This window comes from Phocaeicola plebeius DSM 17135 (genome assembly GCF_000187895.1).
GTDB lineage: Bacteria > Bacteroidota > Bacteroidia > Bacteroidales > Bacteroidaceae > Phocaeicola > Phocaeicola plebeius.
In genome coordinates, this window is sequence record NZ_DS990119.1 from 345,808 (window position 1) to 403,478 (window position 57,671).

General features: G+C 46.3%; 48 protein-coding genes, 3 pseudogenes and 1 CRISPR repeat array (2 of these 52 only partly in view). Of the genes and pseudogenes, 22 read left to right on the forward strand and 29 right to left on the reverse strand.

Annotated elements, in window-relative coordinates:
- Window positions 1–239, forward strand: the 3' portion of a protein-coding gene (locus BACPLE_RS02630) for a hypothetical protein (RefSeq protein WP_007558674.1). It extends 40 nt beyond the left edge of the window; the window shows 239 of its 279 coding nt (coding positions 41–279); its start codon lies beyond the left edge, outside the window; it ends in the stop codon at window positions 237–239.
- Between the two features lie 715 nt (window positions 240–954).
- On the opposite strand, the gene BACPLE_RS02635 is transcribed toward BACPLE_RS02630, so the two are convergent.
- The 3 genes from BACPLE_RS02635 to BACPLE_RS02645 all read right to left on the reverse strand — a co-directional run bounded on the left by BACPLE_RS02635 (window position 955) and on the right by BACPLE_RS02645 (window position 4,504).
- Window positions 955–2,322, reverse strand: coding sequence for an MATE family efflux transporter (locus BACPLE_RS02635; protein ID WP_050792061.1), 1,368 nt, complete (start codon window positions 2,320–2,322; stop codon window positions 955–957).
- A 124-nt stretch (window positions 2,323–2,446) separates the two neighbouring features.
- Entirely contained in the window at window positions 2,447–3,625 is a 1,179-nt protein-coding gene (locus BACPLE_RS02640) for a MalY/PatB family protein (protein WP_007558678.1), read from the reverse strand.
- A 12-nt stretch (window positions 3,626–3,637) separates the two neighbouring features.
- Window positions 3,638–4,504, reverse strand: a complete 867-nt coding sequence (locus BACPLE_RS02645; protein WP_040312392.1) for a DUF3737 family protein — start codon at window positions 4,502–4,504, stop codon at window positions 3,638–3,640.
- Between the two features lie 261 nt (window positions 4,505–4,765).
- On the opposite strand from BACPLE_RS02645, the gene BACPLE_RS02655 reads away from it, so the two are divergent.
- On the forward strand, window positions 4,766–5,710 hold the full coding sequence (locus BACPLE_RS02655; RefSeq protein WP_040312343.1) for a bile acid:sodium symporter family protein: 945 nt from the start codon (window positions 4,766–4,768) through the stop codon (window positions 5,708–5,710).
- Window positions 5,711–5,814: 104 nt separating this feature from the next.
- Here the strand turns inward: BACPLE_RS02655 and BACPLE_RS02660 are convergent, their stop codons facing one another.
- Window positions 5,815–7,464, reverse strand: a complete 1,650-nt coding sequence (locus BACPLE_RS02660; protein WP_007558685.1) for a dipeptidyl-peptidase 3 family protein — start codon at window positions 7,462–7,464, stop codon at window positions 5,815–5,817.
- A 250-nt stretch (window positions 7,465–7,714) separates the two neighbouring features.
- Here BACPLE_RS02660 and BACPLE_RS02665 point away from each other — a divergent pair, with 250 nt between their 5' ends.
- Window positions 7,715–8,251 (forward strand): flavodoxin family protein, encoded by a 537-nt coding sequence (locus BACPLE_RS02665; RefSeq protein ID WP_007558687.1) that lies wholly within the window; start codon window positions 7,715–7,717, stop codon window positions 8,249–8,251.
- A 28-nt stretch (window positions 8,252–8,279) separates the two neighbouring features.
- Window positions 8,280–8,645, forward strand: a pseudogene (locus BACPLE_RS19880) (pyridoxamine 5'-phosphate oxidase family protein); the annotation flags it as partial.
- 130 nt (window positions 8,646–8,775) lie between these two features.
- Here BACPLE_RS19880 and BACPLE_RS02675 read toward each other — a convergent pair.
- From BACPLE_RS02675 to BACPLE_RS02690, 4 genes are all read right to left on the reverse strand, one after another.
- On the reverse strand, window positions 8,776–8,982 hold the full coding sequence (locus tag BACPLE_RS02675) for a hypothetical protein (protein ID WP_007558691.1): 207 nt from the start codon (window positions 8,980–8,982) through the stop codon (window positions 8,776–8,778).
- A 178-nt stretch (window positions 8,983–9,160) separates the two neighbouring features.
- On the reverse strand, window positions 9,161–9,886 hold the full coding sequence (locus BACPLE_RS02680; RefSeq protein ID WP_007558693.1) for a restriction endonuclease: 726 nt from the start codon (window positions 9,884–9,886) through the stop codon (window positions 9,161–9,163).
- 24 nt (window positions 9,887–9,910) lie between these two features.
- A complete protein-coding gene (locus BACPLE_RS02685) occupies window positions 9,911–11,197 on the reverse strand; it encodes a hypothetical protein (protein ID WP_007558695.1) in 1,287 nt (428 codons plus the stop codon).
- 4 nt (window positions 11,198–11,201) lie between these two features.
- Window positions 11,202–11,702: a hypothetical protein gene (locus tag BACPLE_RS02690; RefSeq protein ID WP_148374631.1), complete on the reverse strand. Its 501-nt coding sequence runs from the start codon at window positions 11,700–11,702 to the stop codon at window positions 11,202–11,204.
- Window positions 11,703–12,652: 950 nt separating this feature from the next.
- Between BACPLE_RS02690 and BACPLE_RS02700 the strand changes: the two genes are divergently transcribed.
- The 3 genes from BACPLE_RS02700 to BACPLE_RS02710 are packed head-to-tail and all read left to right on the forward strand — an operon-like array spanning window position 12,653 to window position 14,919.
- Window positions 12,653–13,234 (forward strand): hypothetical protein, encoded by a 582-nt coding sequence (locus BACPLE_RS02700; RefSeq protein WP_007558704.1) that lies wholly within the window; start codon window positions 12,653–12,655, stop codon window positions 13,232–13,234.
- A 4-nt stretch (window positions 13,235–13,238) separates the two neighbouring features.
- Window positions 13,239–14,222 (forward strand): DUF4407 domain-containing protein, encoded by a 984-nt coding sequence (locus BACPLE_RS02705; protein ID WP_007558707.1) that lies wholly within the window; start codon window positions 13,239–13,241, stop codon window positions 14,220–14,222.
- A 28-nt stretch (window positions 14,223–14,250) separates the two neighbouring features.
- Complete coding sequence (locus tag BACPLE_RS02710; protein ID WP_007558709.1) at window positions 14,251–14,919, forward strand: AlkZ-related protein; 669 nt, start codon at window positions 14,251–14,253, stop codon at window positions 14,917–14,919.
- A gap of 2 nt (window positions 14,920–14,921) precedes the next feature.
- Here BACPLE_RS02710 and BACPLE_RS02715 read toward each other — a convergent pair whose 3' ends face one another.
- The gene (locus BACPLE_RS02715; protein ID WP_007558711.1) at window positions 14,922–15,830 is read right to left on the reverse strand and encodes an AEC family transporter; all 909 of its coding nucleotides are present in this window, start codon (window positions 15,828–15,830) and stop codon (window positions 14,922–14,924) included.
- 180 nt (window positions 15,831–16,010) lie between these two features.
- Between BACPLE_RS02715 and trxA the strand changes: the two genes are divergently transcribed.
- The 6 genes from trxA to BACPLE_RS02745 all read left to right on the forward strand — a co-directional run bounded on the left by trxA (window position 16,011) and on the right by BACPLE_RS02745 (window position 19,113).
- The gene (trxA, locus tag BACPLE_RS02720; RefSeq protein ID WP_007558713.1) at window positions 16,011–16,310 is read left to right on the forward strand and encodes a thioredoxin; all 300 of its coding nucleotides are present in this window, start codon (window positions 16,011–16,013) and stop codon (window positions 16,308–16,310) included.
- Window positions 16,311–16,351: 41 nt separating this feature from the next.
- Complete coding sequence (locus tag BACPLE_RS02725) at window positions 16,352–17,086, forward strand: YczE/YyaS/YitT family protein (protein ID WP_007558715.1); 735 nt, start codon at window positions 16,352–16,354, stop codon at window positions 17,084–17,086.
- A 92-nt stretch (window positions 17,087–17,178) separates the two neighbouring features.
- Window positions 17,179–18,069 carry a DMT family transporter gene (locus tag BACPLE_RS02730; protein WP_007558717.1) on the forward strand — a complete coding sequence of 297 codons (891 nt, stop codon included), beginning with the start codon at window positions 17,179–17,181 and terminating at the stop codon, window positions 18,067–18,069.
- 22 nt (window positions 18,070–18,091) lie between these two features.
- Window positions 18,092–18,583, forward strand: a complete 492-nt coding sequence (locus BACPLE_RS02735) for a 3'-5' exonuclease (protein ID WP_007558719.1) — start codon at window positions 18,092–18,094, stop codon at window positions 18,581–18,583.
- 110 nt (window positions 18,584–18,693) lie between these two features.
- Window positions 18,694–18,915, forward strand: coding sequence for a winged helix-turn-helix domain-containing protein (locus BACPLE_RS02740; protein ID WP_007558720.1), 222 nt, complete (start codon window positions 18,694–18,696; stop codon window positions 18,913–18,915).
- Between the two features lie 6 nt (window positions 18,916–18,921).
- A complete protein-coding gene (locus tag BACPLE_RS02745; RefSeq protein ID WP_007558723.1) occupies window positions 18,922–19,113 on the forward strand; it encodes a hypothetical protein in 192 nt (63 codons plus the stop codon).
- A gap of 155 nt (window positions 19,114–19,268) precedes the next feature.
- On the opposite strand, the gene BACPLE_RS02750 is transcribed toward BACPLE_RS02745, so the two are convergent.
- The 3 genes and pseudogenes from BACPLE_RS02750 to BACPLE_RS02760 all read right to left on the reverse strand — a co-directional run bounded on the left by BACPLE_RS02750 (window position 19,269) and on the right by BACPLE_RS02760 (window position 24,750).
- Window positions 19,269–20,582: a TolC family protein gene (locus BACPLE_RS02750; protein ID WP_007558724.1), complete on the reverse strand. Its 1,314-nt coding sequence runs from the start codon at window positions 20,580–20,582 to the stop codon at window positions 19,269–19,271.
- Between the two features lie 16 nt (window positions 20,583–20,598).
- Window positions 20,599–23,702 (reverse strand): annotated as a pseudogene (locus tag BACPLE_RS02755) (efflux RND transporter permease subunit).
- A 22-nt stretch (window positions 23,703–23,724) separates the two neighbouring features.
- Window positions 23,725–24,750, reverse strand: coding sequence for an efflux RND transporter periplasmic adaptor subunit (locus BACPLE_RS02760; protein WP_148374632.1), 1,026 nt, complete (start codon window positions 24,748–24,750; stop codon window positions 23,725–23,727).
- Window positions 24,751–24,934: 184 nt separating this feature from the next.
- On the opposite strand from BACPLE_RS02760, the gene BACPLE_RS02765 reads away from it, so the two are divergent.
- From BACPLE_RS02765 to BACPLE_RS02775, 3 genes are all read left to right on the forward strand, one after another.
- Window positions 24,935–25,816, forward strand: coding sequence for a helix-turn-helix domain-containing protein (locus BACPLE_RS02765; protein WP_007558727.1), 882 nt, complete (start codon window positions 24,935–24,937; stop codon window positions 25,814–25,816).
- An 89-nt stretch (window positions 25,817–25,905) separates the two neighbouring features.
- Complete coding sequence (locus tag BACPLE_RS02770; protein ID WP_007558728.1) at window positions 25,906–26,979, forward strand: glycerate kinase family protein; 1,074 nt, start codon at window positions 25,906–25,908, stop codon at window positions 26,977–26,979.
- Between the two features lie 138 nt (window positions 26,980–27,117).
- Entirely contained in the window at window positions 27,118–28,155 is a 1,038-nt protein-coding gene (locus BACPLE_RS02775; RefSeq protein ID WP_148374633.1) for a hypothetical protein, read from the forward strand.
- Window positions 28,156–28,230: 75 nt separating this feature from the next.
- Here the strand turns inward: BACPLE_RS02775 and BACPLE_RS02780 are convergent, their stop codons facing one another.
- From BACPLE_RS02780 to BACPLE_RS02830, 11 genes are all read right to left on the reverse strand, one after another.
- On the reverse strand, window positions 28,231–29,139 hold the full coding sequence (locus BACPLE_RS02780; RefSeq protein ID WP_007558730.1) for an HIT family protein: 909 nt from the start codon (window positions 29,137–29,139) through the stop codon (window positions 28,231–28,233).
- 5 nt (window positions 29,140–29,144) lie between these two features.
- On the reverse strand, window positions 29,145–30,215 hold the full coding sequence (locus tag BACPLE_RS02785; protein WP_007558732.1) for an HNH endonuclease domain-containing protein: 1,071 nt from the start codon (window positions 30,213–30,215) through the stop codon (window positions 29,145–29,147).
- A 294-nt stretch (window positions 30,216–30,509) separates the two neighbouring features.
- Window positions 30,510–31,402: direct repeats of the CRISPR family, unit length 32 nt; unit sequence GTTTCAATCCACGCACCTACGTGAGGTGCGAC.
- Window positions 31,403–31,568: 166 nt separating this feature from the next.
- Window positions 31,569–31,859 carry a CRISPR-associated endonuclease Cas2 gene (cas2, locus tag BACPLE_RS02790; protein ID WP_007558733.1) on the reverse strand — a complete coding sequence of 97 codons (291 nt, stop codon included), beginning with the start codon at window positions 31,857–31,859 and terminating at the stop codon, window positions 31,569–31,571.
- 5 nt (window positions 31,860–31,864) lie between these two features.
- A complete protein-coding gene (gene cas1c, locus BACPLE_RS02795; protein ID WP_007558735.1) occupies window positions 31,865–32,887 on the reverse strand; it encodes a type I-C CRISPR-associated endonuclease Cas1c in 1,023 nt (340 codons plus the stop codon).
- A complete protein-coding gene (gene cas4 / locus BACPLE_RS02800) occupies window positions 32,871–33,545 on the reverse strand; it encodes a CRISPR-associated protein Cas4 (protein ID WP_007558737.1) in 675 nt (224 codons plus the stop codon). The genes cas1c and cas4 overlap by 17 nt, the downstream gene beginning before the upstream one ends.
- An 11-nt stretch (window positions 33,546–33,556) precedes the next feature.
- Window positions 33,557–34,429, reverse strand: a complete 873-nt coding sequence (cas7c, locus tag BACPLE_RS02805; RefSeq protein ID WP_007558739.1) for a type I-C CRISPR-associated protein Cas7/Csd2 — start codon at window positions 34,427–34,429, stop codon at window positions 33,557–33,559.
- A 14-nt stretch (window positions 34,430–34,443) separates the two neighbouring features.
- Complete coding sequence (gene cas8c / locus BACPLE_RS02810) at window positions 34,444–36,234, reverse strand: type I-C CRISPR-associated protein Cas8c/Csd1 (RefSeq protein WP_007558740.1); 1,791 nt, start codon at window positions 36,232–36,234, stop codon at window positions 34,444–34,446.
- Window positions 36,231–36,902: a type I-C CRISPR-associated protein Cas5c gene (gene cas5c / locus BACPLE_RS02815; RefSeq protein ID WP_007558742.1), complete on the reverse strand. Its 672-nt coding sequence runs from the start codon at window positions 36,900–36,902 to the stop codon at window positions 36,231–36,233. The genes cas8c and cas5c overlap by 4 nt, the downstream gene beginning before the upstream one ends.
- A gap of 9 nt (window positions 36,903–36,911) precedes the next feature.
- A complete protein-coding gene (locus tag BACPLE_RS02820; protein WP_007558744.1) occupies window positions 36,912–39,131 on the reverse strand; it encodes a CRISPR-associated helicase/endonuclease Cas3 in 2,220 nt (739 codons plus the stop codon).
- Window positions 39,132–39,149: 18 nt separating this feature from the next.
- Window positions 39,150–39,746, reverse strand: a complete 597-nt coding sequence (locus BACPLE_RS02825; RefSeq protein WP_007558746.1) for an HU family DNA-binding protein — start codon at window positions 39,744–39,746, stop codon at window positions 39,150–39,152.
- Between the two features lie 214 nt (window positions 39,747–39,960).
- The gene (locus BACPLE_RS02830) at window positions 39,961–43,080 is read right to left on the reverse strand and encodes a DEAD/DEAH box helicase (RefSeq protein WP_007558747.1); all 3,120 of its coding nucleotides are present in this window, start codon (window positions 43,078–43,080) and stop codon (window positions 39,961–39,963) included.
- Between the two features lie 117 nt (window positions 43,081–43,197).
- Here BACPLE_RS02830 and BACPLE_RS02835 point away from each other — a divergent pair, with 117 nt between their 5' ends.
- Window positions 43,198–43,506, forward strand: a complete 309-nt coding sequence (locus BACPLE_RS02835) for a DUF3784 domain-containing protein (protein WP_007558748.1) — start codon at window positions 43,198–43,200, stop codon at window positions 43,504–43,506.
- Here BACPLE_RS02835 and BACPLE_RS19650 read toward each other — a convergent pair.
- Window positions 43,503–43,877 carry a (deoxy)nucleoside triphosphate pyrophosphohydrolase gene (locus BACPLE_RS19650; RefSeq protein WP_262501080.1) on the reverse strand — a complete coding sequence of 125 codons (375 nt, stop codon included), beginning with the start codon at window positions 43,875–43,877 and terminating at the stop codon, window positions 43,503–43,505. The two genes, BACPLE_RS02835 and BACPLE_RS19650, sit on opposite strands and share 4 nt — an antisense overlap.
- Window positions 43,878–43,898: 21 nt before the next feature.
- Window positions 43,899–44,645: pseudogene (locus BACPLE_RS02845) on the reverse strand (MBL fold metallo-hydrolase); the annotation flags it as partial.
- Window positions 44,646–44,763: 118 nt separating this feature from the next.
- Here BACPLE_RS02845 and BACPLE_RS02850 point away from each other — a divergent pair.
- Genes BACPLE_RS02850 through BACPLE_RS02860 form a run of 3 tightly spaced genes read left to right on the forward strand, consistent with a single transcriptional unit; the run spans window position 44,764 to window position 46,637 of the window.
- Window positions 44,764–45,255 carry a DUF4112 domain-containing protein gene (locus BACPLE_RS02850; protein ID WP_007558755.1) on the forward strand — a complete coding sequence of 164 codons (492 nt, stop codon included), beginning with the start codon at window positions 44,764–44,766 and terminating at the stop codon, window positions 45,253–45,255.
- 20 nt (window positions 45,256–45,275) lie between these two features.
- Window positions 45,276–46,193, forward strand: a complete 918-nt coding sequence (locus BACPLE_RS02855) for an SDR family oxidoreductase (RefSeq protein WP_007558757.1) — start codon at window positions 45,276–45,278, stop codon at window positions 46,191–46,193.
- A gap of 45 nt (window positions 46,194–46,238) precedes the next feature.
- The gene (locus tag BACPLE_RS02860; protein ID WP_007558759.1) at window positions 46,239–46,637 is read left to right on the forward strand and encodes an FKBP-type peptidyl-prolyl cis-trans isomerase; all 399 of its coding nucleotides are present in this window, start codon (window positions 46,239–46,241) and stop codon (window positions 46,635–46,637) included.
- A gap of 28 nt (window positions 46,638–46,665) precedes the next feature.
- Here BACPLE_RS02860 and BACPLE_RS02865 read toward each other — a convergent pair whose 3' ends face one another.
- The 3 genes from BACPLE_RS02865 to BACPLE_RS02875 form a co-directional block, all read right to left on the reverse strand.
- Window positions 46,666–47,835 carry an iron-containing alcohol dehydrogenase gene (locus BACPLE_RS02865; protein WP_007558761.1) on the reverse strand — a complete coding sequence of 390 codons (1,170 nt, stop codon included), beginning with the start codon at window positions 47,833–47,835 and terminating at the stop codon, window positions 46,666–46,668.
- 127 nt (window positions 47,836–47,962) lie between these two features.
- Entirely contained in the window at window positions 47,963–48,709 is a 747-nt protein-coding gene (locus BACPLE_RS02870) for a NigD1/NigD2 family lipoprotein (protein WP_167535713.1), read from the reverse strand.
- Window positions 48,710–48,805: 96 nt separating this feature from the next.
- Window positions 48,806–49,423: a TetR/AcrR family transcriptional regulator gene (locus tag BACPLE_RS02875; protein ID WP_007558765.1), complete on the reverse strand. Its 618-nt coding sequence runs from the start codon at window positions 49,421–49,423 to the stop codon at window positions 48,806–48,808.
- 212 nt (window positions 49,424–49,635) lie between these two features.
- Here BACPLE_RS02875 and BACPLE_RS02880 point away from each other — a divergent pair, with 212 nt between their 5' ends.
- Window positions 49,636–50,544: a helix-turn-helix domain-containing protein gene (locus BACPLE_RS02880; protein WP_007558769.1), complete on the forward strand. Its 909-nt coding sequence runs from the start codon at window positions 49,636–49,638 to the stop codon at window positions 50,542–50,544.
- Window positions 50,545–50,553: 9 nt separating this feature from the next.
- Here BACPLE_RS02880 and BACPLE_RS02885 read toward each other — a convergent pair whose 3' ends face one another.
- Window positions 50,554–54,675 (reverse strand): hybrid sensor histidine kinase/response regulator transcription factor, encoded by a 4,122-nt coding sequence (locus tag BACPLE_RS02885; protein WP_007558770.1) that lies wholly within the window; start codon window positions 54,673–54,675, stop codon window positions 50,554–50,556.
- Window positions 54,676–54,914: 239 nt separating this feature from the next.
- Here BACPLE_RS02885 and BACPLE_RS02890 point away from each other — a divergent pair, with 239 nt between their 5' ends.
- Window positions 54,915–57,671: the 5' portion of a SusC/RagA family TonB-linked outer membrane protein gene (locus BACPLE_RS02890; protein ID WP_040312347.1), read on the forward strand. It continues 459 nt past the right edge of the window; 2,757 of the gene's 3,216 nt are visible here — the first part of the coding sequence; the start codon lies at window positions 54,915–54,917; the stop codon falls past the right edge of the window.

Here is a 57,671-nt window from a genome sequence, read left to right on the forward strand (position 1 = left end):
CGGGACATCAGAAGCAGGAAAAAAAGAAAAACTCCCTCCTGCAGAAAGCCTTATGTTTTCTGAACACGAGAATACCTTCCATCGTTCCCTATCTGTATGTAGAGAATAACAGGGATGTAACGGTAAATGTCACCACCAAAGAGAATCTTGATTTCCTGTACCGCTCAGCCATGAGGTATGAATTCCGTTTTTTTGCTTCTGGCAACTATCCTCTCTCCCCCATTTTTATGTGGATTTAAAAACACCTAAGCATAAATACTCATTTATGCTTGAAATTTCCATGTTTTCCACACAGAAACCGTATGTTTCCGCCTTGAGAAACGTACATTTCACAGATGAAAAACATACGGCTTTCGTATGGGAAACATAAATAACATTTCCTCATGAGGCACAATTCAATGAAGCTTTTTCCGGAAACACTACAGATCAATTATTTTTCTTGTAATAAATCGCGCATATTTTTCCCTATCAGGACGCTGCCTGCATAAAAATCAGTGGGGCTGTTATCGCATACTTACATTTAATCAATATCCACAATTATGAGTATCCACCTCTACCGACACTTGAAAAGCCATCTGGTTGACATATATCAAGTATTAAGGCCTCTCATGAAAATTTTATGCTATACAACATATTATGTAATAAACAATGCGTACTTTTGTGTTGTAAAACATAAAAACAACTACGAAAATGAGATTTATTATTAAATGCTTTATTAAAGGCCTGAGAATGATGGGCGACAACCAACTACAGATTCTGAACAAATAATAGTTCACATTTGCCCATTTTGAACAGGAATAACAGGCAAACAAAAAGACAAGAAATGAAACCGACCACCGGATACGACTTTACCATATTCCGATGATCGGTGTTTTTTTTGATATAAAGGCACCTGAGAGCTGATACCACAGCCTTGGCGTTTACTTGGGCTGCCGGTTCGGTAATTCTTATCAATTACGTCTTATCACATTTCAGCCATCGCCCACGTTTCAGACGTACGAGGAAGATAAATCCACGAAAACACAGTTCTACGCACATGGCAATCCATACGCCTTGCAGTCCCAGTGTCGGGGCGAGCCAGGCAGCCAGAGTCAGACGTACAGCCCAGATGCTGAATAAGTTCATCAGGCATGGAATCAGTGTATCGGCTGCTCCGACAAAAACTCCGTATGCAACAATAGAGGCCGCAAACATCGGCTCAGCAAAAGCTTCGATGCGTAAAGCCATTACCCCCAGCTGACGGATTTCTTCGACCGGAGTCATCATCCCGATAATCTGAGGGGCAAACAGATACATAAGGATACCCATTACGCCCATGATGGCCATTCCCATCAGTACGGTAATATAGGCAAAGCTACGGGTCAGCTTCTTCCGCCCGGCTCCGATGCTCTGGCCAACAAGAGTGGTGGCCGCATCCGCAATTCCGTAGCCGGGCATATAACAAAGACTTTCGGCCGTAATGGCAAAAGAATTGGCTGCAATGGCAAAGACTCCGAGTGGCGCTACGATGACAGTCGTCAGAATCTGAGCACCGCAAATGACCACATGTTCTATTCCCATTGGAAAACCGATACGGAGTGCTTTCCTGAACGTGTCAGCTTTCAGCCGGAAGCTGCCTTCCCTACTGCGGTAGCTCAGTTTCTCTGAGCGTGTCAGCAGATACCAAAGCAACACACCGGCAACGACGGTCTCTGCGGCAGCCGTACCCAAGGCAGCACCGCTCACGCCAAGTCCGGCTCCCGGAATAGTGAATTGCATACTTGCTATGCTACATCCGCGTGTCGGGAAAATCAGAAAAAAGTTGAATACCACATCCAGCACGCACATGATGACGCCCAACAGACTGGGGATACGCATATTTCCACTACAGCGAAGCATACCGCCTGCCAGAAAAATCATTTGCAGGACAGGCAGGAAAATGGAAAATATGAAGAAATAAATGGAAGCATCCCGACGGATGGAAACATCGCCTCCCAGCCATGCCGGCAGCGAAGAGCTGATGCTCGTGCCCAATATGGCCAGCAGCAGACTGAAGACCAGTGTACCGGCAAGTGACTGCAGCAGAATCATACGCGCTCCCTTCAGGTCGCCTGCTCCGACTTTGTGGGCCACTTGCACGGAGAATCCGGTAGCGGCAGCCGTGCAGAGTCCCCAGAAAAGCCATGTGGTGGTCGATACCAGTCCGATGGAAGCAGATGCCTCTGCACCGATACGTCCCACCATGGCTGCATCAATATACTGCATGATGATGGAAGACAGCTGTGCAATGATAGCCGGAACGCTGAGTTCTACGGTCAGGCGCAGCTGCTGCCGCAAGGTCATCGGACAACCGTCACGGATAAGGTCAAGCAACACATCTGTTGTCTTTTGTGCAGCCGGATGCTCCCTGAATTGCTCCGGTAAGGCTCCATTTGTGTCCGTTTCAGGTAAGTTACGTTTCATCGGGTCATCCTTCTGTTGTTAAGGTATCGACAAAGCCCTTGAAGCGCAACAGGGCATCCTGTAATACCGAACGCGGACAGGCAATGTTCCAGCGCAAGAATCCTTCTCCTTCGGCTCCGTACATGGTACCGCTGTTGAGCCAGAGTCCGGTGGTTTCCAACAGGCGGGTCTGCAAGGTATCGGAAGGCAGATGCAGTGCCCTGCAGTCTGTCCACACCAAATAGGTTCCTTCCAGCTTCGTCACGGGTATTTCAGGCAGGTGGGTACGGAAGAATGCACACAGACAGTCATAGTTGGCCTTCAGATAGTCCAGCAACTCAAGAAGCCAGTCCTCACCTTCATTATAAGCGGCGATGGTAGCCTCAACCCCGAAAGGATTGACATCGCACACCTCGTTGATGTTGATGGCACGGTCTATCCGCTGGCGCACGTTCTCATCGCGGGCTATAATACTTGCTATTTGCAATCCTGCAATATTGAAGGATTTACTGGGTGATACGCAGGTCACGGAATTCCACAAATGCTCCTCGCTGACAGATGCATACGGTGTATAAGTATGTCCGGAGAAAACAAGTTCGCAATGTATCTCGTCCGATAGAACGGTCACATTATTCCGCAGGCAAATCTCCCCTATCCGGCACAGTTCCTCACGGGTCCATACACGTCCTGCGGGATTATGCGGGTTGCACAAAAGCAACAGCTTTACGCCCGGTTCTTTCACTTTACGTTCCAGATCGTCAAAGTCGATATGGTAGGTACCGTCCTCGTATATCAGAGGATTGGTGACAACGCGGCACCCGTTGTTACGGATGGATGAGAAAAAGCAATTGTACACGGGAGTCTGCACAACCACCCCGTCGCCCGGTTCTGTCAGAGCCTTTATGACAGCAGATACGGCCGGAACTACTCCGGAAGTGTATATCATCCATTCTTTACGGAAAGTCCAGTGATGGCGTCTTTCAAACCAGCGGGTTACTGCCGTATAGTATTCATCGGGGACACGCACATACCCGAATATGCCGTGCGCTACACGTCTGGCCAGTGCTTCGGTAATTGCCGGTGCCGTACGGAAATCCATATCGGCTACCCAAAGGGGAAGTATATCCTTATCCAACGGCAGGCTGTCCCACTTGTAAGAATTGGTTCCCCGTCGGGAAGTAATTGTATCAAAGTCGTATTTCATGGTCCTTACATTTTAGTCGGAAAAGCAGGTGCGTTCATCTCTAAGCCGGATTTCACAGTCGGCGGGAGCCTTGATGTTCTCATCAATGGTTATCGAACCGTACTCGTCGGCTACGATACGTCCCGATGTGGGATTCTTAATGTTGGTTATGGCACCGCGGATATCGGCATTCAGCGTGCTGTACTCAAAAGCACGGTCGCAGTCCGGCCCAAACGTACAGTTTTCCAGTACAAGGTCGTGTGCATAGCAAAGCGGCTGCTCGCCCGTGATATGGCAGTTCACCAAACGGAGGTTTCTGGAGTGCCAGCCAAGGTATTCGCCGTTAAGCTCAGAATCGTAGATAGTCACATTCTCCACTTCCCAGAAAGCATCCTTGGTGGTAATCTTGGCATTGTGAATCTCCACATTCTTCACATACTGGAAAACATACTTGCTGTCACTCTCCAGTCCATCCACATAAATGTCATTGCTGAACATGAAAGGATAAGTTCCTCCATGCAACTTAAGGTTTTTGATACGGATGCCGTTGCAACGCCAGAATACCTCATCAGCATCGTTCATCGTGACGTTTTCAATGTCAATCTCACTCATCTCGCGGAACATTTTGGGAGCGTCAATCACGGTATCCTTCATTTGCAGATGGTCGGAATACCATAACGCCGAGCGTCCTCCCACATCAAAATAGCAACGCTCAATCTTAAAACCGTGAACATGCCAGAAAGGGTAATTCCCCTCAAAACGGCAATCTACTGCCTCAATGTTGCTGCACTCCTTGATGGCTGATTCTCCGGCACGGATTATTACGTTTTCCAAACGCAGATTATGCGACTCAAACAAAGGGCGTTCGCCCCCGAATTCTGAATTTCTGATAACTTCCATATAATTTTCTTCTCCAATCATATCTGTTATTTATCAATTAACTGATACAAAAATAGAAAAGGACAGAATGCCGGATGGTATACAAATCCTCGGACTATATACCCATGTTACAGATTTTGGAAAAAGGCAGACAGAGCTGGCCTTGCATATACAGCAGAAGCTGAATCACATTCCACAAACCAGGAAGAGTAGTTTGCCCATATTCCCGCCAAGATTCGCACGAAATTTTGTAGCTTTGCAGACAATTTTGAAAAAATGACAATGAAAAATAAGCTCATCCAAATTTCTGCATGGATTGCAGCCCACATCACCCTTGTGGTGGTGCTGGTGACGGCCGTGGCTCTCTTTCTTCCCTCCTCGTTCGTCTGGATAGATACATCGGCCATCACACCGATGCTGGGCGTGGTGATGTTCGGCATGGGACTGACACTTCGTCCGTCCGACTTCCGGCCGGTCTTGCAGCACCCGAAAGACATCCTCGTCGGCGAACTGGCACAGTTTCTTATCATGCCCTCGCTGGCGTGGCTGCTCTGCAAGTTATTGTCGTTGCCGGAAGAACTCGCCTTAGGAGTGGTTCTCGTGGGATGTTGTCCGGGAGGTACGGCCAGCAACGTTATCTGCTACCTGGCTAAAGGCGATGTAGCCCTGAGCGTGGCCATGACCGGAGTTTCTACACTGCTGGCTCCCATCGTAACGCCTGCTCTCGTATGGCTGCTTGCCGGAGAGTCGGTGAAAGTAGACGTGGCAGGCATGTTTTTAAGTATCGTACAGGTGGTAATAGTGCCCATCGTACTGGGAGTAGCTGCCAATCATTACTTCCAACGCACCACCCGACGGATAGTACCGTTGCTACCGATGATTTCCACCTTGTCCATTGCGTTCATCATCGGCATTATCGTAGCACACAACGCAGCCAGCATCCTTGCATGCAGCTTGATAGTGGCCGTAGCGGTGATTCTGCACAACGTACTCGGACTGGCCCTGGGCTATGGTCTCTCCTCCCTGGCCGGAAGCAAGCCGTCCAAACGGTCGGCCATCGCCATCGAGGTGGGCATGCAGAATTCAGGTCTGGCCACTTCACTGGCCGCCACCCATTTTGCCCTGTTTCCCATGGCGGCCGTACCCGGAGCCATGTTCTCGGTATGGCACAACTTCTCGGGCAGCATTGCGGCACAGATTTTCAGAAGACAGGCAGATAAAGAATAAGGAATCAATGCCTGCACATGCAGCATGAGAATGACAGCATAAAAAAAGCCTGCGGTTCAAAGACGCATCTGAACCGCAGGCTTATCATGTTTCAGTAACTGATGTTACTGCGCTTTTCCTAATAGCACTTCTTCTCCCTGCACAAAGGTAATGTCACGAGGAATGCCTGCTCCGTTAATCCGGTCAAGATCGGCCTGAAGTGCCGGAGTGATTCCACCGTTCTCTTCTCTGTATTTCTTCGCAAATTCCACATTGCCGTCGCCCTGCGTCTGAAGAATCAACGCTGCCCAACCGTTCATGGCTTCCTTGGCCTTTGCAAAATCAATCACATACTGACCTTTGTCATCGCGTGAAAATGCCCCTGCTTTCTCCATGTAGTTGAAGCACATCATATTGGCTTTTCCGTGTGAAGAAGCTGCTCCAAAACGGACTGAACGCAGAATGCCTGCAATGTAAGTAGCCATCGCATCCTTGGCTGTAATGTTCGTGATTTCGCCCATTTCAATCAGCTTGGTCACCATGAACAGGCCCAGGATATCAGCCTTGGCTTCTTCCCAGGAAGTCTTTTCTGTACCCATCACTGCATCCACGCTTTCATTGGTGCGGATGGTCTGCTTCACACCCAGTCCGTGTGCCACTTCGTGGAAAGTCACGTTCCAGAAAAACGCATCAAAGTTGAGGTATTTCTGCTGTTCGGGCGTAACGACAAGCTGTCCGATAGGCAACAGAATCTTGTCGAACTTAGCCTTCATGGAGTTCCGCAATTGCAGACGGCGTGTACCTTTCAGCGCATGTACCCGCTCGTCGTTCGGCAGGTTGATGGCAATCGTCTTGCTTCCCGCGTTGCAGTCGCCGGCATAGTACACCGCATCATACACATTCAGGTCGGACGACGTGCCCGGCACGAAGGTTTTATATTCTGGCGGACAAGGTAACTCTTTCTGAAGAGCCGGAAGCATGGCTACGAACTTGGCCAGATCCTTGCTGCGGGCTTCATCCTTCAGCAGGATAAACGACTCGTACGAAGCCTTGGTTTCGCGGAACTTATCGTCGTAAGTTTCAATAGGTCCTGTCACGAAGTCAATCTTGCTGTCCTTCATGTCCATCCATGCCAGGTCACTGGCCAGATAATCATCAGTCTTGAATGCTTCGATACGCTTTTCAAGGTAGGTTTTCAGGCCCGGGTCTTCTGCCAGTGCCACCGCTTTCTCCAGCAAAGCACAGATGCGTTCTATTTCCGGAGCATAGGCTTCATGATACCATACGCTCTTCAGAGAACCGTCTTCGTTGCGGCGGATAACCGTGTACCATGAATCCTTGTTTTCATCCTCAAAGGCATTAAACTCCGCTTCGGTAATATCCAGCGGGTAATAGTTGCATACATCCGGTTTCTCACCATAACCAGCCAGGAAAGGCTTGTTATTGTCCAGACGGTCCCATGCGCCATAGTGAATCATAGCAAACTCTTTCGCATAGCTGTCGGTAATAGTATCAAGCAGGCTTTTATCACCGAATGTCTGCTTCCAGAAAAGGTCGTCGGTAATTTTCCCCACCTGGAAGAATATTCTCACCAACTCTTTTTCTTTGTCGCTCAAGTTATTCACAAGGTCAGACTTGAGTTCAACAGATGCATACTCCTCTACCTTTGCTTTCATCGGCGATTCCTTCTGCTGGCTGCTGCACGAACACAGGCTGGAAGCCATCGTGGCAACTCCCAACAAGGCTGCCGAAAAATTAATCATTCTTTTTCTCATACTTCATTGATTGTTTTGTTTGTTTGCGAAGATACGAAAAGTCCTCAATATCTCAGACATTCAGTGATATGGTTTTGCTTCTGCCTACACACCTTTCATACGGAGAAGCTGCAATAACCTGACTAGAATACCCCACTTCTTGTATGAGAATTTTCCATAAGCCTGTAATACTCGGCAAAAAAACTATAAATTTGCTATCGAGTTTAAAGCAAACCAATTGGAAGAAAAAACCAACTCAAAACAAGATAACATGAAAAAAGTAATTGTGATTTCAACCAGTCTGCGTGCTGGTTCCAACAGCGACATGCTGGCCGACAAATTCATGGAAGGTGCCCTCCAGGCAGGCCACGAAGTAGAAAAAATCTCACTCATCGGAAAAGATATACGTTTCTGCCGTGGATGCCTGGCTTGCCAGAAACTGGGCAAGTGTGTGATTCAGGACGACGTGGACGCTATCATGCAGAAAGTGCTGCACGCAGATGTCATCGTATGGGCTACCCCGATTTATTATTTCGAGATGAGCGGACAGATGAAGGTGCTCATCGACCGTATGAATGCATTGTATACTCTGGATTACCAGTTCCGCGACGTCTATATGCTGACCGTGGCAGCCGAAGAAGAGCCGGAGGTTCCTCAACGTGCCGAAGCGGGTCTCACGGGCTGGATTGACTGCTTCCCGAAGAGTCGCCTGGCCGGTACGCTTTTCTGCGGTGGAGTAGCTAACCCACGTGCTATCAGCGGACACTGTAAGTTGAATGAAGCTTATGAGATGGGCCTTCACTGCTGATTAGATAACATCTTTAAAACACCCCACAATGAACGAAGAAATTACCCTGCGCGAAGTGGCCGACTACCTGGACCACGTCGGTATCCAGTTCATGGCTACCATCGGACTGGATGGCAAACCGAAGGTACGCCCCATGCAATACATGGTGCTGGAAGATGAGAAACTGTGGTTCTGCACCAACTCAAAGAAGGAGGTCTATGCCGAATTACAGGCCAACCCTACTATAGAACTTTGCGGATGCAAGTTGGAGAAAGATGAAATTCAGACTCCGTGGATTCGTTTCTCGGCTGAAGTGGTTTTCGAAGAACGTCAGGACATCCGCGATGCCATCATCGAGAAAAGCGCCATCGTCAATGCACTCTACAAAGACATGAGGCAGAATCCCATCTTCAAGGTATTCTATCTGAAACATATCGACGGCTGGCTGACTAACTTAGGTAACGTGAAGGGACTGGAACATAAGGCCGAATTTGCCAAGCCCGTGCATTTCCGGTTCTGATCATCAGCCGTAACCGAAAACCGGTTCAATAACTCTTGTTCCGGAGCTCCAGTGTCACGTCCATGTAGCTACGCTTGCCTTCAATGTAGTCAGCATACAAAGTTTCCGCATCCTTACCTTTCAGGATGCGGCACTTGCCGCACGACTCGCAATCGTGCAGGCACTTCCAGGCATCGAGCACATACGCCCTGCGAGCTTCCTGGGTGGATTGTTCAATTGGAGGAGGTGTCATAGATTCTATTTTGCTTCATTATATTGTCTACAAATTATAAATATCCCTATTACCTAAATGTTAGAGGTGAAAAGAAGAAATCTATTTTGATTGTTTATTTAGGCCTGCAATTATTTATAAGAAATACTTTATTAAATCCAATTTATACTAATACTATACCACAAGCTTAATTTGAAATCTATTTATAAATATATTTGCTTTTCATTTTTAATGTTTGCGGATTTTTCGATTCCTCTATAAAAGGGAGCTGCGCAAGAACCAAAAAAATAATGGAAGAACATCCCTTATCAATCTGCTGATTGATATAATCTCGAGTTACAGAACCTTTTTTTGTGAGATATTCATAAGCCAATTTAAAATAATCACGATTAATTTCACCTGGTATGTCATTTATGGAAGAACGTATTAATGCTGTATTGTTAACTTCAAGTATTCTGTTTGGTCCTCTTGAATTAAAAAGAGTTTTTCCTTCCAATGACCTGATAAAATTATCCCATATTAACGAAAAATCAGGATATAGCCTATTGTCTTCTGTTATTGCATCATTGACAGTAGATTGATTATCAGGCTTACATTTTTCTATATTTTTTGTATCCACAAAAAAGATTTCAATACCCAGTTTTTTGGCAACCTCAACCGCGTCATCCATTACTTTACCGTCTGTAGCAACAATAGCTTTAGTACAGTCAAAAAAATGTTGAGAGCCATACAGTTTCAAGAAAACATTACGATTAACTTTTCGTGTACAGTTTCCAAATTTCTTTACTTGTATGGCTATTTTTTCTTTACCTTTAAAAGCAAAAACATCCACACCATAATCTCCAGAATATCTCGTTACTTCTGTTTTATATCCTTTAGATTCAAAAATACATGCCACATATCGTTCAAATTCTTCTGGTGTCATTTTATTCAGGATTTTATTTATAAATTATTTTTTATAAAAGCGCCATGGCCTATTGCATTTTCTATATCGTTTTCCTGAGTATGAGAAATACTCTGATTGGAGCCCCCCTGGTAGGTTATTATATTGCGCTTCCCCGATTTCCTCCTTCATATAGTTGCCATTACCGTCCTTTACAAAACAACCATTTTCGTCTTTTATAAATGCTGGAACATTTATTCTGCATCCAACCCCTATCTCATAATTTTCACTTTGCATTTTTTCATTGACCCATCCAATAGTCAAGTTACTATTCAATGAAATTCCCATCATCAAATCTTCATAAATATAAGTAGCACGTTTCTCGTACTTTTTAGTTTCAGTCCAAGTGTTATTAGTAAGCGACTCAACTCTATATCCTCTAATGAGAAACGACGCTCTATATTCTTTCACCTGATTTTCAAATGTAATATCTATCCCCGATACATGACAATTCATAGATCCTAATATGAAATAGGGCAAATCATTACACTTTTCATGATCTGAGGTATGATACATTGCAGGATCTTTCAAGCCATCTATTTGTTCCTCATGATAATAGAACTCAATATCCTCCAAATAAATACGCCTTCTCTCATTCACAAGAAAGTATCCGCCATACAAGAGTTTCTTAGCAAGGAGCATGAATTGCCTAACCAACTCATTTTCTTTCTCTTCCTTCTGAAAATCAGTTACGCCTGTAAAAGTTCCGAGTATTACATTAATACCATCCTCAGACTCAAATTCATCCAATATTTTCTCCCACTTATTTTCTGTATTAATTGTTATCGGGTTTATAAAAGCCTCATGTTTATAATTATTATCTTCCCCTTCTGCTCTTAACCATTTCAAATCAATACCACAAGCATTGCTGAGATTCACAGGCTTTAATCGATATGTCTTTTTCCATTGATTAATATACCAAAAATTGCTTTCAGACGCTAAAGCAATCATTTCTTCTCTGGTCAGAATATAATACTGAAATTCCATATTAATTCCTTCACCGACAACATGTACAAAAACCCACGGACCTTTAACCTTCCTTTCTAGATAATCCTTAGTACATTTTGCCAAAGTCATCCCAATAGGAAAGTTATTGCCTCTGCACGTCTTTACTTGTATGTAAACGTTTTTCTTATTCCCAGGCTGAGAACAAATTAAATCCACTGCTTCATAGTTAGCTATAATAGCATTTGCATTTACTACATTTAACCCTAACTGCATTAGTTTGGTTTGAACCAGATTCTCTCCAATATCACCTAATCTACTTTTATTTAAAGAAACATTCATATCCATTATTCTACCATCTAACAGATTTCAATTTAGCCACAAGAGTACGTTTAATTTTTTCTTCTGTTTCATGTATAAGCACATCATCCATGAAAAGTATATCTACAGGTTTTCTTATCCATGGTTCTTCTGTTGTTTTATAAAAAAGATTGACTATACAAATTGATTCTCGTATAATGGCCTTTACTTTCTTCTCATTTTCAGTAAAAATATTCTTACCATATGTACTGATAAATAGAGTTTCAGCATCTTCTATATTCTCTTCTTTCTGATCTTTTTCATTACCCAAAGCCCCAATCCATATTCTCATATTATCATTTTCATGAAAATCATTATAATGCTTATGATAATTATTAAGACGTTTCTCAATTCCATCAGCTTTCTTATGAATGCCAAAATATGTATAAATTTTTAAGGTTGAATGTCCTTTACCTTTTTTATTCCCGGAGAAATAATAGAAATTAAATAATGATTTATCACAAGTAGAATTATCCTCAAGATAGGACTTCATCTGCTGTATATTTTTGAAAGGGCCAACCCATTGGATTGTAAATGTTTTAGTAATATCCTGCATAAACTAATACGACTAATTTATCTATATTTATAATTAAATTCCCTCAACAATTACTTTATAGCTAGTCAGTAGCTCTGGTTCCGGACGTCGATAATCACCTCCATGCAGCTCCATAGACAAAGATACGGGTTCTGCTTCATTTACCAGAATCTTATGCCCGTAAAAATCCTAAAACATCCCTATATTGCCCTCCCTTTATCCTTTTATTTTCTATGTTTTCCAAGGCAGAAATGTGCGTTTCCGCCCTGGAAGCTGTAAGTTTCTCGCCCGAAAAACCTACAGTTCTGGTTTGGAAAACCTAAAAAACGATAGAAGGTTTACCTGGCAATCTCCTGAGATTTGATATTCAGACTCCCCAAGATGAATTAATATTTTCTTCGTTTTCGATTTACAGATATACAAAAAGGAATATAACATCATAAAAACAAACCGATTTCTTATTATTTACAAAAAAACGACTAAATTTGCGCCCGCAAAAATAGGTAAGGCCAATCCTTAGCAATGCCTAATATACTGAAGTGTTGAATAAAAACAAGGTATATCTTTCATCAATCCTCCAGATATTATCCAGAAAAGGCTTTATTTAATATAAGACAAATACATTGAAGGTCAAATGGATAAAGAAGACTCATATAGGAAATTGCTTTTTGATAAACGATGGCTTGAAAAAAAGGCCAGAATTATTCAGCGAGATAATTGTCAATGTAAAATTTGTGGTTCAAACTGGCATTTGGTCGTCCATCACAAACAGTATCACGTACATAAAAATTCCGGTAAAAAATTCCTCCCATGGGAATATGACGATAAATATCTTGTCACTTTATGCGAATCATGTCACAAGAAAGGACATGATTTATATGATATTCCAGTAAAATTTATATGAAACTATGAATTTCTTTAAAAAATTATTTGGCTCAAACAGAACAGAAGAACTCCCCATTGCAAATGAGGAAGTGGCGCGTCCTGAAATCAAGCGCGAAGACTTTGTAGATGATTCTGAACCTACAAAAGAAAGTAACATTGTGACTATAGCTTTCGGAACCGGACTGCCGATTGACGCTATCTATACATTCATCGGACGAGATTATGAGCAGGAAGGTTATGATGACGCAATGATTAACTTGGATAATTCGTACAAGGAATCGAAAAAGGAGATTATTTTAAACGAATTGAAAATTAGAATTGAGCAAGTCAAACTGGCATATAATAATAAACTACGCGAGATTGAAGTCTCTATTTCTAATATTGAACAACAGGGATTAATAAATACTAGCGCACAACTGAAAGCGAAAAGACAGACATACCTAGAACATATTGACAAAATCAAAGAAATCGAAAGTAGCATTAATCTGGGTGATAAGAAGTTTCTGACTATGATTGACTCCTATGAAAGAGGGTTTCTTAAAGGCGTAGCAGCAAAAACCATAAAATTTTTTGATATAGAAAATAATTCTCAAGAACAAAACTAAAAGTATGCAGATATTAACAAAAACTGGATGTTTCCTTATCGGATGGAACTTCAATATATTAAAGGAATGTGGAGAAGCCAGTTTCAGGACTTTTAAGAGACTTATGTCTGCAATAGTCATCATGATGGTAATTTGGGGCACTATCGGATTTTGCTTTGCAGACAATTACATTGGGGTAAGCAGTACGACAGGCAAGATAGCCATAGCGCTCATATTCATGATTCTTGTTCTTTGCATAGAACGTTTTATCATTCTTACGATTGGCCGATTGGGATGGATGGGACTTTTCCGTACGATTCTGGCAATTGTAATGGCTATGTTAGGATCGACCGTATTCGACCAAATCATTTTCCGGAACGACATTGCGGTAAAGATGACCGATATCCGTGAGATAAAAATACAGCAAGCCATCAAAAACCGGATGGAAACGTATGATGCCGACATCAAACATTTTACCAATCTAAGAGATTCTTTAGGGGTAGCTAACATCGTCATCTATGAAAAACTGGCTAAACAACCCGTAATAGCTACACGGGATGTCACTACAAAAGACGTCGTCATAGGGAAAAACGAGGATGGAACACCACAGATGGCCAAAACGACTAGTGTAACTTCAAGAAGCGTGGAAAATCCATTAAGCGCGCAAGCTAAAGCTAATGAAGAACAAATTAAACGCTATCAAACGCAACTGGAAACGTTACAGACTAAGAAATTTAATACAGACAAAGAGGTTAGAAACGAATTCAGACAAAAGAAACCTGGTTTTTTGGAAGAACTAACAGCTTTATGGGCTCTTTTAAAAGCTGATAATATTGCCCTTATTTTCTATATTATATTATTCGTGTTTCTGATGTCATTGGAGCTCTTAGTCGTCACAAGCCGTGGAGGAGACACTAAATGTGACTATGAACTTATCGTAGAACATCAGCTCAATATCAAAAAGGAAATGCTGAGTAAATCTGAAGAGAAATTGTTAAATAAAAACTGATCCCTTGAAAGATTAAAGAAAACATCACATGCCACAAGAACCCCTACACTCCTGCCCCGAACTGATTGACTACATCAATGAAACGGGTTTCCTTCCCTTGTTAAGCATGGGCATTGCCGGATGGTCGGCCGAAGAAGTTACGGACGAAGACTGTCAGTACACCCGTTTGCCCGACGGCGGATGGGAATGGCCGCTTTGGAAATGGAAAGGTGCCATCCTGCAAGAAAGCGGTTGCGCATACGGTAAGTTCTTCAAGGACAAAGCTGCATTCATCAGCCGTGAGTGGTGGCCCGACTTCTGCAATTACCGGCGGAGCATTTTTCCTTATCCGGAGGCGGGAAGCATTGAAGAAACCATTCTCGACGTACTAAGATGCGAAGGCAGCCTGATTACACGGGAACTGCGTGCGGCATGCGGATTTACAGGACCAAAGATGCGGAGCCGCTTCGATGCTTATCTCACCCGACTGGAAATGGGCGGCTACATTGTGACGGAGGATTTTATCTACCCCCTTGACCGCCACGGAAGGGAATATGGCTGGGGCTGGTCACTGCTCACCACGCCCGAACGTCTCTTTGGACGGGAGGCCTGCCACCCCGACCGCAGTCCGCAGGAATCACGCGAGCGGATGCTCACCCAGTTCCGGAAGATACTACCGTATGAATCCGAAAAGACGTATGCAGCCCTGCTGAAATAAGTCTACAGGAACATCGTCAGCAACGGAATGCTCAGTACGGAAAGCAAGGTAGTGAGGAAGGTTCCTTCTGCCATGATGACCTCCCCTTTCTGATACTGAATACAGAACAGGGTACCGTACGAAGCTACGGGCATGGCCGCCAACACGACATTGATATTGGCAATGGTTTCGTCCACCCGGCAAAGGCGTGAGAGATACAGAATAAGGAGTGGAACCAGCATCAGGCGCAAGGCCGACATCAGGTAGATGGCCGTATTGCCAAACATCCGGCGAATGGGTACACGGGCAATGGACGAGCCGATGATGAGCAGCGCAGCAGGCACGGTGACATTTCCCAACAGGACAAACGGGGTACTGATGACACGGGGAGGTACCCATCCGGTCACGACAATCAGAATGGAGAGGTACGACGCAATCATGGCCGGACAGTAGAGAGTACGCCAGTCAAAACGCATCTTTCCCTGACCGCCTGAAATAAACAGGGTACCGAACACAAAAATCAGCAACGTGCTGGGGAAATTAAGAATGCTGGCATAGAACACCGCACTAGCTCCAAAAATGGAAGCCACGATGGGATAGCCGATGAAACCCACATTACCGAATGCCAGCATAAAACTGTAAATACCGCGGTCGGACAGCTTGACGGGCAAATAGCGCGGAAGCAGAAAGGCTAACCCGATAAGCACCACGTAGGTAGCAAAACCCACCACGAGCAAAGGCAGAATCAGCTTCTTGTCGGGAAGCGTGTCGCCCATCACCGACGAAAGTATCAGACTGGGACACGTCACGTTGATAACCAGTCCCGAAAGTTTGCGGTCGAAATCCGCATCCATCATTTTCTTCTTACTCAGATAATAGCCGATGATTACCAGAATAAACAGGATAATCATCTGTGTAACGATTGCATCCATTGTTTCTTCTTACCTTAAAAAAAGTCGTGCAAAGATACAGATTTTTCTTTACTATTTCATGTTCACCATTAATCGGCTTTTCGTACATTTGCACCGCATTTTAAACGTATTGACCACACACCGGGCTATTTCTTTCGGGAGGTAGCCTTGTTTATATAGAACCACTTAAAAACGAAAGCAATGGAAACTTTTTATGACGTAGTAGCAGGCAATCAGCTTGTATTGGTGGACTTCTTCGCCACCTGGTGTCAACCTTGTAAAATGATGCACCCGATTCTGAAACAGGTGAAAGACGTGCTGGGCGACCGCATCCGTATCATCAAGATTGATGTGGACACACACAGCGTATTGTCTCAGAAGTACCAGATTCAGTCCGTCCCCACCCTCATGCTGTTCCGCAACGGGGAAGTGCTCTGGAGAACCAGCGGCGTAATGCAGAAGGCCGAGCTGCTCAGTACGATTGACCCGTTTCTGAGATAATAATCCGCACGAAAAACAACATCGCACAAAGTACAATAAAAATGACGAGAAAAGAAAAAATCATATCTTTTGCCTGGCAACACTTACTGCTCTTCGTTGCCTTGTACATCATGACACTGGGAATTGCCGCCTGCGTAAAGAGCATGCTGGGAGCAAGCGTCATCAGTGTATTGCCCTATGTATTTCATGATGCGGGAACAGGCGGACTGACACCGTCACTGACCATCGGGCAATACACCTTCATCATGAATGCCCTGCTGGTAGTAGGGCAAGTAGGAGTACTCCGCCGGCAGTTTGACCCGGTCCAACTGTTCCAGTTGCTCGTGGGTTTTGTATTCGGCATGTTAATCGACCTGAACCTCTACCTTCTTTCATGGCTGCAACCCGAAGCTATATGGGAGAAAGCCGTGGCCCAGCTGGCCGGATGCACCATCCTGGCAGCAGGCATTGCACTGGAGGTAAGATGCGGCAGCGTAACCATGCCTGGAGAAGGCTTTCCCGTCGCCATCAGCAAGGTGACGGGCATAGAATTTCCGAAGGTCAAGATTGTGGTAGACGTTTCACTTGTGCTTCTCGGTATCGTCTTCTGCTACATATTCTTCGGAAAATGGCAATGGCACATCATCGGAGTAGGTACGCTGTTTGCCATGTATTATGTAGGATGGGCTGTACGTATTGCCAGCCACCACCTGAAATGGTTCGACCGTCTGCTCAAGTACCGTCCGGGATTCCGGAGATACATCTACGGACTGGCAAGATACATTTACAGAAAGTAGGCACACGAGAAGAATCTCCCCCGCCACAAGCGCAGGTTTGTCATTTAATAATTAATTTTGCACCCCGATTACACAATTACATCTACCCGCACATGAAAAAACTAAGCAAAAATGCCATTATCGGCTATCCGGCAGGAATTATCACCGGTATTACTTACGGATTAAATCCCTTATTTGCGGTTCCGCTGATGAAGAACGGTGCCGCCACTGAGTCCATACTTTTCTTCCGCTACGCTTTCGCAGTGTTGCTCTTAGGCCTGTTCCTGTTGCTCCGCAAACAGAGTTTCCGGGTTTCAGGAAAGCAAATCGGCGTATTGTTCGTCCTCGGACTGCTTTACACCTCCAGCAGCATCTTTCTTTTCGATGCATACGAATACATCGCTTCCGGACTGGCTACTACGCTGGTATTCCTTTACCCCGTCCTCGTGGCCATTATCATGGTGTTCCTGAAAGTCGTTCCCTCATGGCCGGTATGGCTTGCCATTGCCGCCACCTTCGGAGGTGTGCTCATCATGACACAAAGTGACGGTTCACAAACCATCAACCCCATCGGTGTGCTGCTCTCCATCGCCTCGGCACTGGTGTATGCACTCTTCATCGTCATCATCAACCGCAGCAAGGCCATTGCCGGCATATCCAACTCCCTCCTCACCTTCTATGCACTCATGGTAGGAGCCATTGTTTTTATCGGAAAAATCCTCAGTTCCGACACTGCAATTACGGCTGGAATCACTACCGGAGCAGACTGGCTTAACCTTGTGGGACTTGCCCTGCTGCCAACCATCGTTTCTACAGCCACCCTCGCCATTGCCTCCCGTAACATCGGGGCCACCAAGGCTTCTGTACTCGGCGTATTCGAACCCATCACCGCCATCATTGTCGGCACACTGATGTTTGGCGAACCGCTGACCACCAACATCATTGTCGGCATTTCCATTGCCATGGTAGCCGTCACGTTCATGATCACCGTGACCAAGCGATAACGCATATAGAGCAAGTAAAAACATGAGAGACTTTGCCGCAATAGATTTTGAAACCGCCAACAACCAGCGCTCATCCGTATGCTCGGTAGGCGTGGTCGTGGTGCGCAACGGCGAGATAGCCGATACCTTTTATTCCCTCATCAATCCGGAACCGAATTATTACACATACTGGTGCTCACAGGTACACGGACTCACCCGTGAAGATACCGAAGACGCACCGGTTTTCCCCGCCGTATGGGCACAGATTGAGCCGTTGATAGAGGGACTGCCGCTCGTGGCACACAACCGTCCTTTCGATGAGAGCTGCCTGAAAGCCGTCTTCCGCGTCTATCAGATGGACTATCCCGACTATGAGTTTTATGACACTCTGTGCGTGGCACGCAGAGTATTTCCGGAGCTCCCCAACCACCAGTTGCACACCGTGGCCGCTGCCTGCGGATACCGCCTGGAAAACCATCACCACGCACTAGCCGATGCTGAAGCCTGCGCGTGGATAGCCAGAGAAATTCTGTAAACCGTCCCACAGAAAAATACGATTCAGAACAATATGCAGATGATTTTGACCTTTTAGAATGGACAGGCAAAAGCTAAATTTGCTTTGTAAAAGTTCAAAATTCTCATCTTATGAAAAACAGCAATGTAAAATCAAATGCCGAATTTATCGGAAAACTGATTGCAGATAACCGTACCTGGTCGTTTAAGGAACTGAAATCAGCAAGCAGTTTCTCAGATATGGAGTTAGCCTTAGCTTTAGGATGGCTTATGCACCAGAATCATATCCTTCTGAAAGAAGAAAATGAAGAAGTATGTTTTTCTCAAGACTTCAACCCTTATCAATATCTATAACCCTTTATGGATGACACATTCACGATAAGATTCGATTTATCCATAGGGTATATCAGCTATAAGTTCATCAAAAATGCAGACGATACTTACCACATTATTCGCACGCAATACGTGATGAACTGCAAAAAGACACAAGGGTGGAAGCATGTCAGCTCGAAGATAGTCGCTCAGCTAAAAAAGGAATTCCAGGGAAAATAAATTAGAAAGCACGGAAATCGCTCAAACGTTTCTGGTGCTTTTTATTTTGCCCGCCATGCACATAAAAACTGCCGGACAATCCTCCTTTCAACTCAGAATCTTGTCCGACAGTTTAACAAGTATGAATGACAAAAGACTGCTCTCCTACTTTCTTCTTACCGTCCTGTGTCTTGCAGGTATTGTGACACCTTCCTCATGTAGTCAATACACGCATCCGAATAGCGGTTGCGGCTCTTCTGATACAATCCCTGTGCATCAAGCAACTCCGACAGAGAGGTTATTCCGGACTTGTAATGGCTGGTCTGCATCCGAAGATTCTCTTCCGACTCCCTGACAGCCGACTCCGCCAGTGCAATCTGTTTGTACGACTCCGTCAGCAGGTTCCAGCTTTGCTGCATTTTCAGTTGCAGTTTCTCGCTTCCGTCCTGTTGCTGGCGTAGGGCTTTCTTCTCCTCCAGTCGGGAACGCTTGAACTTATGACTCCCTCCCCACCAGTCGGAAATAGGTACACTGACCGTAGCCATCATAATCCAATGGTTGCGGCTCTTGTCGAACATCAGGTCTTCGTATGCGTATGAAGCACCTATTCCTACCGTGGGAAGCTGTTGGCCCAAGGCGATTTTCCGCTTCAGTTCGTGCACCTTTACATTCTTCTCCAGCAACTTATAAGTGGACAGTGAAGCCAGTGCAGTGGGATGGTCCACCAGATACTCACCGGGAGCTTTTATATCGGCATGCAGTTCGGGCACATCGATAAACTTGGCAGAATCCAGCGGGATGCCGATGTACTGACACAAGGCCATGCACGAAAGTTCCCGGCCATTCTCCACCTGCAACCTGGTACTCTGCAATTCATTCTGCTTCAGCTGCACGGTCAGCAGGTCATTCTGAGTTGTAAGTCCCATCTTCACGGCAAGACTCACATCCTTGTGCAGATTGTGCAGCAACGTATCAAGTACGTCAAGCGTCTTTTCTGCCTCTTTCAGAGAAACAATTTTCCAATAGTATGCTTCCGTCTCCAGTTCCACCTTATCCGCCGTCATGTCAAGCTGCAGGCGTGAAGCCTCCAAGGCTGTCCGGGCCAGTTTGTTGGAATTCACAATCTGTCCCCCCGCAAAAACAGGCTGCAAGGCAGACACCGTTACCAGATTTCCCTCTTCCAGCACACCGACTTCCGTCGGAGTTTCCAGTCCTAGAGGCGGTATAGGCGGTATGGTTCCTTTAACCAGATTCTCATCGGCCTTATACGTGACAGCCCCTGCCGATATTTTAGGGAAATACTTGGTAAAAGCCTCCTTCCTCGTCTGGCTGGCAGCTTCCACATCCATCCTACCCGTCTGTATGTCCGCATTGTTCTTTAAGGCCAGTTCCTTACAGGTTTCCAGTGTCAGCACCCGTTTTTCTTGTGCAGGAACCCCCTGCGAGGTTCCTGCAAGCAATGCGCTTAATAGCAAAAATCTTATCTTCATATTCCGTTTGGTGTAATTATTGGTTTTCTAATTGGAGAACTCTTTTTCTTTTCTTGCTGCTTCCACTGAATATCATCCAGTAGCACACAGGGAGTACCGTCAGCAGAAACAGCATCGTAATCAGCGTTCCGAAGAAGATGACAGTTCCCATGGGCATCCAGAGTCCGCTGCCTCCTAAAATCATGGGGATAACTCCCATGGAAGCAGCCGCCGAAGTAAGGAATATAGGACGCATACGACGGGAAGCCGAATAATAAATGGCATCTTTCACGCACAGTCCCTTGTCCCTCAGTTCCTCGGCATAGTCCACCATGATGATTCCGTTGCGGACAATAATTCCCATCAGACTGGTGATACCCAGTACACAGGTCACTCCGAAGTCCAGCTGCATGGTCCACAGACCCACCGCCGTACCGAACACGCACAGTCCCATACTGCCGAAAATGAGCAGTGCAATGTTTACCCTGTGGAAATGCGCCAGCAGAATGAAGAAAATCATGAATGCAGCAATCTGCAAGGCCGTCATGATGGTAGGCATGTGGTCCTGATTCTCTTCCAGTTCTCCACCGTATTTGACTTTTATCCCGGCAGGAAGGTGCAAATCTTTCACCAGCTCGTCAACCTTGGCATTTACAGCCAGGGTATTGCAGCCCCTCACCGGTTCTCCCAGTATGGTAATGAGGTTTATTCCATTACGGCGGACTATCTGACCGTCTTTCCAGACAGGCACCACATGAGCAATCTGTCTCAAAGGTACATGGCTCAACCCGCCATACACCGGAATCTGCTCATTCATCAGGTCGGCATTGTCCGATTTGTCCGATCGGACACTTTTCACCACAACGGGGATATTGTAATCTCCCTCCCATACATGGGCCAGCGGCAGACCATTTCCATAACGCATGGCCAGCGTAGTTTCCAGCTGCATGTTGTTCACACCCAGCCGTGAAGCCTCATCTTCCTTGAGCCTTACTTCCGTGCCGGAAAGCGGTTCGTTGCGGTCGGTCCGCACATGCTGTATTTCGGGCATGCGTTTCATCAAGGCCGCCACTTGCTGTGCATAATATTTCAGAGAATCCAGGTTCTCTCCGCTCAGTCTCACCTCAATGGGATAAGTAGCCATACTGTATATCAGTTGCTTGAACTTAATGGTAGCCTCCGGAAAATAGTTTGTATACCGGGGAGCCAGTTCATCCAGTATCTCCACGGTCTCCTTAACCCCCTTTGTGTTCACAATAAACTGGGCAAAGTTACTTCCCGGTATCTGAGGAGCGTATGACGAATGGAATCGCGGCGAGTTACAGCCCTTGAATGAGGTGACAGACACCACCCGCTTGTCCTGCCGGATAATGCGTTCCAGGCTATCTGCTACCATGGCCGTCTTTTCAATGGAAGTGCCGGTCGGCAGGTAAATTTCCACGGCAAACTGATTCCGGTCAGCCGTCGGCAGCATGCTTTGAGGCTGATGGGCCAGCATAACTCCTCCCACCACGATAGAAGCTACTCCGACAGCAACCACCGTTTTAGGATAAGTAAAACACCAGGCAAGCACCTTGTCATAAAAGCGCTGCAAGGCATCGAGGAAAGAGAAGTGCTTTCCATCCTCCTGCTTCCTGACTATCGGCTTGCGGATAAAATAGAATTGCATGAAGGGTACCAGCAGTACAGCCACCAGCAAGGAGATGGCCAAAATCAGCGTAATGGCCCAGGGGAAGCTCAGCAGAAAGTCGTGCACCAATCCGACGGTTATCATCAGAAACGGGAAGAAAGTGATACTGATGGCCAGCGTAGCCGACAAGATGGACTTGAAGAAATGAATCGTACTGTCTATCGAAGCATGCCAGCGCGACATTCCCTCCGACAAGCGTTCCAGATAGCTGTCTATAATCACAATCGAATTGTCCACAATCATTCCCAAGGTAACAATCAGGGCTGCCAGCGTAACCGTATTAAGTTCCACCCCGAAGGCATGAAACAGTCCCAGCGAAATAAAGATGGTGATGGGAATGGTAGAAGCAGCCACCAGTGCCACCTTCATGGGCAAAAGCAGCATGACCACTATCACCACAGCCACAATGGCAATCATCAGCTCGCGCAGAAAATTCTGCACACTGTCGTCCACCACCACGCTCTGGTCGGTAATTCTGTAAATCCCCACATCCGGCGGCAAGGAACTTTTGTATTCATCCAGCGTTTTGTTCACCTCCTCACCCATCTTGACAATGTTCTGCCCTTTCTTCATCTCCACGCTGAGCAGAATACACTTCTTTCCGTTATTGGTAATATAGCTGTCAAAAGGAGCATATTCCTTTTTCACGTCAGCAATGTCCTTCAGGCGGATGTTGTTGCCCAGCGGATCAGTATACACGATGAGCTGCTGGATGTCGTAGACCGTATTCAGGGACTCGGCCACATAAATGGGATGGGTATACGAATCATCTTTCACCCTTCCGCCCGAAGTGGCAAATCCCTTCGTCAACAACTTGGCAGCCACCATCTGGTCATTCAGCGCATACTTCGACAGCTTGTCGTGGTTCAGCACCACCGAAATCTGTTCTTTCTGCATGCCATACACACTCATCCGCCCCACGCTCTTCACCGTGCGCAGCCTGTCCTGCAGGTCGTCCATATACTCCTTGAGTTCCCGATAAGTCTTATCCTGACTCTCCATGGTGATAAGCAGTGCAGACGTATCGCCAAAATCATCCAATACCTGCAAGGCAAGCACATTGGCTGGCAGCTGAGGCTTGAACGTGGAGATGCCATGCTTGAACTTACTCCAGAACTCATCCTTATTGTTCACCTCATCGTTCAGCTCCACCTGAATATACACTATCCCATCCCGGTTGGTCGAGAAAGTTTTCTCCTTCTTTACCTCCTTGTAGCTGAAAATATAATTCTCCAGCGGCTTCGTCACCCGATCCACCATCTCCTCCGAGGTATTGCCGGGTGCCACTGCCACCACCAGTCCCTGACGGACCGTAAAATCCGGGAACTCATTCTTTCGCATCTCGGGAAGGCTGTATATTCCCAGTGCCACCCCAGACAGCATACCACCAGAATGACAATCTGGCGATAATGCATTGCCCATTCTACCGCATTTCGTTTTTTCCGACTCATTTTTCAAATACATATTAAGGTTTTACAATGAAACGGCAGAACCTTCACACACTTTATGCTGTCCGGAGATAATGATTTCATCTCCACTTCCGATACCGGATTCCACCACGACTCCGCCCGACGTATATTCGCCACAGGTGATTATCCGCTTGCTGGCCCTTCCATTCTGATTCACCCACACAAACGTCTGATTCTGCTCGTCTATCTGCACAATGTGCGAAGGAAGCAGAATGGCCGATTTCTCCCGGTTGCTCATCACGCATACGTCTGTCACCATGCCGGGCAACAGCACATGATTCCGGTTTTCTACCGCTATCTTTACCTCGTACGAACGCGACAGCGGATTAGCCACAATGCCCTTTTCCATGACCCGGCCTTCAAGACACAGATTTTCTGCGGCAGGAATGCATACCAGCGCCTCATCCCCAACCTGAATGTCGGCTATATCCCCTTCCGGCACAGACACCTTTATCTTGACCTGCTGCATGGAAACAAGATCCACCACCGGCACACCCGGCGCCACATTTTGTCCTATTTCCACTTTTTTCCCGGCAATCACCCCCTCAAACGGTGCCTTCAGCTGGCAGTCCTTCAGGTTTTTCCGGGCCACCTCTTCCATCGCCTTTGCCTGCTGAAGCTTGCTCTGCATGTCCACCCATTTAATTTCCGGCAGACTTTTCTCCTCGTACAGCACCTTCAACCTGTCGTATGCATCCTGTGCCTGGTCCAACGATGCCTTTGCCGCATGATAGCTGCTGGTCAGTGTCGTGGCATCGATAGAGGCGATAGGCTGTCCCTTCACCACGTGGTCGCCCGTTTTCACATACACCTTGCTCACCGTCCCCGGTACGGAGAAACTTAAAGAACTGCCGCTGGATTCCTCCACCGTGCCAGAATATCGCTTTTCAGCCGCCAGCGTACGGGACGACACTTGTAACGTCTTGACCTTTATTGTTTTTTCTTGCGCAGAATCGTCGTGTGATTCATCCTGACATCCGGCCACAATGATGGGCATAGCCAGACATGTAACAAAAAACTTACTGTTCATATACTTCATTATTAAAAGTTACTGATAATACTGATTCGATAGACTGTCTATGATTTTCGTTTGCAAATATCGGCTATCAGCCATCATAGAAAAAGGTCAATTTAAAGATGGAATTGTTCTTATTAATCAATAAAGTTGCACCGTGAGATTTTATAAAATATTTTTGCTCTCAAAACAGATAAAGATGAAAAAGATAGAATCCATATCCATCCAGCAACTGGATAACAGACAGTTTGTGCAGAACAGGCTGAAATCAGACATACTGTTGTCGGCCAACCTGGGGTTTGATGACACACTGTTCAAGCATCCGAGCCGGATGGATGCCTTTGCCGCCATCTTCTGCGTCAGCGGGAAGGCAGAAGTCCAGGTGAATCTCAAGAAATATACCCTTGAAAGCGGAACCATGGCACTCCATGTACCGGAAAACATCATTCAAATCAACTCCTGCGAAAACCTGATTATCTACCCCTTCATCATCTCGTCTGCATTCATACAGAAGCTGCACATCGAGACCAAGGACCTTATCAACCTCTACATGGCCGCCAAGACCGTGCCGGTATTCAGCCTGCAATATGCCGACATCCATATACTGGAGAAATACTACTACCTGATGGAAAGCATCCTCCAGTCGGAAACCGGCTATAAGGACAACATGACCATCGGACTGACCACCTCCTTTCTATACAAGGTATACGACATTCTGGTCAGAAAGCTAAAAGAAAAAGAATACGTAAGAAAAGTACCGGAACGCTGCGAAACGGTTTTCGAAGACTTCATCAAGGAACTAAACCTCTTCCATGGTACGGAACACTCCTTGTCATTCTTTGCCCGAAGACTGAACTTCACCCCCAATTACCTTTCCTCCAGGGTGAAAGAATACAGCGGACGGACGGCTACCGAATGGATTGAAGAATCTGTCATCCTTGAAGCCAAAACCATGCTCAAGCACACCGACCTGACGATTCAGGAAATTGCCTACAAACTGAATTTCCCTACACAAACCTTCTTCGGGAAATACTTCAAGCGCATCACAGGCCTGTCGCCCAAACAATACCGCACCTCCTGACCAACGGCCAATTTGTCGTACTCCCTTCATGGCTTTTCTACACAAAACCTGTAACTTTGCCTGCACAATTAATCCATAACACCACACTCATGCAAATCTTGCTCGCCATCGATTCCTTTAAAGGCTGCCTTTCTTCCGAAGAAGTGGAAGCCGCCTTCTCGCAGGCCCTCACCGCCCGCGGGGCAGAAGTCCGTTCCCTCCCCATGTCCGACGGAGGCGAAGGGATGCTTCCGGCCTTTATCACCGCCCTCCACGGGCAACTTCTCCAAGCGAAAGTACACGACCCGCTGATGCGTCCCGTCACCGCTTGCTACGGCATTGCTCCCGATGGAACCGCCGTCATTGAAACTGCGCAAGCCTGCGGACTGACGTACCTGTCTGCCGAGGAACGCAATCCGTTAGTGGCCACCACCTACGGCGTAGGCGAACTCGTGGCACACGCCGTACGGCACGGATGCCGGCGCTTCCTCATCGGACTGGGCGGAAGCGGTACGAGCGATGCCGGAAAAGGCATGCTTCAGGGCCTCACCGATTCCCTGACTCCCGGCGGCACGATAGAAGACGTGTTGAACGATTCCCTGTCCGACTGCCACTTCATTCTGGCCAGCGATGTACGCAATCCGCTCTACGGACCCGAAGGCGCCGCCCGCATCTTTGCCCCACAGAAAGGAGCCACTCCCGCGATGGTGGAAGAACTGGACCGACGCGCCCGTCAGTTTGCCAAAGAATCTGCCCAACGCATGGGCAGAGACGCATCCTTCCAGCCTGGTGCCGGAGCTGCCGGCGGACTGGGATACGCCTTCCTGCAATACCTTCAGGCCACCACCCAATCGGGTGCCGACCTCCTGCTCGACCTCTGCGAATTCGACACCCTCCTGACACATACCGACCTCGTCATTACCGGCGAAGGACATGCCGACCGTCAGACACTCATGGGCAAGCTTCCCGAACGGGTGATGCGACGGGCACAGGCACAGCATGTCCCTGTCTGGCTAGTAGCCGGAAAAGCCAGCGATGCCGAATCCTTGCTGAATGCCGGATTCAGTCGGGTAGACAGCCTTACGCCCGACGATATGCCTCTTGCAGAAGCCATCCGTCCGGAAGTCGCCCGGGAGAATATCCGCCGGTGGATAGAAACCGTATGGAATCAGCTGAAAAAGTAGTATCTTTATCCCCCAAATACACACCCAACCCGTAAAAACATGAAAGCTTATTCATTACTATATCTGTCGCTGTTTTCCTTTGTAACAATCTCTGCATGCAAGCCATCCCGTACAGCTCAGACGGAAAAAATGAAAGAAATGGAAAAGAAAGAGCTCAAAATGCTCGAGGATTCCCAGGCAAAATCAGAAGAGGAAGCCCTGGAAATTTCTTTCGGACCCTCCCATGAAGGCCTGGTCAACTGGGTACTTTCTGATACTGCCACCTTCTCCTATCCTTTCACCCGAAGTATCGAAAAGGAATACGTCACCATCGCCACTTCAGCCGACAAATGCCTGCGCATCTATTCATGGAATACGGGCGAAGGCGGAACCATGATCTGCTGGGGTAACCTCATCCAGTACAGAAGCGGAACGGAAATAAAAGCTGTCCACCAGTCGCTCGACATGCAGCTACACCCTAACGGCGAGCACGATGAAATGGACTACGGCAGCTACATCGACACCATCTATACCTATCCTTGTACAGACGGCAGCAAACTGTACATCGCCGACGATTATTTCAGAATATCCGGTAACTATTCCACCAATTCCTTGGTAGCCATGCGGATAAAAGACGGAAATCTCGTCAGCGCCCCTTGCTTCGTACGCCACGGTAAGCGTACAGACACCGTAGGTTTGGAACACACCGCAGCCGACTGGTACTTCCTTGCGAATCTGGGCGAAGGATGGAACTGGCTCTTCCAATTCGACCCAAAAGCACAAAACCTGTATGTGGCCACTACAGACAGCATGAGCAGCATTACCGACCGATACGACATCTACCATTTCAATGGCACAGACTTCGTCTATCAGAAAACCGGAGCTCCTTTCTGGCTGCATCCCCAGTTGCATCACTACCAGCGTCTGGAACTATTTTTCAGAACGAAAGATTACATCATCCGCATCGACAAGCTGGACGAAGAAACCATGCGATACGCTTCCTGGAAAAGCACACAGCAGATGTCAGATACTCCCGAACTGGTGCTTACCGGCAGCTATGTAGAAAAGGACAACACCTTCCTCTTCTCAAAAGGCAGCTACCGCTATGTGGTGACTATGGGTGATAAAGCCACCCTGAAAGTGCAGCACAACGGAAAAACGATTCTGCAACAAACGCAAGAAACGAAAGAGTTCTGATACGCGAATATGAAGATAACGATTGCGCAAGTCCCATTGGTCTCCCAATAACAGATTCCAGAAAAAATCCCCAAACTATTTACTCTCCAGCTGAGCAGGCGAAGAAAGCTTCTCGTTGGCATCATAACTCTGTTTTGACGGAATCACACCTCTTACCCCACCTTTCGGATTAGGCACATCGCCCTTGTAGCGCGGAATCAAGTGCATATGTACGTGAAAGACCGACTGTCCAGCCGCCTCGTTCACATTAATACCCACATTGTATCCGTCAGGATGGTATCGCTCGTCTACCTTCTGCTTCACGTACTGAAGCACCACATTCATGGCCTCCCGTTCGTGATTAGTCAGGTCGAAGTAAGAAGCCACATGCCGCTTGGGGATAATCAGTGCATGACCTGGCGATACCGGATAACCGTCATAGAACGCCACACAAGTAGCCGTCTCACAAATAATTTCCACTCTTCGCGACAGACGGCAGAAAGGACAAACCTCCCCTTCCTTCCGGGGCAACTTATTGAAATGCTGATACTGATAAAGTTCATAGCTCGAATTACGTTCCAAACTCTGGAAAGGCAGTCGCACATTACACTGATAGGTGTACTGGCGATGAATGGCATGCAACCTGAATCCTTCTTCCGTCAGGTCACGACGGACGGCAAAAAAGGCCGTTCCCGTAGGAGCAAGAAGGTTCGTGACATTCATCATCACTTCCGCCTGTGCGTATGGTTCCAGGACATTCAGCACATAGTTGCACAGAATGGTATCAAACTTCCCGTCTGGATACTCAGAACGATAATAATAGTCGTACCCCGTGATGTCATACCCCTGACGTTTCAACTCGTCTGTGTCAAAGCCATACCCACACCCAAAGTCCAGAATACGTCCTTTCAACAGATTATGTTGAAGCAGGTAACGGGTGGGTACAGAAAGACTCGTACGCTTGATGGCGGTGAGGTAAGGATGGTTTATCTTTTCAGGTTCCATAATATTTAGTATTTCCAGGTTTCAAATCCCATGTTCAAGGCTATTTGGTGCATTGGAGTAAAGGTCTGAAAGAAACAATCTAATAAATGTTCCTTATCCATATGCACAATATCTTGCACAGTGTATCCTAAAGAAAGATAATCTTCAAGTAACTTATTTTGTCTCCCTGTTTTCAGATAAATTCTCAAAGCCTCTTGATGTGCTTCGGCCAATTTGGGAAGATACAATTCCAAATCAGGCAATTTATTACTTTTCGAGCTATTGATACTTGGGTCTGATGGCATCAAATTCCAAAGCAAATCATGAGATACAAAACTCCACGGTATAAAATGATCCAAATCATACTTACGTATTTCCAGGTGCTTACTTGTATAAAGACATCTCACTTCCATACCTTGGTTTATTACCACATTCCAGAACTCATGCTGATTCGACAAGGAATTTCTCTCTTCTCTTTTTACCAATTTATTCGGTATATTGGGTACATTAGGATTCCTAACTTGAAGAAAATTAGTCAGTCCCCAATATGCAAAAGCACTTAGAATATCATAATTTTCTTTCAGATATGTCAACCAAACCGGATTCAATTCTATCCATAGTGAGCCATCTGTCTTCTCTAATTTGTAAAGGCATCCATTTTCAAATGCCTGAGAACGAGCTACCATTTCTCGGTCATCCGAAGTATCAATCCACGGTCGTAGAAACCGGAAAGGTACATTCTTTTGAAGGAAATTCAACTGTTTCCGTATGTCAAACTGCTGGATAAGTTTCTGTAACAAATCTGTCAGTTCCTTTACTCCCAAATTGATAGGAATATTGTTTTCCTTCTGTAAAGTTAGAATAGCATCATAAAGTGATTCCGATTTACCGAACGAAAGCCGGAAATAATTAACAGGATACCAAGCATTCGCAACCATTGTTACCATAATTTCCCAGACATTCATCCTTGTTTTCCCTTGTTTTACATATAAATCAAGTATGCCCAGAAACCAATAATATTTATAAGTCGCTACAGTCTTATCAAATACTCTATTAAGGTATCGGGTGGTAAGTATTTGTGATTGTGGTATTTGCATAAAATTAAAGATTAATATCTAATAGAAATTTGCAAATACAAAGATAAATTTTTTCATCAACTTTCATAATATATAGAACTATAGAGTTTTCATATGTTATGCGCACCAAATATATTTCAGTCTTTTTCGTCGTACTGATAACCCGCATAGATATATACGGTGGTTATCTTAGCTTTAATCTGCACACTACTTAAAATGCAACTATGAACATGTATTACTTTAACTTCAGTCAATACCACACACCTACGTGAGGTGCGACCTCCTTCATCTTCAAGCCATAGAACTTTCGTTCTGGTTTCAATCCACGCACCTACGTGAGGTGCGACCCAACTGGTTGAATGTGTCCAGTGCAGCTTTACGTTTCAATCCACGCACCTACGTGAGGTGCAACGCGGTATCAATCATGCTTTTAAGGCTGTTCTGCATGTTTCAATCCACGCACCTACGTGAGGTGCGACTAAGGATTCTCGCTCTGAGCAACCTTCAGCGACCAGTTTCAATCCACGCACCTACGTGAGGTGCGACGCATTATCATTTCTTATTATTCTTCGATGCCCCTGTTTCAATCCACGCACCTACGTAAGGTGCGACCTCCATTTCGGGTATTTTTTCTTCCACTTCCTGTGTTTCAATCCACGCACCTACGTGAGGTGCGACAACTTTTTGGTCATGTGAGACTCATTCACCGAAAGTTTCAATCCACGCACCTACGTGAGGTGCGACGTATTTTTCAATACGGATTCATCCGATGTTATCCTGTTTCAATCCACGCACCTACGTGAGGTGCGACTGACACATCGCCTGATTTGGACGGTGATGGAATCGTGGTTTCAATCCACGCACCTACGTGAGGTGCGACACAAATGAGGAATTACAAGGTATGACGCATGATGTTTCAATCCACGCACCTACGTGAGGTGCGACCCAAGGCAACATTAATCATGTCGGCCGCTTCGACGTTTCAATCCACGCACCTACGTGAGGTGCGACTCGCACAGGTCACGATACTTCATCAGTTCATCGTGTTTCAATCCACGCACCTACGTGAGGTGCGACTTGTGGCTATATAGAGATATTTATCCTTGACATAGTTTCAATCCACGCACCTACGTGAGGTGCGACGTCTATCTCCAGGCTCACGAAGCGGATGCTTTGGTTTCAATCCACGCACCTACGTGAGGTGCGACAGTAAACTCTTAATCGTCTTATATTCAGTCATATAAAAAGGGCTCTCTGAGAACCCATAACATACTACATTTTTTAAAACTTTTCAAAAAGAAAAAATAAATCTAAACATCTAGAAATCAATGCATGCGAACCAACCAGCTTTTATGCATCACTTTAGGTTCGCATTCAAATTATTAAATCACCAGAAATATCAAAAGACGTTATTTTTCCTATCTTTTCAATCCTTCTCTCCCAGTTTTTACCTAGAAAATAAAATCTAATACTATCTAATTCAATATTAATAATGGATTCTAGCCTAGCTCTCAGTATCAGAAACTGTGACTCAGTAAGAGAACACTCAAAAACAGAATTCTGCACTCTTTGTCCATAATCCTTACAAGCATTTGCTACATTACGTAATCTTTTCTTTCCAGAATTAGAAAGGGTATTCACATCGTATGTTATCAAAACCATCATAACTCTTATTGAATTAAAAATACAGGATAATCATCTATTTCACCTCGAATATAACGAGCCATAAGCATTGCCTGAGAATAAGGTAACAAGCCAATAGGAATTTTTTCACCTAAATAAGGATGAGTTATTAATTCCTTCTTTCTACTTTGCCAAGATGAAATTAAGATTTTCCGGCAACTATCAGTCATTAAAATACTTTCATCCCCTTGGCTAAAAAAGTCCTTCTCTGTAACCTGCTTCCTATTGATTAAAGATAAAACCAATCTATCACCTAAGTAAGCTCTCAACTCTTCCATCATATCAAGTGATAAAGACACCCTACCTGGACGAAGTACATGAAGAAAACCCACATAAGGATCTAAGCCCACAGACTCTAAGGCGGATGCCATATCATTGGCTATTAATGTATAAACAAAGGATAGCATCGCATTTACCGCATCTTTGGGAGGATGTCTGTTCCTACCATGAAACGGAAATTTTCCTCGTTGCTGTAAAATCAATTGAGAAAAAACAGAAAAATAAGCATTAGCTGCTTCCCCTTCAATTCCTCTTAACTCGTCAGGATTACTTGCGTCAAAAAGTCGCCTTTTAGCTGTATTTAAATGTAGAGCTACATTCTCAATCTCTACATTTGGGCCGTTATCTCGGAGAAAACGCCGTAAAATATTACGGTAATTCTGAATTTTTCCTCCAATAAATAATTTACTTAAGTGTAACGAGAAATCTTTGTCACTAGCAAGATTATATTGTCTTGTACGAAGCAAAACATTTCCTTTAGTAGCTCCTTGCACTCTACTAATAAATCTTCCCTGTGGAGTAAGAAATGTCAACGAAACCTGATTATCTACACATAGCTTCATCAAACCTGGACTTGCTCCCATATAACCAAAAGTCACAATAGCCTCAATATTCAAGATTGGGATTCTGAACAGTTCATTGTGATGGTCAGATACAACCACATTGAGTCCATCCTTCGATAAATATGCATCAGGAGTCGTAACGTATAAAGTATTAAGTAGTTTCTTCATACAAGTATTTTTTTAAATATGTTGATACTTGACTCTTTTTACACACCAACGGTAAACAAATGTCATAAAGTGAACATCTCTTACAATGGGGACTATAAACAGATTTTGGTATCTGCATAGATGAAAAAATATCATGCATCTTGTCTGCACATTTCTTGGTAAGCTCTCTTAATTCCTCATTAACATATATCACATCCCTACGACGAACCTCATGATAATACAAGGCTCCATAATCCAACTGTATCTGATACATTTCTTCCAAGCACATTACTTGTGCAGCTAACTGAACTTCATCACAGCGGTTAGGCTTTTGTTTACCACGCTTATATTCTACGGGAAGAACATTCCAATATCCAGGATAATGTGGATGGCGAATCGTATTGATAGAAGAATCAGAAGGTGTCAATTCTATCGCATCCGTGATTCCATATAACCCCAAAGAATGTGACGCAACATGAACAGATCGCAATGTAATGATATCACCATTTTTCTGTCGATAAAAAGGGTCGTCTACTCGCTTATGTAATAATTTTCCTTCTGTTGTAAGGCTGTTATCTTCCCATTCCTGTGACAAATGAATTAGCCCCCACTGTCTGGGACAAAACATAAAATGCTGTATCCCAGACAACATGAGCATATTTTCATCATCATATTTCATGATAAGCTTTTTTATATCATTTCTTCCAAATGAACATGTTCCGGTAGTTTAGAAGTATCAACTGAAACTTCATAATCCGCAAAGCTACGGGCAACTCCTTCACATTTCTTCTTCACTGTAACCAAATCAAACAACTTGTTAGCAGGAGCATTCCCCAGTTCACTGTCATGACGGAATACAATAAGTTTCTGTGTGCTCATCAAACCTCGTGAAGCGGATCGATCACAATCAAACATATTCTTTAATGCTTCCCAAAATAATCTCAAATCTTCTTCAGAAAAACCTGTCTGTTTAGCCAAATTTGCAGATACAAAACCATGACATCTGTATAAGCCATATGGCACAGTCGATTTCCGTCCCATTGTATGATTATCACCGCCCTGCTTTTCTGCTTCCTTATCTGTTGTCACCGCTATACGTGTGATAGAATGCTCCATACTGACAATAGGCTCCACAGAGCGGGCAAAGGTCAGTTGAATCGGACCTCTTACCTGACCTGCATTTTTCCCTGTGGTCATCACTGCCCCAAATGTTCTAACGTCATAATATTTTGCGCACATAAACTTACGGGCAGCATCAACCTGTTCTCCTGCTTTTTTTCCTTTCTTTTCTTTCTCTTTTACCGATTCATCTTCATAGGATTCATCAATCAGATTATTCAAAATTGCTTTTTCTTTAATGAATATATCATATCCTATTTCTCCGGATTTTGCTATTTGCACATAATTGCGCACTTTGCGCTTCAGACATACATCCGACATCAAACCTTCTCCAGTTTCGGTATCCACTCTTGGCAGATTTCCGGCATCTGGGTCACCATTCGGATTACCATCCTGTACATCAACCAACAACACAAAATCTATTTTATGATTCAATTCTTCCATGATTTTAATTTTATTTATTCAACAATATCTTCATTTTTTTCACTAGCTTTATAGAATTCAGCCATCTGATGATGGTACCCCACAAAGAAACGGCCCTGATCCTGTATATTCAAATGAGTCGGGAAACCTTCAGCTAAAAGCAAATCAATAATTTCATTCTTCAGCTTTCTAAAGAAAATAATCGAAGGACTGTTCAACTTTTCCTCGTGATGAACAGACAAATTCAGCAGGTTTCCAAAAACAGCAGCAGGTGTAGTCGAAGCCGCATTCAAATAACGCTGACGAATACTATCGATTCCATAGCTCTTCTTTTGTAAGTATTCCAGTGTGGCAAACAAACGACCACAAACATAACCTACATTATTATTTGATTTATCTAACATAACGGTAAGTTTATGATAATTATTAGGTTGTCTATTTAAATAAGCTTTTATCAACGCGATACGAGTTTGTGTAAGCTTCTGTTCTGCACGGATTCTCCTGAGACAGGCCGAATATAGAGAATATGGATAAGGTAAATACTGGAAAATACTCTTGATGACAGCTTCCGGTAAATTGGGCTGAACATCACCCACTTTTCCCTCTAAAGCCACTGCGGACAACATACTATAGACCCCTTTGTAAGGCCTCTTCTCCATACGGTAATCCACAATTTCCATATCCTCAAAATGCCTCAAAATATTTTCCGCAAAATCTTTTATAGGAATCTCTTTCCAATATACTACCGCCAGTCGTGCGGCATTTGGTGCCAGACCCAGAATGAAGAAGCAATCATTCGTCTGAGTTTTTATTTCACCCGAAAAAATAGATTTAAAGACCTTTTCAACTTGAATGACTCCTCTATCTGGATTATCCGTTTCATTTCCCTGTAAATTCATCAAGGAGAAAAAACAAGACTCAGCTTCCAGTCCAACCTCGGAAGCTACAGACGCCCAAAACACATAAGTTCTGGTAGCAACCCGGAACATATTTCTTGAGTTTTTTCTTAACAGATGTGTTAATGCTGTAGTATAGGCAAATTCCGCCTCCCGAGAAATAGGTGCATTATACGCTTTTTCTTTACCATAAGAATCATATCCCGAACCTACCTGAAAAGCAACCAGTTTAGCCGTTGCCTGACTACCCAAGATTGGTGTGGCAGTTGTCAATTCCACAAGAGGCCCTTCTTCACCTGTTATCAGACAAGTATGAGTCTGCCTGTCAGCATGACAAACAGACAGGCTATCTAAATAGAAGTTCACCACATCCTTGTCCTCAGGTATAATAGTTAAGGCACCATTTATTCTAAAAGAAATATTACGAGTAAGATTCTTACACAACTCTCCCCAAAGCGGATCTTTTTGTAAAGCAGACAAAATAATCTCATTCCCCTTACCATAGAAAAGATGCAATGCCATTAAAGGGATATTCCCTGGCAAAGCCCCATGCAGTTCCTCTACCTTATTACAGAAAGTGGTGTAATTTTTCCAATTCTTTTCCCTTTCTTTTTTCAAAGCCTCTTCTTTAGCTGCCAATTTCAGTGGATCGGCAGGTGGGTTCCTTAAAGGTAAGTTGGCCTCTGAATAATTCAATACATAAGCACAATTATCCCAACAGATATTAGCAACAGGACTACTGCTTCGGCTTACAGCTTTCGGAAGCAGAAAAGATTTACAGCTCTTATCGTCAATCCGGCAATCTTCCAGACGCACAAAATTACCTTGTTCATCAATTACAATCAAGAAAGCCAGTTCTCTATATTCCATACCTGGCCGAGCCAATTCCTGGCTTCGATGATAATAATCATATAAAGCTTTCAATATCATCGCAGAATCTCCTCACTGTTTCTAGGTGGAACATTAATAACTCCATCCTGCATTTTTGCACGAAAAAACATCGCATTTACATTATCTGGATCCGAAAAATCCATGTCATAAAGCATAATACCTAAATCCCGATCTTGGGCCAATGGAGGAGATAAAGTTTCCCCCTCTTCCAACAAACGGAAATAAGCAGAAAACTCACGTACTCCCAAATAGGGCTGATTAAAACATTGACCTTTCGAAGCCCGGCGCTCAAACATCGCCTGGTACTTACCCGGATTTTCATCTTTAGTATCCCGCAACTGTCCGTTTGTCCTCTGATTAACTGGTATATACACCAACTTAGCATAAATCCGATAACGTACATTCTTCAACAGCAATGTATTTCTTTGCTGGCGTTTCTCTTCTATATAAATCTGTTGCGCACGTATACTTCCCACCGCTCCTACTTCATTTCTTCTTACAGATGCCCACTGAATAGGACTCAGCACTTCTATCCGAGTCACCTCCCAACGAATAGCAGGTTTCCAAAATATGGCTTCAAAAATAGCGCGAGCTGCCGATGGAGTAATCACATCATAACTGACACGTTCTACCTTCAGTTCCGGACGGGTAAAACAAGCCATATCTCCCCATACCTCTAAGCCATACTCCTTATCATAGTATTCCATAAATAATATTTATTGTATTAAAATTTCATCTAACCAGTGGTTATGGGTGGTTAACCCTGTTTCACTGGAATATTGTTCTCTATCAGGTAATAAATATATTCCTTCAATGACTTCTTCCAGCAACCCTTGCTTCAATAAGGATTGGAAATCACGTTCATTGATATTGACCATAAAATTACCGATCTTTTTTGAAAGCTCGTATGAAAAACCATTTTTCTTGATTTTAGCTACAAATTCCAAACTATCCACATAATTTACAATTACATTTCGCCCTCTTTCTTCTATCAGTTTAAATGCTTGTGCTGCCTGCTCAAAATCCATCTCATTGATTCTCGAATTTTGCCTTAAAAGTCCTATTACTCCTTTCTCATCAAAGCTATTACAACGGCAATATAACTGACGAAAATAAGTTGTCATCGCTTGCGGAGACAACCAATCGACAATCTTGCCCATACTTTTCCGAGCTTCATTCGCCTCACTTAAAGAACCCTTCGGCAAAGGTTTATCCAGATTGAAGACATAAGTATCTGCAATACCTAATCGTCCTTCACGGTTACACCTTCCAGCAGCTTGAAGTATGGAATCCAATCCTGCCTCCTGACGGAAGACTACCGGAAAGTCTATATCAACACCAGCCTCAATTAATTGCGTGGATATTACCCGAATAATCTTATTTGAGGTATCATTTAACGCTTCCCGAATTCGTTCTATAGTCTGTCGTATATGTAAGGGACACATTCTGCGAGACAAATGAAAGACCAATCCTTCTTGTGGCATACGGCTAAATATTTCAAATGCATCATTGCGGGTATTTACAATACACAAGACTTTATCATACTGGGTTAGACGATGAACGATATCATCATAAAGACTACGAAAGTCATCAATATGAATATTAACACGACGCAATTTATCATGTAAATTCCAATTATTCGGAATAAGTTCTTCTACTTTCTTCAAACCATACAATTGAACTAGATTATTTGTTCCTTGATGATTGCCTGATAATATAGGCTGGCTTGCTGTAGTGAACAGGAAACTGACCCCAAACAAGCGTTGATAACTATCCATTGCATTTACAATAGGCTGCAAATACTCACGAGGTAAAGTTTGTATTTCATCTAAAATAACAACACTGTTTGCAATATTATGAAGTTTTCTGCACACTGATGGTTTATTCCCAAATAAAGACTCAAAAAATTGAACATTGGTTGTCACAATAATCGGATAATCCCAATTCTCTGAAGCCAGACGTTGCTGTAACTCCAGTTGAGAACTATCCGGCTTATCTTTCCAAACTTCTTCAAAATCAAAAGATGAGTGATGTTCACATACATTCTCATCACCAAAAATCTTACGCAATATTGCTGCTGTTTGCACTATAATACTAGTATATGGAATGACGATTATAATTCTGTCTTTTCCATATTTTACAGCATGTTTTACAGCCCATAATAAAGATGACAATGTTTTACCTCCTCCAGTCGGCACAGTTAAGGAGTAAAAACCAGGCTCTTTAATTGACTTTTCGCCACATAGATGCTGTATTTTTCTCCTTAGCTGATTCAATTCTGTCTGAGGGGAATTCTCAGACAATCCTGCTAAATAAGTTACCAATCGGGGCAATAACCCTGTCAAGGGAACGCCATTACCACGTTGGAAATAATTATTTTCATTCAAAAATCGCTCAGTATCAAGATAATCTGCATCAACCAAGCATGAAAATAACAAACGGATAAAATGATTTAAATCATCAGGTCCAAAACTCTTACCTGTGGGTATCAAATCTTTCTCAGTAAAATCAGGAACAGGAAATCTTACCCCGGAAGGAATATCATCATTCATCTTCGCATTAAAATCATAGCTATCGGATAAACCAGTATGATGTGAAGCTATCGGATATGATAAAAGTGGGAACAAATGGGGATAAAGCTTTCGTACTACAAGTGCACCGATAAATGCATGGGGAGTTCTACCCGCATATTTGAGATCGGGCTTAAACCCTGAAACTTTCCGAATATATAACTGAAAAGAATCTTGTTCTTTTCCTATATCATGAAACTGCCCGATTATATATCCCATGCGGGCACATCCAAAAGCTGAGGCAAACTTCTGCGTAAGCAAAGCTACTCCCTGTTGATGTACTTCATTAGACTGAAAGACCCACGAGTTGGCATCTCCGATATCTAAGCGTTTAAGGTGTGAAATATATTGAGGCTCTTGCATCATAATTAAACTTATTTTTATCTACTCCTTTACCACATACACCGGCTGATACTTCGTCCCCGCATTCTTCAACACCCCTTCCTTCATTAGCTCCCGAATCACCCGCGTAGACTTCGACGAATTAAACCCAGTGAGCCGTTCAAAGTCGCGGCGTTGCAGGAAAGAGTGAGTCTTGAAATACTCCGCTAATTTCTTTTTCACCTCTTCCTCATCCAGCTTAGTAGAATGATGCGCCTCGTCTACCTTGCGCTCCAGATACACACTCTGAAAGCGGTCAATCAAATCCTTGTCGGGCGTAAACTTGATGCTTCTCACCTGTACATCATCATCCTTAATATACTTCGGATTAATGTCTGGCGCACATTTCAGGCTCAGACTGAAATAGCCGATTCCTTCCAGATGCACCGCATATCCGTTGCTCAGGTTCTCATAAAGCTCATCGTTCAGGGCTGTGATGACAGCTGCCACATCGGCTGGAGAGGCGGTACATTTCTTGCGTATCGCTTCACGGATTTCACGGGTGGTCACCACGTCTTTGGTAATCACTTTTGCATGCAACTTCGGTACAGAAACTCCCTCCTTTACCGGATTCTCAAACAGGTCAAATTTTATAGCCATAATCGTTTTAGTTATATTGTAATTATACTTCTTTCGAAACGCTTATACAAAAATACCTCGACACGTAGCTGTCAAGGTCGCGACACGAACGTGACGAGACATCAGCACGAACGTGTCAAGACCTCGTCACGTACGTGTCGAGGTAAATTTAACTCATTTTTTAAGAAAAAGCAAGGATTTGCCTTCTAAATTTCAAGAAGCTCATTCCCTATTTTTATACCACTTTCAGGTATTGCGGCATCACTGGTTTCTCCAGTTTCCAGGTGATGTTCATGGGGAAATCACCATGCGAAGAAACATAGTCCACAAGGCCGAAACAATGGAAAGGACAAGTGTTTCCAAAACCGTCTTTCTTTTCCTCACGCACAAAGAGCACAATCTTGTTATGCCGCTGCGGTTGCTCAGTGTAAATCCGTCCTCCACGGTTGTGATGGGAGTCAGTATTCTTGGACTGCCAATGGAAGTAATCCTTATTGATGACATAATCATCGTATTGCGTAGAAGGTGAAAAATCTTTGTCGGATTTGTTCAGGGTGACAAAGAGCAAGGTGGCATCGTATTCTGGCAAATTGAACACACCAGACACCGAACCTGACATTCTTTTCTCTTCAGTTTGCCGTCCAACCAAAGTGAATATCTCCTCACGGGTATAGCATCCATAAAGTTCAATGCAAGGTAATACCTCAGGGCCAAGCGGTGTGGTGGTAATTTCCAAATGTGACAACAAGTAAGACACGATTTCAGCAGCTTCTTGCTTGAAATACCGATAACGGTCATCATGCAGTAAAGCCAACGCCTGATACATGCCCATTTCTTTCAGCTCGGTTTTGTCGATTCGCTCCTGATAGAGATTATAGTAAAGCATAGTGGCATACAGACGCTTGTCTTCGTCCATATAACGTTTACTGCCCGACAGGAAATCGGCCACGAAATGCAAGTAAGAGACGGTGTTATGATGTATCAGATTGCCCATGCCTTTCTCCAGGCGTCGGGTAATCGCATCATCGGTATAAGAGATACGCCCTGCGGCCCGTTTGAGGGAGGTCCAACAATTGTTACCCACATATACCACACGGATGTCTTGTCCATTATTCTCCAGGAATTGGGTAAGCGTGGGCAGCGTGGTGTAGGAATTGATTTCTTTCACCAGGCGATTTTTGTTGTAGATGGCTTGCTGAATGTTCTCTAAGATGTATTGTCGGGCCTGCTTTTCCATAATAATGCTGCACCCAGTAGGCAAAAGGGTGAAACCGTTCGCTATCTGCTGGGCAATATTCTTTTCGGGACGCAGAGTAAGGGCACGAAATTTTGAAGCGAAATCATACTTCTTATGAGCTTGTGCCACAAAATCGAGGACGGTGAGTTCGGTCTTCCCTGGAGAAAGACGGAGACCACGGCCCAACTGTTGCAGGAAGATGGTCAAACTGTCTGTAGGACGGAGGAAAAGTACCGTATCTACTTCGGGTATATCAACTCCTTCATTGAAGATGTCGACCACACACAGGTAGTGCACCAGCCCGTTACGAAGGTCTTCTGCCAGTTGCTTACGTTGCGGTTGCGGCGTATCGGAAGTCAGGCTTTTTGCATTGAATCCGTATTTCTGGAGCTGAAGGGCCATAAAGTCGGCATGTTTCTTATTGACGCAGAAGCACAGAGCACGACAGGTGTATTCATCGGCCAGGTAACGGTGTAAGGCATCTACGATGTGTTGTGCCCGTTCGGGTACGCACAGTTTGTCGGCCAGTCGGTCGATAACATAACGTTGTCCGTTCCAGAGGGAATCATCAGTCAGGTCAGTGTCATCGGTCACGCACAGGTATTGGAAGGGAGTCAGCAATCCGGCCTGAAGGGCTTGCGGAAGGCGTATCTCGGCACTGATGCGTCCGCCAAAATCCGGGCGAAGGTCTTTTCCGTCCATACGTTCCGGGGTGGCGGTAAGTCCAATCAACAATTGAGGATGAAAATGCGAAAAGAGTTTCCGATAGCTGTCGGCCTGGCTATGATGAGCTTCGTCGATGACGATGTAGTCGTAATAATCGGCCGGGAGCTGCGAAAACAGGGCTTCAAACCGTGAGTTGAACATGGAGATAGAGACAAACAGATGGGCATAGTCGGCCTCGGTTTGAGGAGCTTCATTACCGACCCACAACGTGCCGAAATTGGCGTCTTGCAACACGCTGCGGTAGGTGTGTAAGGACTGGCGAAGGATTTCTTCACGATGGGCGGTGAACAGGATGCGACTGGTCCGCCCTACTCCTGTCTGCTGTTGGCAGAAGGACTGATAATCGAAAGCGGAAATCACGGTCTTTCCCGTACCAGTGGCCGCCACAACCAGGTTACGGAAGTTGCCACACTCCTCACGCTCTACTTTCAGTTTATCTAAAATCTGCTTCTGGTGTGGGAGCAAAGAATAGCGTTGGTACACGAAAGTATCCGGTTTTCCTTTGAAGGTGTTGCGATGCAATTCCTGTTGGAACTTTTCAATGCCTCCTAGCCGGAAATCTTCAAAGTTCGGGCTGTTCCAGTACAAGTCGAAGGTGGCCAGCGCGGTCTTGATGATGTGCGGATTTTCTACACTCGTCACGCGCATGTTCCATTCCAATCCGTCGGTCTGTGCCGACTTAGACAGGTTGGACGAACCGATATAGGCAGTGTGCATGCCGGAATTACGCACAAAAATGTAAGCCTTGGCATGGAGACGTTCGATGTCGGTTTGATAAGAAATATGAATTTCCGTATGAGGTAGTTCGGCAAGTTGCTGCACGGCCTTAGTCTCGGTCGCCCCGCAATAAGTTGTGGTGATGATGCGTAAGCGGGTGCCTTCGCGTTGGCAGAACTTCTTCAAGTCATCCAACAGCAAGCGCACACCGGAGAGCTTCAGAAAAGAAACAATAAAATAAATCTCGTCGGCACTGGTAATTTCCCGTCGAATTTCCTCGCCCAATGAAAGGACACTGTTTCCACCCGTAAACAGGTTGCTCACCCGGAAACCGGATTGTGGGCGGACGGTTTCTGAACGACTGTGCTTTTGCAGGAGGTTCTTTTGCTGGGTCATCACCTCCATCAAGAGGTTGGAAGTGTCGGCTATCTGCACTTCTTCCACAAGCCCGTACTCGGCCAATATCCGGTTGACCAGTGTCATCCGGTCGTGCATATCTTCCGTGTCTTCCAGTTTCTGCCGGATGGCTTTTGCCAGATAATCCGCTAAAATCTTAGGGGATTCGGCCGCGTCTATTTGTTCGCGCAGGCAAACCAACTGCTGGGATTCAGCCTCCTGTATATCTCGTTCAACTTCCTGATTGATAATATTCTCGTAGATTCCTTTCTTTAACATCGCTTGCTGATTTCAGAATTTCATGCTGAAAGTACAAAATAAAATGAAACTAACTGACATATTTTTAGAAAGAATCCCGAAAAACTTTATCTTTGTGAATATAAATCATTGGATATTATGAACTCATTCATACCCATCTTTTCAGCCTTCTTCATCCTGCTCGGATTCCTCGTCTGGAGATTCCCCAAACTCATTGCAGGATACAACACCATGACGCCCGAGCAACAGAAAAAAGTCGACGTCAAAGGGCTCAAAGCCTTCATGTGCCGTGTGTTCTGCGCAATCGGCGTACTAGTCTTCGTGAGCTACCTGCTTCTACGGCTGTTCATGGACGAAGCGTCGGCCATCAACATCAGCTCCATAGTAGTACCCATAATAGGGGTAATCTATCTGCTGGCCGGTGGCCAACGGTACGACCACAACTAACGGGATGTCTGGGCGATAATCTCCTTCACCACCTCCACATCGGCTGGGAGCCACGCCACGCTGTCCAGTTCTTCCAGCCTCAGCCAGGCGGCACTCTCATGCTCTTTCAGCACCAGACTGCCGGAAACGACCGAACAGCGGTAGCAATGCATCGTGAGGTGGAACAACGGATACTCACAGTTTACCGTGGTGAGGAAGGCATCCACCCGGATGTCGGTGTCCAGTTCCTCGCGGATTTCACGCACCAGAGCCTCTTTCCTGCTCTCGCCCGGCTCTACCTTTCCGCCGGGAAATTCCCAATAGTCTTTGAACTCGCCATAGCCGCGCTGGGTGGCGAAGTACTTTCCGTCGCGCACCATCACTGCTGCCACTACCTCGATGTGTTTCTTTACTTCACAGCACTCTCCTTCCCGACAGATGCACCAGAACGGGACGGACTTGGCGTCGGTAAACTCTTTCATCCGCCAGGCTGATTCGAAACCGCTGGCCACGAAATGCATGGGCACGAACAGACCGGTACGGAACACGTCGAGGAACTGACGGGCTCCGCGGGTGTAGCCGTTGCCGATGCGCCCGTCTACGGGAAACATCACCACGTCAAAACGGTCGGTGAGCTTGCGGATGTCTTTCAGCTCGCCCAGGAAACGCTTTTCTTCTTTGGCAGGGTCAATGTAGATGCCGAAGTCGGGGCTGTAGACCAGTCCCCCATGATAATCGTCGGTCAGGAAACGGGCGTACCAGTTGTTCAGGTCGCCGGCATGGAAGATACGCTTGCCGTCGGTCTCTATCACCCACGACACACCGCTGTCGTTGCTTCCGGTGGCCGTCACGCGGAGGAGTTCGTCTTCCCACGTAGCACCTTTCCCCAGCCAGGCGTCGGCTTCTTCCTTCTGCGCCCGACGGTGTTTCAGGATGTCTTTCGAAAGGATGTAGCGCACGTTCGCTTTCCGGGTCCGCCAGGAGAAGATGTCGCGGTTGAAATGGTCTTCATGGAAATGACTGGAGAAGACGTACAAGGACTTGGGCGACTGCAACAGACGGGGCATCACGCCGGCAGGGTCCATCCAGTAGTCGAACACGAGGATGCAGCGGTCGGTTTCGAGGGAAAAGCCGCTATGGAAGATATAGGTGAGTTGCATAGGCTGCTTGAATAATTTGTGCAAAGATAGCGTTTTTGCCGGAAAGCACGATATTACTTAAAAGGCAGAAAAAGACACGTCCAAAATATTCGTATCTTTGTGCCAAACAAGTTGCCGCATGAAGAGTACGAAACAAGACATAAAACGCATGCAGTGGGAAAACGACCCGCTTTACCGGCTGATAAGAACCATCAAGAATGTGATGGACCGATACTACCTCGACCCTCTCGTCGGACTGTTTTTTCCAACGGCGGGCGACATTTTCTCTTCGGCCATGACACTGCCCTTTCTCACGGTGTCGCTGTTCAAAATCAAGTCCATTCCCCTCACCCTGGCCATCCTCTACAATATGCTGGTGGACATGATGCTGGGTATCATTCCGCTCTGGATTGGCGACCTGCTGGATATTTTCAGCCGTTCGTACGCGAAAAACTACCGGTTGATTGTGGGTTTCGTGGAAGGTGACAAGGAGGTGATTCAGGAAGTGAACCGCAAGGCCATACTGACAGCCGCAGGCATCCTGGTGCTGTGCGTAATTATCTACTGGGTGGCCAGACTGGCGGTCTACCTGACTTCCGAACTGTGGGGATGGATTCAAGGATTATTCTAAAAACAACTCATTCATAAGTCATGAACAAGAAAATACTGATTATAGGAGCCAACGGATTTACGGGGCGTCACCTGCTGCACGCTTTTGCCCCAAAGACCGACTGGCAGATTACCGGCTGCTCGTTGCATCCCGACATTTGTCCGCCTGCATGCGGATACCGTTTCATCCAAACGGACATTACCCATGAAGAAGAGGTAGAGAAACTGATGGAAGAAGTACAACCGGACGTCGTGGTCCATACGGCGGCCATGTCGGCCACAGATTATGCGGAAACGCATCACGCCGAAGCTCAGGCCGTGAACGTAGAGGCAGTGAGATGGCTGGCGCAAAGCTGTGAGAAACATCATTGCCGGCTTATCCACCTTTCCACGGACTTCGTGTTTGGCGGAGATACCAGCCGGTTGTATACCGAAGCAGATACTCCCTCTCCCGTCAATTATTACGGACGCACGAAATGGGAAAGCGAGAAGGTGGTGGCTTCTCTTTGCCGGGACTATGCCATTGCACGTATCGTGGTGGTGTATGGCGCTCCTTATCCGGGACAGCACGGCAACATCGTATCACTGGTCATCAACCGCCTGCAAAACCACCAGGAGATACGGGTAGCAGACGACCAGTGGCGCACGCCGACATACGTGGGGGATGTGGTGCAAGGCGTTGAGAAACTTATCGAACAACCGGTCTGCGGCATTTATCACATCTGTGGCGGAGAATGCATGACTGTGGCCGACATGGCATTACGCACAGCCGACACATTGGGGCTGGACCGTTCGCTTATCCTTCCGGTACACACGGCAGCGATGCAGGAAAAGACACCTCGTCCCCGGTTCAGCGGACTGAGTATTGAAAAGGCCCGAAGGGAACTGGGTTACCGTCCGCTTACTTTCGAAGAAGGTGTCAGAAGCATGCTACAGGACGATTCCTCACGAAAGAGATAGAATGGTTTCCGGAAAATACGTACCTTTACGCCAAAATCATTCATCATGGGAAAGAAAGAATACATGCAGGCCAACAAGGACTGGCTGGCCGAAAAGGCAAAGGAAGAGGGAGTAATGCCGCTCCCGAAGGGTATTTATTACAAGGTGCTGGCATCGGGCAAGAACGACGGCAAGCATCCCACACCGCGGAGTATCGTCACCGCGCACTACACGGGATGGACCATCAACGGCAAGAAGTTTGACAGCAGCCGCAGCGGTGCGCCTGTAGCCTTCCGCCTGAGCGACCTGATTGAGGGATGGATTATCGCCATGCAGCAGATGTGTGTGGGCGACAAATGGGAGGTGTACATCCCGTCGGAAATGGGATACGGAAAGTTCTCACAGCCCGGCATCCCCGGCGGCTCCACCCTGATTTTTGAGATTGAATTGTTTGGAATAGCCTGAGTGCAGGCTATTCCGAATTATCTTTATCTTACAATGCAGCTTTCAGAATAGAAAGAATGTCCTGTTCGTCCAGCGGAGCAAACGTGCCCGGTGCGTCCAGTCCCTCATTCACGGCAATGTGGTGTGCCATTTCTTCCAGACGGGAATCGTCAATGCCTACCTCACGCAGGGTCATCGGCATGCCCAGACTCTTGAAAAATTGTGCGGTACGTGCGATGGTCTGCTCGGCAATTTCCGACGGAGCCTGATCGGCTGCCAGTCCGAACACGTTCACACCAAATTTCACGATGCGTTCCTGTGTGCGCTCGTTGAGTACGTGGCGCATCCAGTGCGGTGTGATGATGGCCAGACCTTCTCCGTGCGTAATGTCATAATATCCCGACAGGGCATGTTCGATGCCGTGCATAGGCCAGGGAGAGCCGCCGGTACCGAGGGCCAGCAGGCCGTTGCAGCCAAAGGTGCAGGCATACATGATTTCAGCACGTGCTTCGTAATCGTCCGGTTTCTCTAGTGCAATCGGAGCATATTTCATCAGAGTCTTTACCAATGTTTCACAGAAACCGTCGGCCACGGAATTGGAGGCATGAGTGAAATACTGTTCCATCACATGATTGATGGCATCGGCCACTCCTGCTGCCGTATGCTTGGCATTGACCGTGAAGGTATAGGTCGGGTCAAGGAAAGAGCAGGCCGGGAACAGATGCGGGTCGATATAGGCCACCTTGTCGTTGGTCTCCGTACGGGAGATAACTCCTCCGGCATCGTACTCACTGCCCGTAGCGGCCAGGGTAAGGATGTCCACAATCGGCAGTGCAGCCAGTGTAGGAGCCTTTCCGATAATCAGGTCCCAGGTCTCGCCGTCGTATTTGGCACCTCCGGCAATGGCTTTCGAACAGTCGAGTACCGAACCGCCACCCACAGAAAGAATCACGTCAATCTGCTGTTCCTTGCAGATGCGTACGCCTTCCACTACACTGGTAGAGTATTTGGGGTTCGGCTCGATGCCACCCAGTTCAAAGATTTCAAAGTCTTTCAACAGTTCTTTCACGCGGTCGTACAGGCCGATACGCTTGATGCTTCCGCCACCGTATGTCAACAGGATGCGACGTCCGAACGGGCGCATCACCTCTGGCAGTCCAGCCACTACATCCCGGCCAAAAATCAGACGGGTCGGGGTTTGATAGTCAAAGTTCTTCATTGTTTGTTCCTTTTTGTCATTTTAATTATGGATGTGGCAAAATTACGCAAAAGAAACCATAGACAATGATACAAATTACCGATGTTTCTACCCCAATGCTCGATTTATCTCTTTTTCATAAGTCCCATCATTGTATGTTTACACTATTTTCCGATTCTTCCGGTTCGCCGCTCTCCTCTCCTTCTTCTGTGGAGGAAGTGTAGTAATAGCCCTTATCCTCCCAGGTCACCAGTCTTCCCCCGGGAGCATACCATTGCCAGCGAAGCCGTACATAAACCTTCTCCTTTGTGGTCTCGCCCACCACGTTCTCCAGATTGAAAGAAGCAGTCGCCGTGCCTATCTCCGTCCGGACGGTATCGGCAAAAGCATTGTGTCTCAAAGTCAGGTAAAGGGTATCGGACGTACTTTTCACATCATCATAGACCATGTTTATCAGATGTGAAGTACCGGATGACGGATTATACTCCAGCCCAAGACGCACGTTGAGATACCCTCCGCCAAACCAGGCTGCCTTGACTTCTACCGGGTCGTTTCCCAGTTCTTCGTCGTCCGAGACAGAAGCACGTACCATCTCTTTCGTCAGCAACTGGTAATACTTGTTGATTCTGACACGGTAAGTATGCTCATCTTCCCGTTCCAGCACGCTGCAATTGACAAACACCCGCTCCCCGTCCGTCAGGTCGTGCCCCACGGAAGACTCGTCGGGAACCAGCACATTTCCCTTGTCGGTCATGATGTTTCCATCACTGGCTTCTCCCATGCTGACCGCATACGATACATGAGGAGAATAGACATACACTTTTTTCTCATCGTCCGAGCAGGAGAACAAGGCAAACGATAAACATGCCAGAAGTGTCATGCCGGACTTCCACATTTTTTTTTGATCCTTACAGTCCATAATCATTCCGGTTAAATTATACAAATGAAGTTCCTTAAAATTTTCCGTTTATTCCTCCCTCGCAAACACTATTTACACTGCCGGCTGCAATTCGCCCGATGCGGTCATGCGGTGTAGCTCCTTTCTTCCTTCGGCGGTACAAACGCCCGCCAGATAGGTCAGCACGGCATTGCTATACGTAAGGGCACGCTTCGGTTCCTCATAAGGGGCAAAAAGTGCATAAAGCAAGGTGTTTTCAAAAAACATGAAAGCCAGCTCAAAATTGCTTTCCGGCTGTATCAGTTTTTTCTGCTGGGCTTCACGGAACAGGCTGGCACACTTCTCATGCAGAGGTTCACGGTATTCCCGGCTGAAAAGTGCCAGGGCTTCCGGGTATTTCACAATCTCCCGGCAAAAATCGGCCGACAAGATTCCCGAAAGGGCATACGTCTGATAGTTCAGATAGACAATGGCCTCCAGACAATTCAGCGTGCGGCATTTCTCTTCTATCTGCTTTCTGCTTTTTTCTATCTGAAAAGACACACAGGCTTCCAGCAGTTCACTCTTGCTCAAGAATACCTGATAAAGCGTCCGTTTGGAAATGTGCAGCGCTTCGGATATGCTGTTCATGGAAGTGGCCTTTATTCCGTTCTTGTGGAAGCAGCCTGAGGCTGTCCGGATAATCTTTCTTCTCAACACTCGTGGGTCCATAATTTCTTGTTTTCGTTTGGACAAATATCACGGGATTTTGCAGAAACTCGTTTGTTCCATACCGTTTTTCTTTTGTCACCTTCACGGCCCGGACAAGCGTTTAAACTTTTTTTGAATACGCCTTCCGGTTTGTTCACATTCCTTGAATCTGCCACACGCTGTAGGTATTCCCGAGAATAAGTATTACATTTGCCTGAAAATAAAATTGACCGATGATGAAAGAAGAAGTGATAGAACTGGATACAGTGGATAAATACAACAAATTCTTCAAAGTGGAGACGTATCATCCCATGGTTACCGTGGTAGACCTTTCAAAGATTACTCAGCCTGCACAGCCATTTACCATAAATTATGGCATCTATGCCTTGTTTCTGAAAGATACGCTCTGCGGAGACATTACCTACGGCCGACAGCCTTACGACTACCAGGAAGGAACCATTGTCTGTTTTGCACCGGGACAAGTGGCTTCCATCCACGCACAGGAAGGAACGCGTCCCACCGGATACGGACTGCTCTTCCATCCGGATTTTATTCGCGGTACCCAACTGGGACACGACATCCGGAATTATTCTTTCTTCTCTTACGAAGCCCGCGAAGCCTTGCACCTCTCGGAAGAAGAACGGCACACGGTAATAGACTGCCTGCATAAAATCGATACGGAGCTGAGACGTCCTGCCGACAAGCACAGCCGGCGGCTGATTACGGCCAACATCGGACTGCTGCTGGATTACTGCATGCGTTTCTATGAGCGGCAGTTCACCACACGCGAAGCCTCCAACAAGGACATCATCGTACGCTTTGAGCAGCTGTTGGATGAGTACTTCGACGGACAGACACCTCAGGAAGAAGGATTGCCTACGGTGAAATATTTTGCTGAACGGGTATTCCTCTCGCCTAACTATTTCGGCGACATGATCAGTAAGCAGACGGGTAAGACGGCTTCCGAATACATCCAGTCAAAGGTAGTGGAAAGAGCCAAGGACATGCTGCTTTCTACCACCAAGCCCATGAGTGAGATTGCCTACAGTCTGGGCTTCCAGTATCCGCAGCACATGAGCCGCATGTTCAAGCGGGTGGTAGGTCACAGCCCCAATGAATACAGAACGCTGCAAAGGGGCTGAACCGTCTTTTTACTTGTTCTTCTGATTATCTTCCGCATACTTGGAAGGAGACACGCCGAACATGTCCGTGAAATGCTTGCGGAACGTGGGCAGGTCATTGAAGCCCACGCGCTCGGCTACCTCCGTGACCGGGAGACTGGTTTCCATCAGCAGGAATGCGGCCTGCGTCATGCGGATGTGGCGAATCAGTTCCACAGCCGACAGGTCGGTGTGCTGCTTCAGTTTGCGGTAGAGCGTAGCCTGACTCATGTGGAGTTCTCCGGCCAGCACCTTGACATTGAACTCCGGATTGCTGGCATGGCCCTCGATGCACGACAGCACCTGTTGCATGAACTCACTTTCGGTGCCTTCAGGCTTCTCTGCCGATACGGAAGAAGCATGTAGCAGCGTACGGGTGTAAATCTGCTTCAGGCGACGGCGCATGTCGAGCAGATGGGCCACCTTGGCCAGCAGCACCTCCGGATTGAACGGTTTACGCACATAGTCGTCAGCTCCACGATAAGAAGCTTCCACACTGTCCTTATCTTCTGCTTTGGCCGTAAGCAGCAGAATGGGAATGTGAGCCGTTTCCTTCCGCTTGCGCAGCTCGGCACAGCAGGTAAAGCCATCCATCACCGGCATCATCACATCCGACAGTACCAGGTCGGGCACCTGTTCCACGGCCACCTTCACTCCCTCTTCTCCGTTCTCCGCTTCCAGTACCCGATAGTGTTTCTTCATCAGGTCGCGCAGGTAACGGCGCATGTCGGTATTGTCTTCTATGATAAGCACCGTCTGACGGGCGGCGGTACGTTCTTCCTCCGTTTTCTGTGAGGTCTCTTCCGCTTCCGGCAACAGCATCAGGTCTGAGATACTTTCTCTTCCCTTTTCTTTATCATCCGTGTCCGGAGTTTCATCCCACGTGCAGTCGTCTTCTTCGAAATGCGATTTTCCTTCGGGCAGGTACACAGCGAACGATGTTCCTTTTCCCGGTTCACTCTCCACGTTCACTCGTCCGTGATGCATTTCCACGATGTGCTTCACGATTTTCAGTCCCACTCCCATGCGGGTAGAAACTGCCGGATCTGCATCACCGGTTACGAAAGGCTCAAAAATGTGTTGCAACAATCTGGCATCTATTCCCTTTCCGGTGTCCGTCACCGAAATGCAGCAGAAAGGTTTCTGGTCGAACTCCTTCCGTTCTACCGAAAGGCTGATTTTTCCTCCTTCGGGTGTGTATTTAAAGGCATTCGAAATCAGGTTCTGGATGACTGATGAAAGTTTCTCCCGGTCGGCCCATATTGTGACATGTTCCGCCCCCTGCACCCATGCATACGTTATCCGGCGTTCGGCTGCCAGCGGCTGAAAACCTTCTGCCACATCCCTCATCAAGGATAGCACGTCTACCGCAGACAGACGCAACTTCACCATGCCCGCTTCTGCTTTCTGGATATACAGCAAACGGTCGGTAAGGGTATGCAGTCCTTCGGCATACTTGAACATGACGGACAGACGACTATAAAACGGATGTGCGGGTGTAATTTTGGAGAGCAATTCACGCAGCGGAGACAAGATAAGGGTAAGCGGAGTGCGCAGTTCATGGGCTGCCATCGTGAAGAAAGCCTCACGCTCCTTGCGAAGTTCCACTTCCTTGTTACGTTCCATATTGACCGTAAACAGTTCGTGTTCTAGACGCAGTTCGTATTGTATCCGCTTTTGCTTCAACCGCACACGATGCAGGTAAATCAGCACGATACTAATCAGGCCAGCCGCCACAAGCAGACGGAACCAGAGGGTTTCGCTCCAGTGAGGAGCAATCACCACTTTCAGGCTACTGACATCCCCTTCACTCTGGTCCTGGAAAATGGTCTTCACCTGAAAGGTATAGGTACCGGCCGGCAGACGGTCGTACGAAATTTTTTCTCCTTCATCGGCCATAATCCAATCCTCCTGATAAGGATACAGGCGGAAAAGGTATTTCTGGAGTTTGGTCAGATAGAGCAGATTGGTAAACAACAGAGAGAAACTGCGGTTTTCATGCGTCAGGTGCAGTTCGGAGGTATAAAGGAGCGACTGAGGCAACACCACCTGCCCGTTGACCTTCTGCCCGATTTGCACGGGGGTGTGGTTCACTTCCAGGTCGGTAAAAATCACCCGTCCCTTTTCCTTCGGATAATTAAAGCGAAGGTCGGAAGGACGAAAATAGGTCAGCATGCTGTGGTTTCCCCAGAAAAGGAAGTCCTTGCCGAAAAAGACAGAGCGGTTGCTTCCCGAAATATAATAGTTATAGAATGACTGCAAGTGACGGCTCAGACGGGAAATGCCGGAGTTGGAACCTACCCAAAGAGAGTAGTCGTTGTCTTCGGCCAGCGTGGTCACAAAATTGCTGCACAAACCCTGGGCGGTGGTATAGCGGGTCAGGATGCTGTCTCCTTCCGGCGAACAGGCCACCAGACCGCTTCCGGCGTATCCCGCCCACAGTTTCTTGTCTGTCCCATACAGCAAGGCACGGACTTCGATTTCCGTATCCGGCATACCGGCTCTGGCTTCGTATCCGGCATGTGTCCGCAGCACCTTGGTTCCACTCATCCACAGCCGAAGCAAACCTCTTCCGGTTCCCAGCCATAAAGTCTGATTATCACCGGCTGCCAACGCACGTATATGGATATGATCCGGAATTTGCGGATTATTCCAGCTGACGCGCGTTGAAGTTCCCTGCTGAAAGTCCACCCAGTATAACCCGTCGCTGGTACCCGCCCAGCACTGTTCGTCCGAAACCATAAGCAGGCTCCATACCACCGGAGAAGGCTGTCCAGGAGTGCCAATCCGCATGTCATCCCATTTCCGGTCTTTTCCGTAACGAAGCACCCGTCCGTCCTGCGTGCCGAACCAGAAACCTCCATTCTTGTCCGACGAACTACAAAGCACGGTTTTCAGGCCGGGAATACCGGTATCAAATGATTCAAACGACAGCGAATGCGATACGTCAAAAGGCTGCGTGCTCCGCAACACGCCCTTATGAAACGTAGCCAGCCAGACGTAACCTTCTTCATCCATCTGGATGCCACAGATCTCATTGGAACGTGTCTGTGCATACTGGTGATAAAACAGCTGGCGCAGGTCGGAAAACAGCACCCCTCCTCCTTCGGTGCCAATCCACAGCAATCCTTCCTCGTCGTAATAGCCCGAAATCATGCGTGTTTCGAAATATTGTTTCCCGTTATGAAGGAAAGACTGAAAATCGCGCAACTTGATTTCCCGTTCCGGCGTAAGGCTCAACAAAGTATATCCGTTCCAGGTCACGGCCAGGTACCGGGAATTTCCTATCGGGAGCAAACGAAAGACATCGTTATGCGACAGCTGCTCCCCCATTCTTTCTGAAATATACTGCCAGTGATGCAACTTTCCGTTTGTCAGATCATAACCATACAACCCGTCACCCACAGTAGAAATCCAGATAAACGAATCATCGTTCAGTACAGAGGAAACCCACTTACTAGACGACAACTGCCCGTCACAAACTTTCTTCAACTGCTTTTGCCCGGGGGTAAAACGATAGACCGTTCCATTCCGGCTTGCACAATATAACGCTTTACCATCTTCTGCCATACACAGTACCACAAACGGATCGCTTTGTAAATTGTTCACCACATGACGCACAGAAACAAACGCTGTGTCCTGCACATAGGAGGACGGAAAAGTCACCTCCGACAATTCGCTGGAAGATACGCCCCAGCAGCTGCCCCCAGAACCGGCTACAAAGTCGGCAAACATCACTGGCTGTTTGCTCACCGAATCGCATACGGGAAGAAAGCGTTCGTATTTCTTGTCGAACAAAAACAAGTTCTGTTCCGAACGAAGAAGCAGGTAATCCGTATCCAGCGATACCACCCTGTCAATTCTCCGGTAAAAAATTCCCGGCATCCGGAACACTTTGAAGGTACGTCCGTCGTAACGGTTCAGTCCGCTTCCGGTTCCGAACCACATGAATCCTTCCGTATCCTTTGCCACGGAATGAATGTCGTTGTCCGACAATCCATCGTTCATGTTCAGTACCTGAAAATCCTTCTCGGAAAGTGTCTGTGCACCCGCCGGAAGAAGCGAGAAAATACAAAGGAAAGATACAATGAGCAGGCAGTATATATTTTTCATTTCTCAGATTAAGCTATATAATGGTTACGCAAAGAAACAAAAATCTTGTCTAAAAAGTCAGAATACCGGTAAAAAAACAGTTTTTACCCCCATAAAAACGCAGATAAGAAGAATACCGACTGTTAATGCAACGTTTACCCGCTGCCCTTACACCATTTATTTCGGAGATTTGCGACAGGAAACCTGCCAACTTGTTTAACCATCTATATATAAACTTTAATCTTAAAACCATGAGTCACATGAAAACACAATTCATCTCTCTGCTCATAGCCTTGCTGGCAGGACTATTACCACTGCAAGCGCAACAGGTGAGCATCTCCGGAATTGTTACAGACAAAAAACTGAACGAGCCTATCATCGGAGCTTCAGTAGTAGTTAAAGGTACAAGCAACGGTTGTATCACCGACCTGGACGGAAACTTCCAGCTGAACAACGTTGCCTCAGGAAGTACATTAGTAGTTTCCTACATCGGTTATCAAACCCAGGAAATCCCCGTACAAAAAGGAAAGACTTCTTATCAGGTAACTTTGTCGGAAGATACTCAGACACTCGATGAAGTGGTAGTAGTAGGTTTCGGTACACAGAAGAAAGTGAACCTGACCGGGGCCGTGGCTTCGGTAGACAACAAGAAACTGGAATCTCGTCCGGTAACGTCTGTAGGTCAGGCTTTGCAGGGTGTCGTTCCGGGCTTGAATGTAAGCATACCTGATGCCGGTGGTAAACTGGATGCCAATCCTTCTTTCAACATCCGCGGTACAGGTAACTTGGGAACAGGTTCCAGCGCTTCTCCTCTCGTGCTGATTGACGGTGTAGCAGGCGACCTGAACCAGTTGAACCCGCAGGACATCGACAACATCTCGGTATTGATGGATGCGGCTTCTGCTGCCATCTACGGTTCTCGTGCTCCGTTCGGTGTAATCCTGGTTACGACCAAGAAAGGAAAGCAGGGTAAGACAAGCATCTCGTACTCTAACAACCTGCGCTGGTCTCGTCCGACCAACATCCCCGACATGCTCGACGCTTACACTTTTGCACAGTACTTCAACCGTGCCATCGACAACACAGGTTCCGGTGAAGCACACTTCTTCTCGGACATCACAATGGATCGTATCCAGCAGTACATGCGCGGTGAGATTACTACCACTGCCGATCCGTCTCTTTCACAGAACGGAAACTGCTTTGCTTTCAACCAGAACTCCAATGACAACCAGAACTGGCCACGTAACTTCATCGACAAGACCGCTTTCGGACAAGAGCATAACGTAAGCTTGTCGGGTGGTAATGAAAAAATACAATACTACGTGTCAGGTGCATTCCTGAGCCAGGACGGACAGATGAACTACGCAAACGACAACAAGAAACGTTACAATGCCAGTGCCCGCATCAGTGCAGAAATCACCAAATGGATGCGTCTGGAATTCAACAGCCGTTTCATTCGTGAAGACATCGGTATGCCGACCTTCCTGAAACTGTACGGTGACCGTTTCTTTGCTGAAACAACCAAGCTGCACCCCAACATGCCGCTTTACGACAACAACGGTCACTATACCCGTAACCCGAAACTGATGCAGCTGACTTCAGGCGGACGTTCCAATACGCAAGATGATACCTACTTCACACAGGGTAGCCTGATTCTGACCCCGATGAAGGGACTGACCATTCACGGTGACCTGGCTCTGCGTACAGGCAGCTTCGAACACCTTTATAATGTAGCCAGAGTATATCTCTATGACAAAGACAACAATCCTATTCCAGAACAGTGGCTGGGTGGTGATGCCGACCTGGCAGCCGGTAAGACATGGGCTTACAGCGAACAGCAGCGTGAAACAATGATTACCACTTCACTTTATGCCGACTATAGTCTCAATTTCCTCGAAAAACATAATTTGAAGGTAATGCTCGGTATGAACAGCGAAAGCTACCGTTACAACAACGTATGGGCAAAACGTTCAGATGTAATGAACGACAACAATCCGGATGTCAATACGTCTACGGGTACACAGAGCAACGGTGCTTACCGCGGTGAATGGTCTTCTTTAGGTTATTTCGGCCGCTTGAACTACGACTTTGACGGACGTTATCTGTTTGAGTTCAACATCCGCCGTGACGGTTCTTCCCGTTTCCAGGCAGATAGCCGCTGGGCTACATTCCCGTCTGTATCTATCGGTTGGAACGTTGCACGCGAGTCCTTCTGGGAACCGCTGAGCAAATGGGTCAACACATTGAAACCCCGTTTCTCTTACGGTAGCCTCGGTAACCAGAACACAGATTCTTACTATCCTACTTATGCTATTCAGAATGTAACAGTAGGTAGTCCTGACGCAGGCGGGCGCTGGTTGCTGGATGCCGCAAACAAATCAAACATTGCAGGTGCACCGGGACTGGTAAGCTCCTTGCTGACCTGGGAACGTGTATACAGCTATAACTACGGTGTAGACTTTGGTGCTTTCAACAACCGTCTGAGCGGTTACTTCAACTACTTTATCCGTGACACGAAAGACATGGTAGGACCGGCACAGGAAATCTCTCCGATTGTAGGTGCAGAAGCTCCTAAACGCAACAATACTTCTTTGCGGACCAAAGGATGGGAATTCCAGCTCAACTGGCAGGACCGCATCGGTGAACTAAACTACAACATAGCATTCAACCTTTCTGATTCACGTACCAAGATTACAGAATACCCTAATGCCAGCAAATCACTTTCCACTTATTACACCGGACAGTATTTAGGAGAAATCTGGGGATATGAATCTGTAGGTATGGCCAAGACTGACGAAGAAATGGCAGCACATTTGGAAAAGGTAGACCAGAACACCATTCCGGGTGTCACACTGGCTGCTTCAGGATGGAAAGCCGGTGACATGATGTATGCCGACCTCGACGGTGACGGAAAAATCACCAACGGTGAGAATACAGTAGACAACCCGGGCGACCGCAAAGTGATTGGTAACGACACACCGCGCTTCCGTTTCGGTTTGAACATCGGTGCTGAATGG

Coding starts and splice junctions, on each gene's coding strand:
- BACPLE_RS02635 (WP_050792061.1), bottom strand. CDS start 2,322: ATGACCTTGCGGCAGCAGCTGCGCCTGACCGTAGAACTCAGCGTTCCG.
- BACPLE_RS02640 (WP_007558678.1), bottom strand. CDS start 3,625: ATGAAATACGACTTTGATACAATTACTTCCCGACGGGGAACCAATTCT.
- BACPLE_RS02645 (WP_040312392.1), bottom strand. CDS start 4,504: ATGGAAGTTATCAGAAATTCAGAATTCGGGGGCGAACGCCCTTTGTTT.
- BACPLE_RS02655 (WP_040312343.1), top strand. CDS start 4,766: ATGAAAAATAAGCTCATCCAAATTTCTGCATGGATTGCAGCCCACATC.
- BACPLE_RS02660 (WP_007558685.1), bottom strand. CDS start 7,464: ATGAGAAAAAGAATGATTAATTTTTCGGCAGCCTTGTTGGGAGTTGCC.
- BACPLE_RS02665 (WP_007558687.1), top strand. CDS start 7,715: ATGAAAAAAGTAATTGTGATTTCAACCAGTCTGCGTGCTGGTTCCAAC.
- BACPLE_RS02675 (WP_007558691.1), bottom strand. CDS start 8,982: ATGACACCTCCTCCAATTGAACAATCCACCCAGGAAGCTCGCAGGGCG.
- BACPLE_RS02680 (WP_007558693.1), bottom strand. CDS start 9,886: ATGACACCAGAAGAATTTGAACGATATGTGGCATGTATTTTTGAATCT.
- BACPLE_RS02685 (WP_007558695.1), bottom strand. CDS start 11,197: ATGGATATGAATGTTTCTTTAAATAAAAGTAGATTAGGTGATATTGGA.
- BACPLE_RS02690 (WP_148374631.1), bottom strand. CDS start 11,702: ATGAAGTCCTATCTTGAGGATAATTCTACTTGTGATAAATCATTATTT.
- BACPLE_RS02700 (WP_007558704.1), top strand. CDS start 12,653: ATGAATTTCTTTAAAAAATTATTTGGCTCAAACAGAACAGAAGAACTC.
- BACPLE_RS02705 (WP_007558707.1), top strand. CDS start 13,239: ATGCAGATATTAACAAAAACTGGATGTTTCCTTATCGGATGGAACTTC.
- BACPLE_RS02710 (WP_007558709.1), top strand. CDS start 14,251: ATGCCACAAGAACCCCTACACTCCTGCCCCGAACTGATTGACTACATC.
- BACPLE_RS02715 (WP_007558711.1), bottom strand. CDS start 15,830: ATGGATGCAATCGTTACACAGATGATTATCCTGTTTATTCTGGTAATC.
- trxA (WP_007558713.1), top strand. CDS start 16,011: ATGGAAACTTTTTATGACGTAGTAGCAGGCAATCAGCTTGTATTGGTG.
- BACPLE_RS02725 (WP_007558715.1), top strand. CDS start 16,352: ATGACGAGAAAAGAAAAAATCATATCTTTTGCCTGGCAACACTTACTG.
- BACPLE_RS02730 (WP_007558717.1), top strand. CDS start 17,179: ATGAAAAAACTAAGCAAAAATGCCATTATCGGCTATCCGGCAGGAATT.
- BACPLE_RS02735 (WP_007558719.1), top strand. CDS start 18,092: ATGAGAGACTTTGCCGCAATAGATTTTGAAACCGCCAACAACCAGCGC.
- BACPLE_RS02740 (WP_007558720.1), top strand. CDS start 18,694: ATGAAAAACAGCAATGTAAAATCAAATGCCGAATTTATCGGAAAACTG.
- BACPLE_RS02745 (WP_007558723.1), top strand. CDS start 18,922: ATGGATGACACATTCACGATAAGATTCGATTTATCCATAGGGTATATC.
- BACPLE_RS02750 (WP_007558724.1), bottom strand. CDS start 20,582: ATGAAGATAAGATTTTTGCTATTAAGCGCATTGCTTGCAGGAACCTCG.
- BACPLE_RS02760 (WP_148374632.1), bottom strand. CDS start 24,750: ATGAACAGTAAGTTTTTTGTTACATGTCTGGCTATGCCCATCATTGTG.
- BACPLE_RS02765 (WP_007558727.1), top strand. CDS start 24,935: ATGAAAAAGATAGAATCCATATCCATCCAGCAACTGGATAACAGACAG.
- BACPLE_RS02770 (WP_007558728.1), top strand. CDS start 25,906: ATGCAAATCTTGCTCGCCATCGATTCCTTTAAAGGCTGCCTTTCTTCC.
- BACPLE_RS02775 (WP_148374633.1), top strand. CDS start 27,118: ATGGAAAAGAAAGAGCTCAAAATGCTCGAGGATTCCCAGGCAAAATCA.
- BACPLE_RS02780 (WP_007558730.1), bottom strand. CDS start 29,139: ATGGAACCTGAAAAGATAAACCATCCTTACCTCACCGCCATCAAGCGT.
- BACPLE_RS02785 (WP_007558732.1), bottom strand. CDS start 30,215: ATGCAAATACCACAATCACAAATACTTACCACCCGATACCTTAATAGA.
- cas2 (WP_007558733.1), bottom strand. CDS start 31,859: ATGATGGTTTTGATAACATACGATGTGAATACCCTTTCTAATTCTGGA.
- cas1c (WP_007558735.1), bottom strand. CDS start 32,887: ATGAAGAAACTACTTAATACTTTATACGTTACGACTCCTGATGCATAT.
- cas4 (WP_007558737.1), bottom strand. CDS start 33,545: ATGAAATATGATGATGAAAATATGCTCATGTTGTCTGGGATACAGCAT.
- cas7c (WP_007558739.1), bottom strand. CDS start 34,429: ATGGAAGAATTGAATCATAAAATAGATTTTGTGTTGTTGGTTGATGTA.
- cas8c (WP_007558740.1), bottom strand. CDS start 36,234: ATGATATTGAAAGCTTTATATGATTATTATCATCGAAGCCAGGAATTG.
- cas5c (WP_007558742.1), bottom strand. CDS start 36,902: ATGGAATACTATGATAAGGAGTATGGCTTAGAGGTATGGGGAGATATG.
- BACPLE_RS02820 (WP_007558744.1), bottom strand. CDS start 39,131: ATGATGCAAGAGCCTCAATATATTTCACACCTTAAACGCTTAGATATC.
- BACPLE_RS02825 (WP_007558746.1), bottom strand. CDS start 39,746: ATGGCTATAAAATTTGACCTGTTTGAGAATCCGGTAAAGGAGGGAGTT.
- BACPLE_RS02830 (WP_007558747.1), bottom strand. CDS start 43,080: ATGTTAAAGAAAGGAATCTACGAGAATATTATCAATCAGGAAGTTGAA.
- BACPLE_RS02835 (WP_007558748.1), top strand. CDS start 43,198: ATGAACTCATTCATACCCATCTTTTCAGCCTTCTTCATCCTGCTCGGA.
- BACPLE_RS02850 (WP_007558755.1), top strand. CDS start 44,764: ATGAAGAGTACGAAACAAGACATAAAACGCATGCAGTGGGAAAACGAC.
- BACPLE_RS02855 (WP_007558757.1), top strand. CDS start 45,276: ATGAACAAGAAAATACTGATTATAGGAGCCAACGGATTTACGGGGCGT.
- BACPLE_RS02860 (WP_007558759.1), top strand. CDS start 46,239: ATGGGAAAGAAAGAATACATGCAGGCCAACAAGGACTGGCTGGCCGAA.
- BACPLE_RS02865 (WP_007558761.1), bottom strand. CDS start 47,835: ATGAAGAACTTTGACTATCAAACCCCGACCCGTCTGATTTTTGGCCGG.
- BACPLE_RS02870 (WP_167535713.1), bottom strand. CDS start 48,709: ATGTGGAAGTCCGGCATGACACTTCTGGCATGTTTATCGTTTGCCTTG.
- BACPLE_RS02875 (WP_007558765.1), bottom strand. CDS start 49,423: ATGGACCCACGAGTGTTGAGAAGAAAGATTATCCGGACAGCCTCAGGC.
- BACPLE_RS02880 (WP_007558769.1), top strand. CDS start 49,636: ATGATGAAAGAAGAAGTGATAGAACTGGATACAGTGGATAAATACAAC.
- BACPLE_RS02885 (WP_007558770.1), bottom strand. CDS start 54,675: ATGAAAAATATATACTGCCTGCTCATTGTATCTTTCCTTTGTATTTTC.